53 protein-coding genes are annotated in these 52,252 nt (G+C 44.9%); 25 read left to right on the forward strand and 28 right to left on the reverse strand.

Going from position 1 to position 52,252, the window contains the following annotated elements; translation table 11 throughout:
• Positions 1-409: 409 nt before the first annotated feature.
• The 5 genes from sspB to zapE all read right to left on the reverse strand — a co-directional run bounded on the left by sspB (position 410) and on the right by zapE (position 4,296).
• Complete coding sequence (sspB, locus tag BM100_RS13470) at positions 410-898, reverse strand: ClpXP protease specificity-enhancing factor (protein WP_092511784.1); 489 nt, start codon at positions 896-898, stop codon at positions 410-412.
• A gap of 3 nt (positions 899-901) precedes the next feature.
• Positions 902-1,543, reverse strand: coding sequence for a stringent starvation protein SspA (gene sspA / locus BM100_RS13475; RefSeq protein WP_092511786.1), 642 nt, complete (start codon positions 1,541-1,543; stop codon positions 902-904).
• Positions 1,544-1,981: 438 nt separating this feature from the next.
• Positions 1,982-2,374 (reverse strand): 30S ribosomal protein S9, encoded by a 393-nt coding sequence (gene rpsI, locus BM100_RS13480; RefSeq protein WP_012990148.1) that lies wholly within the window; start codon positions 2,372-2,374, stop codon positions 1,982-1,984.
• A gap of 15 nt (positions 2,375-2,389) precedes the next feature.
• On the reverse strand, positions 2,390-2,818 hold the full coding sequence (gene rplM / locus BM100_RS13485; protein WP_038259580.1) for a 50S ribosomal protein L13: 429 nt from the start codon (positions 2,816-2,818) through the stop codon (positions 2,390-2,392).
• A gap of 347 nt (positions 2,819-3,165) precedes the next feature.
• On the reverse strand, positions 3,166-4,296 hold the full coding sequence (gene zapE / locus BM100_RS13490; RefSeq protein WP_092511788.1) for a cell division protein ZapE: 1,131 nt from the start codon (positions 4,294-4,296) through the stop codon (positions 3,166-3,168).
• Positions 4,297-4,529: 233 nt separating this feature from the next.
• Here zapE and zapG point away from each other — a divergent pair, with 233 nt between their 5' ends.
• The 3 genes from zapG to degS all read left to right on the forward strand — a co-directional run bounded on the left by zapG (position 4,530) and on the right by degS (position 7,905).
• Entirely contained in the window at positions 4,530-4,931 is a 402-nt protein-coding gene (gene zapG, locus BM100_RS13495; protein WP_092511790.1) for a Z-ring associated protein ZapG, read from the forward strand.
• A 278-nt stretch (positions 4,932-5,209) separates the two neighbouring features.
• On the forward strand, positions 5,210-6,592 hold the full coding sequence (locus tag BM100_RS13505) for a Do family serine endopeptidase (RefSeq protein ID WP_092511794.1): 1,383 nt from the start codon (positions 5,210-5,212) through the stop codon (positions 6,590-6,592).
• A gap of 254 nt (positions 6,593-6,846) precedes the next feature.
• The gene (gene degS, locus BM100_RS13510; RefSeq protein WP_092511796.1) at positions 6,847-7,905 is read left to right on the forward strand and encodes an outer membrane-stress sensor serine endopeptidase DegS; all 1,059 of its coding nucleotides are present in this window, start codon (positions 6,847-6,849) and stop codon (positions 7,903-7,905) included.
• Between the two features lie 106 nt (positions 7,906-8,011).
• Here the strand turns inward: degS and murA are convergent, their stop codons facing one another.
• From murA to mlaF, 7 genes are all read right to left on the reverse strand, one after another.
• Positions 8,012-9,274: a UDP-N-acetylglucosamine 1-carboxyvinyltransferase gene (gene murA, locus BM100_RS13515; RefSeq protein WP_092511798.1), complete on the reverse strand. Its 1,263-nt coding sequence runs from the start codon at positions 9,272-9,274 to the stop codon at positions 8,012-8,014.
• Between the two features lie 57 nt (positions 9,275-9,331).
• Positions 9,332-9,586: a BolA family iron metabolism protein IbaG gene (gene ibaG, locus BM100_RS13520; RefSeq protein ID WP_092511800.1), complete on the reverse strand. Its 255-nt coding sequence runs from the start codon at positions 9,584-9,586 to the stop codon at positions 9,332-9,334.
• A gap of 215 nt (positions 9,587-9,801) precedes the next feature.
• On the reverse strand, positions 9,802-10,140 hold the full coding sequence (gene mlaB, locus BM100_RS13525) for a lipid asymmetry maintenance protein MlaB (RefSeq protein WP_092511802.1): 339 nt from the start codon (positions 10,138-10,140) through the stop codon (positions 9,802-9,804).
• Between the two features lies 1 nt (position 10,141).
• Positions 10,142-10,771 (reverse strand): phospholipid-binding protein MlaC, encoded by a 630-nt coding sequence (mlaC, locus tag BM100_RS13530; RefSeq protein ID WP_092511804.1) that lies wholly within the window; start codon positions 10,769-10,771, stop codon positions 10,142-10,144.
• 33 nt (positions 10,772-10,804) lie between these two features.
• Positions 10,805-11,317 (reverse strand): outer membrane lipid asymmetry maintenance protein MlaD, encoded by a 513-nt coding sequence (gene mlaD / locus BM100_RS13535; RefSeq protein WP_092511806.1) that lies wholly within the window; start codon positions 11,315-11,317, stop codon positions 10,805-10,807.
• A gap of 4 nt (positions 11,318-11,321) precedes the next feature.
• Positions 11,322-12,104 (reverse strand): lipid asymmetry maintenance ABC transporter permease subunit MlaE, encoded by a 783-nt coding sequence (mlaE, locus tag BM100_RS13540; protein WP_092511983.1) that lies wholly within the window; start codon positions 12,102-12,104, stop codon positions 11,322-11,324.
• A gap of 10 nt (positions 12,105-12,114) precedes the next feature.
• The gene (mlaF, locus tag BM100_RS13545; protein WP_092511808.1) at positions 12,115-12,918 is read right to left on the reverse strand and encodes a phospholipid ABC transporter ATP-binding protein MlaF; all 804 of its coding nucleotides are present in this window, start codon (positions 12,916-12,918) and stop codon (positions 12,115-12,117) included.
• 230 nt (positions 12,919-13,148) lie between these two features.
• Between mlaF and BM100_RS13550 the strand changes: the two genes are divergently transcribed.
• From BM100_RS13550 to BM100_RS23085, 14 genes are all read left to right on the forward strand, one after another.
• Positions 13,149-14,123: a calcium/sodium antiporter gene (locus tag BM100_RS13550; protein WP_092511810.1), complete on the forward strand. Its 975-nt coding sequence runs from the start codon at positions 13,149-13,151 to the stop codon at positions 14,121-14,123.
• Positions 14,124-14,256: 133 nt separating this feature from the next.
• Positions 14,257-15,225, forward strand: a complete 969-nt coding sequence (kdsD, locus tag BM100_RS13555) for an arabinose-5-phosphate isomerase KdsD (RefSeq protein ID WP_092511812.1) — start codon at positions 14,257-14,259, stop codon at positions 15,223-15,225.
• Positions 15,226-15,280: 55 nt separating this feature from the next.
• A complete protein-coding gene (gene kdsC / locus BM100_RS13560; protein ID WP_092511814.1) occupies positions 15,281-15,844 on the forward strand; it encodes a 3-deoxy-manno-octulosonate-8-phosphatase KdsC in 564 nt (187 codons plus the stop codon).
• A 17-nt stretch (positions 15,845-15,861) separates the two neighbouring features.
• Positions 15,862-16,455 (forward strand): LPS export ABC transporter periplasmic protein LptC, encoded by a 594-nt coding sequence (gene lptC / locus BM100_RS13565; protein ID WP_092511816.1) that lies wholly within the window; start codon positions 15,862-15,864, stop codon positions 16,453-16,455.
• A complete protein-coding gene (gene lptA, locus BM100_RS13570; RefSeq protein ID WP_092511818.1) occupies positions 16,436-16,984 on the forward strand; it encodes a lipopolysaccharide ABC transporter substrate-binding protein LptA in 549 nt (182 codons plus the stop codon). The genes lptC and lptA overlap by 20 nt, the downstream gene beginning before the upstream one ends.
• A gap of 6 nt (positions 16,985-16,990) precedes the next feature.
• Positions 16,991-17,716 (forward strand): LPS export ABC transporter ATP-binding protein, encoded by a 726-nt coding sequence (lptB, locus tag BM100_RS13575; protein ID WP_092511820.1) that lies wholly within the window; start codon positions 16,991-16,993, stop codon positions 17,714-17,716.
• 68 nt (positions 17,717-17,784) lie between these two features.
• On the forward strand, positions 17,785-19,221 hold the full coding sequence (gene rpoN, locus BM100_RS13580) for an RNA polymerase factor sigma-54 (protein ID WP_092511822.1): 1,437 nt from the start codon (positions 17,785-17,787) through the stop codon (positions 19,219-19,221).
• A gap of 23 nt (positions 19,222-19,244) precedes the next feature.
• Positions 19,245-19,532, forward strand: coding sequence for a ribosome hibernation promoting factor (gene hpf / locus BM100_RS13585; protein ID WP_092511825.1), 288 nt, complete (start codon positions 19,245-19,247; stop codon positions 19,530-19,532).
• A gap of 133 nt (positions 19,533-19,665) precedes the next feature.
• Positions 19,666-20,133 (forward strand): PTS IIA-like nitrogen regulatory protein PtsN, encoded by a 468-nt coding sequence (ptsN, locus tag BM100_RS13590; RefSeq protein ID WP_092511985.1) that lies wholly within the window; start codon positions 19,666-19,668, stop codon positions 20,131-20,133.
• 85 nt (positions 20,134-20,218) lie between these two features.
• Positions 20,219-21,070: an RNase adapter RapZ gene (rapZ, locus tag BM100_RS13595; protein ID WP_092511827.1), complete on the forward strand. Its 852-nt coding sequence runs from the start codon at positions 20,219-20,221 to the stop codon at positions 21,068-21,070.
• A gap of 83 nt (positions 21,071-21,153) precedes the next feature.
• Positions 21,154-21,426, forward strand: a complete 273-nt coding sequence (gene npr, locus BM100_RS13600; protein ID WP_092511987.1) for a PTS phosphocarrier protein NPr — start codon at positions 21,154-21,156, stop codon at positions 21,424-21,426.
• A gap of 483 nt (positions 21,427-21,909) precedes the next feature.
• The gene (locus tag BM100_RS13605; RefSeq protein WP_092511829.1) at positions 21,910-22,818 is read left to right on the forward strand and encodes a hypothetical protein; all 909 of its coding nucleotides are present in this window, start codon (positions 21,910-21,912) and stop codon (positions 22,816-22,818) included.
• 22 nt (positions 22,819-22,840) lie between these two features.
• Positions 22,841-24,139: an LLM class flavin-dependent oxidoreductase gene (locus tag BM100_RS13610; RefSeq protein WP_211284495.1), complete on the forward strand. Its 1,299-nt coding sequence runs from the start codon at positions 22,841-22,843 to the stop codon at positions 24,137-24,139.
• Positions 24,136-24,279, forward strand: coding sequence for an HPr family phosphocarrier protein (locus tag BM100_RS23085; protein ID WP_169924709.1), 144 nt, complete (start codon positions 24,136-24,138; stop codon positions 24,277-24,279). Before BM100_RS13610 ends, BM100_RS23085 begins: the two co-directional genes overlap by 4 nt.
• A 42-nt stretch (positions 24,280-24,321) precedes the next feature.
• Here the strand turns inward: BM100_RS23085 and BM100_RS13615 are convergent, their stop codons facing one another.
• Positions 24,322-25,317, reverse strand: coding sequence for a CgnE/CgnB domain-containing protein (locus BM100_RS13615; RefSeq protein WP_092511833.1), 996 nt, complete (start codon positions 25,315-25,317; stop codon positions 24,322-24,324).
• Positions 25,318-26,243: 926 nt separating this feature from the next.
• Here BM100_RS13615 and alr point away from each other — a divergent pair.
• Together alr and rnk are read left to right on the forward strand one after the other, a co-directional pair.
• Positions 26,244-27,476, forward strand: coding sequence for an alanine racemase (gene alr / locus BM100_RS13620; RefSeq protein ID WP_092511835.1), 1,233 nt, complete (start codon positions 26,244-26,246; stop codon positions 27,474-27,476).
• A 346-nt stretch (positions 27,477-27,822) separates the two neighbouring features.
• Positions 27,823-28,233 (forward strand): nucleoside diphosphate kinase regulator, encoded by a 411-nt coding sequence (gene rnk, locus BM100_RS13625; protein ID WP_092511837.1) that lies wholly within the window; start codon positions 27,823-27,825, stop codon positions 28,231-28,233.
• A gap of 49 nt (positions 28,234-28,282) precedes the next feature.
• Here rnk and pmbA read toward each other — a convergent pair whose 3' ends face one another.
• Complete coding sequence (gene pmbA, locus BM100_RS13630) at positions 28,283-29,626, reverse strand: metalloprotease PmbA (RefSeq protein WP_092511839.1); 1,344 nt, start codon at positions 29,624-29,626, stop codon at positions 28,283-28,285.
• A 198-nt stretch (positions 29,627-29,824) separates the two neighbouring features.
• On the opposite strand from pmbA, the gene yjgA reads away from it, so the two are divergent.
• Positions 29,825-30,361, forward strand: a complete 537-nt coding sequence (gene yjgA / locus BM100_RS13635; protein WP_092511841.1) for a ribosome biogenesis factor YjgA — start codon at positions 29,825-29,827, stop codon at positions 30,359-30,361.
• A 76-nt stretch (positions 30,362-30,437) separates the two neighbouring features.
• On the opposite strand, the gene BM100_RS24080 is transcribed toward yjgA, so the two are convergent.
• The 3 genes from BM100_RS24080 to BM100_RS13650 are packed head-to-tail and all read right to left on the reverse strand — an operon-like array spanning position 30,438 to position 32,039.
• Positions 30,438-30,557 carry a BBE domain-containing protein gene (locus tag BM100_RS24080; protein ID WP_092511843.1) on the reverse strand — a complete coding sequence of 40 codons (120 nt, stop codon included), beginning with the start codon at positions 30,555-30,557 and terminating at the stop codon, positions 30,438-30,440.
• Between the two features lie 3 nt (positions 30,558-30,560).
• On the reverse strand, positions 30,561-31,292 hold the full coding sequence (locus BM100_RS13645; RefSeq protein WP_139216962.1) for a hypothetical protein: 732 nt from the start codon (positions 31,290-31,292) through the stop codon (positions 30,561-30,563).
• A 51-nt stretch (positions 31,293-31,343) separates the two neighbouring features.
• The gene (locus tag BM100_RS13650) at positions 31,344-32,039 is read right to left on the reverse strand and encodes an FAD-binding protein (RefSeq protein WP_092511847.1); all 696 of its coding nucleotides are present in this window, start codon (positions 32,037-32,039) and stop codon (positions 31,344-31,346) included.
• 489 nt (positions 32,040-32,528) lie between these two features.
• On the opposite strand from BM100_RS13650, the gene BM100_RS13655 reads away from it, so the two are divergent.
• Positions 32,529-33,482, forward strand: coding sequence for a D-2-hydroxyacid dehydrogenase family protein (locus tag BM100_RS13655; RefSeq protein WP_092511849.1), 954 nt, complete (start codon positions 32,529-32,531; stop codon positions 33,480-33,482).
• Positions 33,483-33,627: 145 nt separating this feature from the next.
• On the opposite strand, the gene BM100_RS13660 is transcribed toward BM100_RS13655, so the two are convergent.
• From BM100_RS13660 to mreB, 10 genes are all read right to left on the reverse strand, one after another.
• On the reverse strand, positions 33,628-33,897 hold the full coding sequence (locus tag BM100_RS13660; protein ID WP_092511851.1) for a barstar family protein: 270 nt from the start codon (positions 33,895-33,897) through the stop codon (positions 33,628-33,630).
• A gap of 32 nt (positions 33,898-33,929) precedes the next feature.
• Entirely contained in the window at positions 33,930-34,400 is a 471-nt protein-coding gene (locus tag BM100_RS13665; RefSeq protein ID WP_092511853.1) for a ribonuclease domain-containing protein, read from the reverse strand.
• A gap of 204 nt (positions 34,401-34,604) precedes the next feature.
• Positions 34,605-36,050 (reverse strand): metalloprotease TldD, encoded by a 1,446-nt coding sequence (tldD, locus tag BM100_RS13670; protein WP_092511855.1) that lies wholly within the window; start codon positions 36,048-36,050, stop codon positions 34,605-34,607.
• A gap of 17 nt (positions 36,051-36,067) precedes the next feature.
• A complete protein-coding gene (nit1, locus tag BM100_RS13675) occupies positions 36,068-36,916 on the reverse strand; it encodes a deaminated glutathione amidase (protein WP_092511857.1) in 849 nt (282 codons plus the stop codon).
• Positions 36,913-40,761 (reverse strand): AsmA2 domain-containing protein YhdP, encoded by a 3,849-nt coding sequence (gene yhdP, locus BM100_RS13680; protein ID WP_092511859.1) that lies wholly within the window; start codon positions 40,759-40,761, stop codon positions 36,913-36,915. Before yhdP ends, nit1 begins: the two co-directional genes overlap by 4 nt.
• A gap of 103 nt (positions 40,762-40,864) precedes the next feature.
• The gene (gene rng, locus BM100_RS13685; RefSeq protein WP_092511861.1) at positions 40,865-42,334 is read right to left on the reverse strand and encodes a ribonuclease G; all 1,470 of its coding nucleotides are present in this window, start codon (positions 42,332-42,334) and stop codon (positions 40,865-40,867) included.
• The gene (locus BM100_RS13690) at positions 42,331-42,918 is read right to left on the reverse strand and encodes a Maf family protein (RefSeq protein ID WP_092511863.1); all 588 of its coding nucleotides are present in this window, start codon (positions 42,916-42,918) and stop codon (positions 42,331-42,333) included. Before BM100_RS13690 ends, rng begins: the two co-directional genes overlap by 4 nt.
• An 88-nt stretch (positions 42,919-43,006) precedes the next feature.
• Positions 43,007-43,495 (reverse strand): rod shape-determining protein MreD, encoded by a 489-nt coding sequence (gene mreD, locus BM100_RS13695; protein WP_092511865.1) that lies wholly within the window; start codon positions 43,493-43,495, stop codon positions 43,007-43,009.
• Positions 43,495-44,529 (reverse strand): rod shape-determining protein MreC, encoded by a 1,035-nt coding sequence (gene mreC / locus BM100_RS13700; RefSeq protein ID WP_092511867.1) that lies wholly within the window; start codon positions 44,527-44,529, stop codon positions 43,495-43,497. Before mreC ends, mreD begins: the two co-directional genes overlap by 1 nt.
• Before the next feature lie 108 nt (positions 44,530-44,637).
• Positions 44,638-45,681 (reverse strand): rod shape-determining protein MreB, encoded by a 1,044-nt coding sequence (gene mreB / locus BM100_RS13705; protein ID WP_010847922.1) that lies wholly within the window; start codon positions 45,679-45,681, stop codon positions 44,638-44,640.
• A 921-nt stretch (positions 45,682-46,602) separates the two neighbouring features.
• Here mreB and acuI point away from each other — a divergent pair.
• The 4 genes from acuI (at position 46,603) to accC (ending at position 50,030) form a co-directional block, all read left to right on the forward strand.
• A complete protein-coding gene (gene acuI / locus BM100_RS13710) occupies positions 46,603-47,577 on the forward strand; it encodes an acrylyl-CoA reductase (NADPH) (protein WP_092511869.1) in 975 nt (324 codons plus the stop codon).
• A 155-nt stretch (positions 47,578-47,732) separates the two neighbouring features.
• Complete coding sequence (gene aroQ, locus BM100_RS13715) at positions 47,733-48,185, forward strand: type II 3-dehydroquinate dehydratase (RefSeq protein WP_092511871.1); 453 nt, start codon at positions 47,733-47,735, stop codon at positions 48,183-48,185.
• Between the two features lie 27 nt (positions 48,186-48,212).
• Positions 48,213-48,668 (forward strand): acetyl-CoA carboxylase biotin carboxyl carrier protein, encoded by a 456-nt coding sequence (gene accB, locus BM100_RS13720; protein WP_092511873.1) that lies wholly within the window; start codon positions 48,213-48,215, stop codon positions 48,666-48,668.
• 12 nt (positions 48,669-48,680) lie between these two features.
• Positions 48,681-50,030, forward strand: a complete 1,350-nt coding sequence (accC, locus tag BM100_RS13725; RefSeq protein ID WP_092511875.1) for an acetyl-CoA carboxylase biotin carboxylase subunit — start codon at positions 48,681-48,683, stop codon at positions 50,028-50,030.
• A 123-nt stretch (positions 50,031-50,153) separates the two neighbouring features.
• Here the strand turns inward: accC and BM100_RS13730 are convergent.
• Positions 50,154-52,252, reverse strand: a 2,099-nt coding sequence (locus BM100_RS13730) for an Ig-like domain-containing protein (RefSeq protein ID WP_175494959.1), incomplete at its 5' end; no start/stop codon positions are given.

Raw genomic sequence — 52,252 nt, forward strand, 5'->3', positions numbered from 1 at the left:
CCAGTGAAAAGTTTCTTTTTTGGTCAAAAGATCTGATCACCGAACCCGCTTTTAGTTCCTTTCTTTTTTTATTCTGCTTATCCCGAGCTCAGGTTAATTAGCTAATTTATTTAACAAAAATAGAGGAGATTTTAATCTCCTCTATTTTTAGAAAATGATTGCCATGCCCATCTTTCAGACTACTACTTTATACCTTTCGCATTTCAAGTTCTCATTTTGCGATAGTGCCACTGACCCGGTAAGTTCGCCATCGTTGTCAACGTATGGCTATAAACATACCGTTTATCCAGCGAAGCATACCTTCACAGGGGCACTAAAATTCAAAATCTCACTCGAAATCCATCGGTATATTGGCCGCAATTTGAAATTTATCGGGAATATAACCTTGTGCCGCTACGCTACAATACGGTCATTTCACAACACGTAAAGTAGGACGGCCTTTTGGTGGTTGAGGTGGCTCATCATCTGGATCTGGCGAGTCATTGTCACGAGAAGCGTTGCTATCGTAGAGTTGTACCAGATTATCCGCCGCCGGTGGCTCCATCTCTTCTGACTCAACACCGGATTCATAGGCAGGTTCTGGCTCAAACATCATTCCAGCACCATTTTCACGGGCATAAACCGCAATGACAGCCTCCATTGGAACATTAACCTGACGAGCAACACCGCCAAAGCGGGCATTGAACCGAACTTCATCGTTAGCCAGTTCTAGATTCCCAACCGCCCTTGGCGAGATATTCAGAATGATTTGCCCATTTTGTGCATACTCCAGCGGGACGTTCACTCCATAAAAGCCAACGTCCACAACAATATGCGGGGTCATGTCATTATCCAACAGCCATTCATAATGTGCCCGCAATAAGTAAGGGCGACGTGGAGACATTTGAGTCATCTCCATAAATTAACTCCGGGATTGTAAGCGCATTTCACGTTCTGCTTCTGTCAATGAAGCCAAGAATGCGTCACGTTCAAACACACGCTGCATATAGATTTGCAGATCTTTTGCAGCTGGGCCAGACAATTCTACTCCCAAAACAGGCAAACGCCACAGCAGAGGACACAAATAACAATCCACCAAACTAAATTCTTCACTCATGAAGAATGGCATTTCTCTGAAAATAGGTGCAATAGCCAGCAATTCTTCGGCAAGTTGCTTCCGTGCGGCATTCGCTTCCTGAGCATTTCCTTCCTGAATTTTGTACATCAGGGAATACCAATCTTTTTCAATTCTATGCATCATCAGGCGGCTGGAGCCACGAGCGACAGGATACACAGGCATGAGTGGTGGATGTGGGAAGCGCTCATCCAGATATTCCATAATGATGCGAGAATCATACAAGGTCAGTTCACGATCAACGAGGGTAGGAACAGATTGGTAAGGATTCAGGTCAATCAAATCCTGAGGCAAATTACCTGCTTCAACGTGTTCGATCTCAACGCTGACCCCTTTTTCCGCCAGTACAATTCGCACTTGATGGCTAAAAATGTCGGTCGGGCCGGAAAACAGAGTCATTACCGAACGTTTGTTGGCAGCGACAGCCATGAAAACCTCCAAGTTTATCTAAAAAAAGAAACGAACAGCCCTTTCTGAACAGCGGCTATTCTCGCTCATATTCTCATCCTGTTTCGCACTTATTATCCGAGGCTATCCCTTCTTCATCTTTTCAGTTACGGGTTGGTTCACGGTAACGAAAGGTTGATTGAAGATAGATTAACCTCCAGCAAATCAGGCAAACTCATGGATAAGGCAAAAAATTATTACTAGTCTACCAGATTTTGCACATTTTGTGAGGAAGTACATTGAGAATTAATGATGAAATGTTGATGTCTAAAGATTTGTCTCTTTAATATGCTATTTAATATGCTTTTTTGGAAGAAAAAGAGGATTTTTTAAGATTGGACAACAATGATGGAAATAAAAAACCCGCCATAAAATGACGGGTTTTTAACTTTAATCCACTGCCACCATAGTGGCAACAAATTAACGTTTGGAGAACTGTGGACGACGACGTGCTTTACGCAGACCCACTTTCTTACGTTCAACTTCACGAGCATCGCGAGTAACGAAGCCAGCTTTGCGAAGATCAGAACGCAGAGTCTCGTCATAAGCCATCAGTGCACGGGTGATACCGTGACGGATTGCGCCTGCCTGACCAGAGATACCACCACCTTTAACAGTGATGTACAGGTCCAGTTTGCCCAGCATGTCAACCAGCTCAAGAGGCTGACGAACAACCATGCGCGCAGTTTCACGACCGAAGTAAACTTCGAGGCTGCGTTGGTTGATTACGATGTTACCGCTACCTGGCTTAATGAAGACACGAGCGGATGAGCTTTTGCGGCGACCAGTGCCGTAGTATTGATTTTCAGCCATTGCCTATAATCCCGATTAAATGTCCAGAACTTGTGGTTGCTGTGCCGCGTGGTTGTGCTCGCTGCCCGCGTAAACTTTCAGTTTACGGTACATTGCACGACCCAGTGGCCCTTTTGGCAGCATGCCTTTAACCGCGATTTCAATGACACGCTCAGGACGGCGGGCAATCATCTCTTCAAAGGTCGCTTGCTTGATACCACCGATGTGGCCAGTGTGGTGATAGTAAATTTTGTCAGCACGTTTGTTGCCAGTTACAGCAACTTTTTCTGCGTTAACAATAATGATGTAATCACCAGTATCAACGTGCGGAGTATATTCCGCTTTATGCTTGCCGCGCAGGCGACGAGCTATTTCAGTTGCAAGACGGCCTAAAGTTTTGCCATCTGCGTCAACAACATACCAGTCGCGTTTTACGGTTTCTGGTTTAGCTGTAAAAGTTTTCATTAAAGCTTACCCAATAATAAGTTACACGTTGGTGAACACTCGATGTTCAGAAACTGTTTTGAGGTTCACACGACTCATGTCCAGCAAACCTACCCCTTCGAATAGCCTATGCCGGCACTAATGCAAGTTTTCGGGAAAAAAAATCTTGCTGTAACGTGGGGTCGCAAGATTATAGAGAAGTCATCATAAAAAATCGACCCCAAATTCAATAATTATCCCGCCGGTTTACATTTCCCTCATCTGGGACAGGAAATGTACCCTATGGATTTCGGGTTGCGGCTACTGCCAACTGATTATTGCCCACTGATTCACAGCCAACTAAAGCAACAACGAGAAAGCCATAGGCATCAAGGTAAATGAGGTAGCTTCAAGTATTCTTCACTTTGCATTTCCTGCAATCGTGACAGGCAACGCTGATATTCAAACGTCAGCAATTCTCCCTGATAAGCCTGTTCCATTGGCGCCTCAGCATTGATGATAAGTTTGACATGCCGCTCATAAAATTCATCAACCAGTGCGATAAACCGCCGAGCCGCACTTTCCTTCGATGCCACCATAATCGGCATGTCATGCAACAAAACCGTATGATAAAGTTTAGACAACGCAATGTAATCCATCTGGCTGCGGGGATCTTCACACAATGTTTTGAACTGAATTGCCAAAACTCCGTCAACGCTGTTGATGACGGGCATGCTACGGTGATTAATCTCCAAGACCGGATTCGCTTCACCTTCCTTGCCGGCCAGACGCAGGAACATGCGGTGCATCTCCTGCCTGTTTTCGTCCGTCAACGGCGTCAGATAGAGGTGTGCTTGGGTAAGTGTCCGCAAGCGATAATCAATTCCCGCATCGACATTCATAACATCACAATATTTTTTGATTTGTTCAATCGCAGGCAAAAAGCGCGCACGCTGCAACCCATTTCGATAAAGTTCATCTGGCGGAATGTTGGATGTTGCCACCAACGAAATTCCCCGTGCAAACAGGGCCTCCAGCAATGTACCGAGGATCATGGCATCCGTAATATCTGAGACAAAAAACTCATCAAAACAGAGAATGTCGGTCTGGGCCTTGAAACCATCGGCCACTATTTCCAAGGGATTTTCATATCCTTGCAACTTCATCAGCTCTTCATGCACCCGCAACATAAAACGGTGAAAATGGAGACGCAATTTTCGTTCCGTGGGCAAGCTTTGGTAAAACATATCCATCAGCCATGTTTTGCCACGCCCAACCCCACCCCACATATAAAGCCCCTGTACAGGCAGGTTCTGTTCAGGAGATGGCTGCCGCCCAAACAACTTCCCCAATATCCCTTTCAGACCACTGGATTGCACAGCGTGGCTGGGCCGAGTGTTGATAAGCTCGCGATGGATGATATCCAGACGTGCAACAGTATTGCGTTGCACCTCATCAGGCTGGTACTGGCCTTCTGACAACGCAGATTGATAGAGAGATGAAGGTGTAATCGGTGACATGAAAGTGATAATCCTTAAAAATTTTATTCTCAGCTTGTATGACATGTTACTGATAAGAATTGTGCCAATTCATAAAATATTTCGCTGCATACTCTGACAAACTTGTATAAAATTAACACATTAGACAGTACATTATTTAATGAAATAATAATCAATATTCCACTCTAACTAAATTAGCGGTTATAGTGGTAGTAATGATATTGCAGAACAATGATGTGACTAAAGGAGTTGCTATGACTTGGGAATATGCACTGATCGGATTAATCATTGGTTTTATTGTCGGCGCGCTGGCTGTTCGCTTCGGTAGTTCAAAGCTGCGCCAACAAAATGCACAGCAGGCGGAATTGGATAAAAACCGAGCTGAGTTGGAAGAATATCGCAAAGAGCTGGTCAACCATTTCGCTCGCAGTGCTGAACTGCTGGACAATATGGCGCGCGATTATCGCCAGCTATATCAGCACATGGCAAAAAGTTCCAACGAGCTGATGCCTGACATGCCAGTACAGGATAATCCTTTCAATTACCGCCTGAACGAACCAGAAGCCGAACCAAGCAAAATAACCACGAATGAGCCTCCACGGGATTATTCTGAAGGTGCATCCGGCCTGTTCCGCCCTATTCAAGACAAGAAATAATCATTGCTTTAGCCGTGGTAGTTATGATGGTAGTTATGGAGTAACCACAATTACCACGGCTAAACAACAGTGAATTCACGTAAATGCCTGTAAAGAAATACTGTAAAACTACATTATTAATGAACTTTGCTGAATAATCGGTAGTCATAACAGCATCGAAACAATTATGCTTAGAATCTATCCCATTGAGCGTAATTTCCGGGCAACGAATCCCCGTCTGGATAGGCTTCCCAAGCATAATTTCCTTTTCTGACTTAGGTATTAAGAGAACGTATTCAATGAAAAGAAAAAACACATTGCTCAGCGCACTCGCAATTAGTATTGGACTATCTTTAGCTTCAGTTCCGATGGTAAGCAATGCAGCCTTACCCGCCGCAATGGCCTCTCAAGAATTACCCAGTCTCGCACCCATGCTGGAAAAAGTGCTTCCTTCTGTTGTCACTGTGCATGTTTCAGGCACGACAGAAGTACAAAATCAGCAACTTCAATTACCAGAAGACTTTCAATTCTTTTTCGGGCCTGGTTTTCCTTCACCAGAACAGAGAAGCCGTCCATTCAAGGGATTAGGCTCTGGCGTTATTATCAACGCAGATAAAGGCTATGTGTTAACCAATAATCATGTCATTGATAATGCCAATAAAATACGCGTTCAATTAAACGATGGCCGTGAATATTCTGCCAAGCTCATCGGGCGGGATCCGCAAACTGACATTGCCCTTTTGGAATTGAAAGATGCCAAAAATCTGACAGCCATCAAATTTGCCGACTCAGACCAATTGCGTGTTGGGGATTACGCTGTTGCAATCGGAAACCCATTCGGGTTAGGGCAAACCGTCACTTCAGGGATCATCTCAGCTTTGGGTCGCAGTGGCCTGAATTTGGAAGGGCTGGAAAACTTCATCCAAACTGATGCTTCCATTAACCGTGGTAACTCTGGCGGCGCATTAATTAACCTGAAAGGTGAATTGATTGGCATTAATACCGCAATTATCGCGCCGGGTGGCGGCAATGTCGGTATCGGTTTTGCGATTCCGAGCAATATGGCCAAGAACCTTTCTTCGCAGCTTATTGCCACAGGGGAAGTCAGACGCGGCTTACTCGGCATCAAAGGCGCTGAGATGACTGCCGATATCGCTAATGCCCTCGGCATTGATGCACAGCAAGGCGCATTCGTCAGCGAAGTCGTTCCGAAATCAGCCGCAGCGAAAGCAGGCATTAAACCAGGCGATGTCTTGGTGTCCTTTGATGGTAAGAAAATCGGCAGCTTTGCTGAATTGCGGGCGAAGGTTGGTACCACCTCTCCGGGCAAAGAGATCAAAATCGGTCTGCTGCGTAAAGGAAAACCTATCAATGTCAGCGTTACGCTGGACAACAATGATGAACAAGCCACCAAGGCAGAGAAACTGAGCACCGCGTTGTTAGGGGCGACCCTGAGCAATGCAACAGTGAAAGAAACCCAAGGCATTAAAGTGGAAACCATTGCTCAGAATTCACCAGCCGATCGATCCGGCTTGCAGAAAAATGACTTAATTGTCGGAGCCAATAATACGCGCGTTAGAAATATCAATGAGCTGCGTAAGGTTATTGATAATAAACCGTCTGTGGTCGCACTGAATATCATACGTGGTGACACTAACGTTTATCTATTGCTGAGAAATTAAGCTGTTTGATACTGGGAATGTGATCTAATATTGATCAAGCCCAGAAATTTCAAGTTGTCAGCGCAATGGCAAGGACGCTAAACCCAGAAGCATCGAGAAGGTGAAATTGATCGCCATACCGATGCGAAGGGGCAGCAAACACAGCCAACCAAGCAGTAACTTGAAAGAAAAAAGAAAACAGGCACAGTAAGCTGCTGTGTCTGTTCGTTTTAGTGCTATTCTTCTCTTTCATTCATTTACTACTGACTATTACCATGCTGATCAAGTTATTACGCTCTATATTGATAGGCCTATTGGTTGCTGCCATTTTGGTGGTCGCTATCCCCTCCCTGCGTCCCAATGCCTTAAAAAATATTCTGAGTGATAACAACAACGACAAAATTTATAGCTTCAGCCAAGGTGTTCGGCGGGCGGCGCCTGCAGTTGTTAATATCTACAGTAGCAGCATGGGAAGTTTTTCCCATGAAAGCCGCGAGCTTCATCCTCTCGGCTCCGGCGTTATTATGAGCGAGCAGGGCTACATTCTTACTAATAAACACGTCATCAATAAAGTCGGTTCTATTATTGTCGCGCTGCAAGACGGGCGTTTTTATGAAGCGCTATTGGTAGGCTCAGATGGCCCAACGGATTTAGCTGTCTTAAAAATTAATGCCACAAACCTTCCCGTCATTCCAATAAACCCGAATCGCGTCGCTCATGTAGGGGATGTCGTACTGGCCATCGGCAATCCCTACAATTTAGGGCAGACCATCACACAAGGCATTATCAGTGCAACCGGTCGCGTTGGGCTCAGTCCGACTCGCCGCCAAAATTTTCTGCAAACAGATGCGTCAATTAATCAGGGCAACTCCGGCGGAGCTTTAGTCAATACATTGGGAGAGTTAGTCGGCATTAATACACTGACCTTCGATAAATCAGAATTTGGTGTCACACCAGAAGGGTTGGGATTTGCCATTCCGACTAAACTGGCAGTAACCATCATGAAAAAATTGATCCGTGACGGACGGGTGATCAGGGGATATATAGGCATCGTAGCCATAGAATTACCCCACATTCGTTCATCCGGCAGTAATATCAATCAAATTCAAGGGATCCGCGTTTTCTTGGTTGAACCAGAAGGGCCTGCTGCCAAAGCGGGAATCAAAGTCGGTGATATCATAACTAGTGTTAATCATCAGCCGGCGGTTTCTCCTGCCGAAATGATGGACCAAGTGGCCGAAATTCGCCCCGGCAGTGTTGTGCCTGTCACCGTATTGCGTGATGGCATCTCACACACACTCAATGTCACCATTAATGAGTTTGATGGTTATTAATGTCCCCTGCCCACATTGGGCAAAGGACATTGCATCAAGATTGCGTCACAATCTTCACAAATAGAAAAGGGAAAACGGGAAAAATAGAACCGTTTTCCCGTGTTACTTATCCAGCCGACTTAATACGTTCGATATTCGCACCAAGGCCGCGTAGTTTATCTTCGATGTGCTCGTAACCTCGGTCGATATGATAAATACGATCCACAACGGTGGTTCCTTCCGCAATACAGCCAGCCAAGACTAAGCTTGCAGAAGCACGCAGATCCGTTGCCATGACTTGAGCACCGGATAATTTTTCAACACCGTGGCACAATACCGTATTACTCTCAATTTCTGCCCGGGCGCCCATGCGGATCAATTCTGGAATATGCATGAAACGATTTTCAAAGATGGTTTCGGTGATCATACCTGCACCCTCCGCAACCATATTCAACAGGCTGAATTGCGCCTGCATATCCGTTGGGAACCCAGGATGCGGAGCCGTGCGGAATGTGACTGCTTTAGGGCGCTGACCATGCATATCTAGGCTAATCCAATCTTCACCCACTTTGATATCTGCTCCCGCTTCACGCAGCTTGGCCAAGACTGCATCAAGGGTGTCCGGCTTAGCCTGATGGCAAACAACTTTGCCACGAGAAATCGCTGCCGCAATCAAAAAAGTGCCGGTTTCGATGCGATCAGGCAGGACACGGTGAACCCCGCCGCCCAAACGTTCAACACCTTCAATCACAATACGATCAGTACCAGCTCCGCTGATTTTTGCCCCCAATGTATTGAGGAAATTTGCCGTGTCTTCAATTTCAGGTTCACGGGCCGCGTTTTCAATAATCGTTGTGCCTTCTGCCAATGTTGCCGCGGTCATAATCGTTACCGTCGCACCAACGCTGACTTTATCCATAACAATGTTGGCACCTTTCAAACGCCCATCAACAGAGGCTTTGACGTAACCTTCATCCAGCACAATCTTCGCGCCGAGCTGCTCCAAACCAGAAATATGGAGATCAACAGGACGAGCACCGATGGCACAGCCACCCGGCAAAGAGACCTGTCCCTGACCAAAGCGCGCCACCAGCGGCCCTAATGCCCAGATGGAAGCCCGCATGGTTTTGACCAGTTCATAAGGGGCGCAATATTCGTTGACGCCACTGGCATCAACAAAAATAGAGCCATTGCGCACTACTTTCGTTCCCAGACGATTGAGAAGTTTGATGGTGGTATCAATATCTTTCAATTCAGGGACGTTTTGTAATTCCACTGGCTCTTCTGCCAGCAGCGCTGCGAACATAATTGGTAGTGCGGCATTTTTTGCCCCGGAAATAGTCACTTCTCCCGACAGGCAGGTCGGCCCTTTCACACGAAATTTATCCATCTATCATGATTCTCTTATTTAATTCAAAGTGTGCTGTTCGCGGCGAAGCAAACAGCCTCAAAATCCCTGAAGCTTGCGGTCACGCTGCCATTGTTCTGGTGTATAAGCCTTGATTGACAAAGCATGAATGCGGTTATCAGCAATATATTCCATCAAAGGGGCATACACAGTCTGCTGTTGCTTGACCCGGCTCAACCCATCAAAAAGGGAACCCACTGCAATAACCTGAAAATGACTGCCATCACCGCTAACGATAGCTTCATCAAGCGCCAAGTTTTCCATCAGCACTTTTTTAATTTCTTCAGTATCCATAAATTGCTCACACTCGTCGTTAGAAAATAATAGTAGACGCCTATCCTAATGGAATCCAGTCGACTCTTAAACCAAGAAAAACGCCCTTGTAAGGGATGGCTTACAAGGGCGCGGGTTACCAGTATATCCTTCGTCTTTCAAGTTGCCTCGTTGTTGGTTACGTTCATTCCCTTTCCGCCGCGATGCAATCTGAAATCCATTGGATATAAGGGGGATTATGTGTTGGACTGGCTATTGTCAAAAAGACTTTGCACCCCATACAACGCCATCAATGTGTTAAGGCGCTCCCCTACGTTTGAGAATGCCAACGTCTTGCCAGTTTGCTGAAATTCCCCTTTTAGGCGAACCAACAAAGCCAATCCTGCGGAATCCACATGATTGAGCTGGGAAACATCAATATTCACGATACCTTCCAGTACGCTGCTTTTTTGTTGCCAAAGAGGCAGCAAACTGTCGCGATCCAATGTACCTTGCAAGAACAGGGTATTGCCGGTTTTTTCCCAACTGGCTATTTCTTTATCCGGCACGTTGCTGCCAGAACTGTTTTTTTCCATATCACTTTTTCTTTTCTAAAGTGATCGGCGCTTTCGCACTGATAAGCAATTGTTCAGTCAGGCCATCAATACCTTTCTGACGCAGGATATCCGCCCATTCGTTTTGCTTGGTCGTGATCATACTCACGCCTTCTGCAATCATGTCGTAAGCCTGCCAGTTACCCGTTTTGGTATTTTTGCGCCATTGGAAATCCAGACGAACTGGTGGCTGTCCATTGGGATCAGTAATGGTGACGCGAATAGCAAGCATGGTTTTATCGCCCAATGGCTGCTCTGGCTCAATTTGGTAGTTTTGGCCATGATACATCGCCAAAGCCTGACCATATGCCTGCTCCAGATAGGTTTCAAATGCCTTGAAATAAATGTCACGCTGCGCTGGTGTCGCATCTTTGTAATAAGGCCCCAGAACCAGTGCTCCGGCATACTTTATTTGCACATATGGCAGCAGCTCTTCACGTACAATCTTACGCAGAACATCTGGGTTTGCCTGTATCTGAGGCTGCTCATTCTTCAAGCGGGTAAACGTTTTTTCCGCCGCATCTTTCATCAAAGCGTAAGGATTGGTTTGATCTGCTGCGCTGGCCAATGGTGCAACCACCAGCAACGCAATCATGAGTAATCGTTTAAACATGGGTGTTTTTCCTTCTAAATAATAGGTTGCCGGTTAGTGTGCCTGCCCAGGCGCAGAAGCAGATTTATCTTCCTTTCCGCCGCCGCTCTTGTACAAGAACTGACCAATCAAATCTTCAAGTACCATAGCAGAATGTGTGGTTTCAATGCGATCGCCATCCTTCAGCATGAACGTTCCCAAATCTTCGTCGGTAAATCCAATATTCAATGCGAGATATTGTTCACCCAACAGCCCCGACGTCCGGATAGAAAGCGAGCTGGTATTTGGAATATTGTCGTATTGCGTAAAAATATCCAGTTCAACTTGCGGTGCGTAATTTTTATGATCCAGCCAAATTTTTCCCACACGGCCAATGACGACTCCGCCAACTTTCACTGGGGAGCGCACTTTCAAGCTACCGATATTACTAAAGGAGGCATAAACACGATAAGTTGGCTGACTACCGAAAGATCGGATATCCGCGACTTTCAGACATAAAAAAATGATTGCTGCCAACGCAATCAAGACAAAAGCCCCAACCCAAATTTCATTTTTCTTGCTTTGCATCGACTCAATTCCCAAACATCAGTGCTGTCAGCACAAAATCCAAACCCAATACCGCCAACGACGCATGAACTACCGTGCGCGTCGTCGCCCTGCTAATCCCTTCCGATGTAGGGACAGCGTCATAACCATTAAATAGTGCAATCCACGTTACGGTGATGGCAAAGACAACACTCTTGAGAAAACAATTGAGCAAATCTTTTTTCCATTCCACCACAGATTGCATGGATGACCAGAAAAAGCCGCCATCGATGCCTTTCCAGTCCACACCAACCATTGCGCCACCCAAGATACCTACGGCCACAAAGATTAATGTCAACAAAGGCATACTGATGAAGCCCGCCCAAAAACGAGGAGCAACGACGCGGCGCAATGGATCCACTGCCATCATTTCCAAACTGGAAATCTGCTCAGTAGCCTTCATCAAACCAATTTCTGCGGTCAAAGCTGAACCCGCCCTGCCCGCAAAAAGCAAAGCCGTCACCACTGGCCCCAGCTCACGCAGCAACGACAGCGCTACCATCATGCCGAGGCTGCCCTCTGCACTAAATGTGGTCAGAACCAGATAGCCCTGCAAGGCCAGTACCATGCCGATAAACAACCCTGATACCACAATGATCAGCAATGATTGGACACCTATGCTATAAAGCTGCTGGCGTAATAGCGCCCATTGTTTGGTAGGCTCTGGCTTACCTATAATTGCACTGAACAGCATAAAGCCCGCACGGCCGAATGAAGCAATAACTTCAATCATCCGCCTGCCCAGCGCTGCCAATGCCTGTGTCAACATCAACATTCCATTATCCTAATAACTCAGTTTTATAATCCCCGGCAGGGAAACGGAAGGGCACAGGCCCATCAGCAATACCATCAAGAAATTGCCGTACCCGTTGATCCTGATTTGCTCTCAACTGTTCCGGTGTACCTTCTGCGATCACTTTCTGTTCTGCCACGATGTAAGCATAATCTGCAATACTCAACACTTCTGGCACATCATGGGAGACAACCACACATGTCACACCAAGCGCATGATTAAGTTCATCGATAAGCTTAACCAAAACCCCCATTGTGATCGGATCTTGACCAACAAACGGCTCATCAAACATGATCAAGTCTGGATCAAGTGCAATTGCCCTTGCCAGTGCCGCTCGCCTCGCCATACCCCCGGACAGCTCCGATGGCATCAAATGCGCAGCACCGCGCAACCCCACCGCTTCCAATTTCATCATCACCGTTGTATGAATCAATTCTTCTGGCAGTTGGGTATGTTCACGCAAAGGAAAAGCAACATTGTCAAAAACATTCAGATCGGTAAACAGTGCCCCAGACTGAAATAACATGCTCATTTTCTTGCGGGCAGCATAGAGGCGCGGACGGGACAAGGCTGGAATGTTATCGCCATCAAACCAGATCTCACCTCGTTCAGGTCGGATCTGTCCCCCAATCAGGCGTAACAAGGTTGTTTTTCCGATACCGGAAGGCCCCATAATGGCAGTAACTTTTCCTTTCGGAACGGTCAGATTAATATCAGCAAAAATCGGACGTTGACCCCGGGTAAAATGCATCCCACAGATCTCAATAAGATTTGCTGCTTGTTGATTCATTATTAATAACCCCTAACCGTTAATAGGTCATTTTCATGACTGTATTTAAATAAACTATGGTGCATACTACAAAAAATTCACTCAATTTGCGTTAGTAAAGTTGTGACAAATTTTACTTTTCTTTCCATGACCGTCAGAATGTATAAGTCTAGCTGAATAAACATTTCATGTTTAAAAATCAACCATTATCAGCATAATGCTCGGAATAAATTTTATTTAAGGGACACACCATGTTTCTGACTATTTTACTACTCATTACCGGACTGATTTTACTGGTCTATGGTTCTGATAGATTAGTTTATGGTGCGGCAGTTTTTTCCCGGGCGCTGAAAATTCCGCCCTTTATTGTGGGATTGGTCATTATGGGCATTGGCACTTCGCTGCCAGAGCTGATGGTGTCAGTCACTGCCACCTTAAACGGGCAACCCGATATGGCCGTAGGCAATGCCATTGGTTCCAATATTACTAACCTCCTGCTGATTACCGGGGCTGCGGCTTTCATTAGGCCAATCAGAGTAAAATCGGATATCCTACGGCGCGAAGTGCCTTTGATGCTGCTGATTACTGCATTTGCCGGATATATTCTATCCAACAACTACTTGAGCCGTCTGGACGGGATGCTTCTGCTGTTTGCTGCCATCGTCTTTATTGCGTTGATGATCAAAATGACAGCGTTATCTCAACACGATGGTGTTGACAGTTACACCCAGGAACGGAATTCAGAATTACCCGTTGAAGGCAACAAGGGGATTGCACTGCTTTGGGTTGTTCTGGGCTTAATTATCCTGCCGATCTCCACCCGTATGGTCGTTGACAATGCGGCTGCCATTGCTCGCATTTATGAAATAAGCGAGCTGGTTATCGGCCTGACAATTCTTGCAGTGGGAACCAGCCTGCCGGAACTTGCCACATCCATTGCTGCCGCCATAAAAGGTGAGAATGACATGGCAATGGGCAATATTATTGGTTCGAATGTGTTCAATGCCACCCTGGTCTTGGGGATCCCTGCGATACTTTCTCCCAGTGTTATTTCTCCGGAAGCGTTTTCACGGGACTTTTGGGTCATGATGGCAGCCAGTGTACTGTTCACTGTCTTTTGTCTGGGAAGAAAGCATCGATTGAACAGATTGAATGGCATTTTGTTATTGGGCTGTTTTGTTGCGTATTTTATCGTCCTTTTTGTTTCTAAATTATTACAGCATTGAATAGCAGTCATTGCACCGCAGCCACTATAACAACATTAAATAACAGTATTAGAGCACGTACTGAATAGCCGCCCTGAATGAGCACAGGGTCAGTGGGAAAAGTAGAGCAGGAAGAAAACAGGAATAAGTAGAAATGCCTAAAATCGATTTTCAACAAGCTGGTAAAAAAGTATTACAGATCGAACTGGACGGATTAACCAGTCTGGAACAGCACATCAATGATGATTTTAACCGCGCCTGCGAATTAATGTTCGGCTGTGAAGGAAAAGTCATCGTGATGGGCATGGGTAAATCCGGCCATATCGGGCGTAAAATTGCGGCAACATTTGCCAGTACCGGTACGCCTTCTTTCTTTGTCCATCCCGGTGAAGCCAGTCATGGCGATTTGGGCATGGTGACATCAAAAGACATTGTGCTGGCAATCTCCAACTCTGGTGAATCGAATGAAATTTTGGCATTGATCCCTGTTCTCAAGCGGCTAAAAGTTCAGCTTATTTGCATGACAAACAATCGCAACAGCAGCATGGGAAAAGCGTCGGATGTACATTTGTGCATTAAAACGCCACAAGAAGCCTGCCCGCTGGGTCTGGCACCAACCACCAGCACTACCGCCACACTCGTCATGGGCGATGCGATCGCGATTGCCCTTTTGCAGGCGCGTGGCTTTACTGCCGAAGACTTTGCCCTTTCCCACCCGGGTGGCGCACTTGGGCGCAAGCTTTTGTTACTGGCCAGTGATTTAATGGCTTCCGGCGATCACATCCCTCACGTTCCCCGCACTGCAACCTTGCGCGAGGCTTTGGTGGAAATTACCCGCAAAAAACTGGGTATGACTGTTATCTGTAATGATGACATGCAAATTGATGGTATTTTTACTGATGGTGATTTGCGCCGTGTTTTCGATATGGGAATCGATTTAAACAATGCAAAAATCGCAGATGTCATGACATCCGGTGGTATTCGTATCAAGCCTAATGCGCTGGCTGTCGATGCCCTAAACTTGATGCAATCCCGCCACATTACATCCTTGCTGGTAACTGAAGGCGAGAAATTGCTTGGTGTATTGCATATGCACGACCTTTTACAGGCCGGAGTGGTATAAACAAGGCGTGATGTAAATATTGATATGATATAAATCTTAAGAGAATTCCTGAATAATGAGTCAAAAAGAATTTCTGGACACCTGTTATGGGCCAGTGAGCAAAGATATTATCGAGAAAGCCCGTAAAATCCGCCTCCTGATTTGTGATGTTGATGGCGTTATGTCTGACGGGCTTATCTACATGGGCAATGACGGTGAAGAGCTGAAAGCCTTTAACGTCCGTGACGGTTATGGCATCCGTTGCTTAATCACCTCCGGAATTGAAGTTGCCATTATTACTGGCCGCAAAGCAAAACTGTTGGAAAATCGTGCAGAAACGCTAGGGATTACACATCTTTACCAAGGTCAGAACGATAAGATTTTGGCGTATAAGGAACTGTTGGATAAACTAGCATTACAGCCAGATCAAGTTGCCTATATTGGCGATGACCTTATTGACTGGCCAGTGATGGCACAAGTTGGGTTATCAGTCGCAGTTTCTGATGCCCACCCGCTTCTGTTGCCAAAGGCAGATTATGTGACTCAGATTGCAGGTGGTCGTGGTGCAGTCAGGGAGCTTTGTGATTTGGTGCTCTTCGCTCAGAATAAGCTGGAAGATGCCAAAGGGTTATCCATATAAATTAAAACTGAAAAAGAATGAGCAAAATTCAATCCTGGCTGATCGCAGCATTAGTACTGATCGCACTTGTGCTGATTGGCTGGAATTTATCCAGTGTAAATGATGATTCCTCTTCATCCATTGTTGATGACGGTCATCCTACTTATCAAACGCAGGAAGCAGTCACTTTTGTCTACGATCCTGAGGGGAAACTGGTTTACAAATTAGTGGCAGATGATGTCAAAAACTTTGCCGATACAAAGCTGACTTGGTTTACCAAGCCTGTATTGACGACATATGACCCAAACAGCCCCTCTGAAAATCCGACAGCCACGTGGACAGTAAGCTCGGTTAAAGCCAAACTAACCAATGACAAGATGCTCTATCTGTATGGGGATGTCCGTGTGAATAGCCTGACCGAAGCATCACAGCTGCAACAGATAAAAACAGATAATGCGACTGTCAATCTGACAACACAAGACATCGCATCCGATGACCGAGTCACGATCACGGGTATTGGCCTGCAATCTGTCGGAATGAAAATGCGTGGCAATTTGCGAAATAAAACTGCTGAACTGATTGAAAAGGTGACTACTCAATATGAGATCCCACATGAACAACCTAATCCGTAACACCCTTATTGCCAGTACACTTTTTGCAACCAGCCTGCCAGTACTGGCTTTAAAAGATGATACAAAACAGCCCATTACCATCGACTCCGCAAGGCAGTCTCTGGATTTAACCGGGAATATCGCCACATTTACGGATAAAGTCATTGTAAAGCAAGGTTCTATTGATATTCGTGCTGATAAAGTTGTCGTTACCCGTCCCGATAGCGATTCAAAGAAGACGGTGATTGAGGCTTACGGTAACCCGGCCACTTTCTACCAATTGCAGGATGATGGAAAACCCATCAAGGGCCATGCATCCAAAATGCGCTATGAAATGGGCAAAGAATTAGTCACACTGACAGGCAATGCTTACCTTGAGCAGCTAGACAGCAATATCAAAGGCGATAAGATTACCTATCTGGTGCCGACACAGCAAATGGAAGCATTTAGTGAAAAAGGTAAACGCGTCACTACTGTTCTCCTGCCAGCCCAATTGCAAGAAAAAGGCCCGAATGCCCACGGCTCTGATGTTCAGAAAAAGAGTAAATAACGACTTATGGCAATACTAAACGCAGAAAATCTGGCAAAGGCCTATAAAAGCCGCAAGGTTGTTGAGAACGTCAGCCTGAAAGTAAAGTCAGGGGAGATTGTTGGCTTACTTGGCCCCAACGGGGCAGGCAAAACCACCACTTTCTACATGGTGGTGGGTATCGTTCCACGTGATGCTGGCTCTATCACCATTGATGGAGAAGATATCAGCCTGCTGCCACTGCACGAACGCGCTCGCCGCGGAATAGGCTATCTGCCACAGGAAGCCTCCATTTTCCGCCGCCTGAGCGTATTCGACAATTTGATGGCTATTCTTGAGATCCGCAAAGATCTCAACCATGAACAGAAAAAAGAACGTGCAGAAGAGCTGATGGAAGAATTTCACATCGCTCACCTACGTGATAACCTTGGGCAATCGCTTTCCGGTGGTGAACGCCGCCGTGTAGAAATCGCCCGTGCGCTGGCAGCCAATCCAAAATTCATCCTGTTGGATGAACCTTTTGCGGGTGTTGATCCTATTTCCGTTCTGGATATCAAAAAGATCATCCAACACCTGCGGGATTCAGGTTTGGGCGTGTTGATTACTGACCACAATGTCCGCGAAACGCTGGATGTCTGTGAACATGCTTACATCGTCAGCCAAGGCCACTTGATTGCTCACGGCACGCCTGATGAAATACTGAATAACGAGCAGGTCAAACGCGTTTACTTGGGTGAAGGCTTCCGTCTTTAATCTTGATTTATCTGTCAGGCGCAATTTCAGGGATCATTCAAGCTAGATAAAGGAGAAGTGGTAACGCTATGAAGCAAAGTCTGCAACTCAGGCTCAGTCAGCAATTAACGATGACACCCCAGCTCCAGCAAGCTATCCGTTTGTTGCAACTTTCTACGCTTGAACTTCAGCAAGAAATCCAGCAAGCATTGGAAACCAATCCCTTGCTTGAACAAGATGAGCAGCATAGCGAAGTAGAAAATCAGAATCAATCTGAGAACGACGCTGAAGTCATGGATACCCGGGAAGCGCTTGAACAGCAAGAGATGCCAAAAGAACTGCCCCTGGATACCAGTTGGGACGAAATCTACAGCGCCGGCATACCTTCAGGATCCAGTGACTACTACGCTGATGACTTTCCAGTTTATCAGGGAGAAACCACCCAGACCCTGCAAGATTACCTGACATGGCAGGCGGAACTGACGCCCTTCACTGAAACAGATGCCGCCATTGCCACATCCATCATTGATGCCATTGATGATAGCGGTTATCTGACAGTTTCCGCCGAAGAGATCCTTGCCAGCATCGGTGATGATGAACTCACACTGGAAGAAGTCGAAGCCGTTATCAAGCGCATACAGCATTTTGATCCGATCGGCGTTGCAGCGCGTGATTTACGTGAATGCCTGCTGATTCAAATTGCTATGCTGCCGCCTGAGACAAGTTACCTGAATGAAGCCAAGCTTATTGCCAGCCACTATCTTGAACTACTGGGCAACCGAGACTTTCGTAATTTATTGCGTCAAAGTAAATTAAAAGAAAGTACTCTTAAAGGTGCGATTGATATCATCCAATCACTGGAGCCGAAACCGGGGTTAATGATCAATACTGGCGAATCCGAATATGTGATCCCGGATGTATTGGTACAAAAAGAAAATGAAAGTTGGCAAGTCAGGTTAAATACCGATAGCATTCCTCGTTTGCGTATCAATCAGCATTATGCAGCATTGGGGCAACAGGCCCATAATGAAAGTGACAGCCTGTTTATTCGCAATAATTTGCAGGAAGCCAAGTGGCTGATAAAAAGCCTCGAAAGTCGCAATGAAACATTGTTGAAAGTTGCCGGCTGCATTGTTGAACGGCAACAAGATTTTTTTGAATATGGTGAGGAACACATGAAACCGCTGGTACTGGCTGATATCGCCTACCAGATTGACATGCATGAATCCACCATTTCACGCGTGACAACACAGAAATACCTATATAGTCCACGCGGGATTTTTGAACTGAAATATTTTTTCTCCAGTCACGTCAGTACCGACAGCGGAGGTGAAGCCTCTTCAACGGCAATACGTGCCTTGGTGAAAAAACTCGTTGCGGCAGAAAACCCGGCCAAGCCTCTGAGTGACAGCAAATTGACCAGTATACTGGCGGAACAAGGCATTCAAGTGGCGCGCCGGACTGTCGCAAAATATAGAGAGTCGTTATCCATCCCTCCTTCAAACCAACGTAAAACGCTGGTTTGAGCAACTCAGAGAAGGAAAACACTATGCAACTCAATGTAACAGGCCACAATCTTGAAATCACAGATGCACTGCGCAGCATTGTGCAAACAAAATGCGGAAAACTGGATCAATATTTCGATAAGATTAACCTTATTCAGGTCATCCTCCGAGTGGAAAAAGTGAGTAAAATCGCCGAAGCCACCGTGCACGTTAACGGAGGTGAGTTGCATGCAACCGCAGAACATGAAGATATGTATGCGGCAATTGATGCACTGGCAGATAAACTTGCGCGTCAATTGACCAAACACAAAAGTAAATTGAGACAACATTAACAGCTTTCAGGCAACGGAGCCGTCATAAAATAACCACTGTTCTATCTGTAGCTCCTACTATAGCCCAGTGCATCCATACCAGATGTCCCTCAATCCGACATCTGGTATTTCCAGGCTCTAAGTGAATAAAGAAATGAACAACGAAACAGATTTACCACTAAGCTCAGTACTTTCACCCGAATGTACACGCAACAACGTGCCTTGTTCGAGTAAAAAACGGGCTTTAGAGATTATCAGTGAACTGGCATCCAAACAGCTTGGATTACCGGAAAATACCGTCTTCGAGGCCATTCTTACCCGCGAAAAAGTGGGCACGACTGGTATTGGAAACGGAATTGCTATCCCCCACGGCAAACTTGATAAAGAATGCTCAGATAATGCCGTTGGCGTTTTTTTGCATCTGGAGCAACCTATTACCTTTGATGCTATTGATAATCAACCTGTTGACTTGCTTTTCGCTTTATTGGTGCCATCAGACCAATGCCAAACCCATTTACACTCACTATCATTAATAGCAAAGCGCCTTGCAGATAAAAATCTCTGCCGTCGCCTGCGTTCAGCTCAAAGTGATGAAGAGCTATATAGAATTATTACTGAATAATAAAAAGTTATACTCAAGACATTTCAAGCTGCGGTTTGGAAGACGACAGGTATAATACAATTATAAACATTTAGGGAGTCACCTCATGGTGCTGATGATAGTCAGTGGTCGCTCAGGTTCAGGAAAATCTGTCGCCCTACGTGCACTAGAAGATATGGGCTTCTATTGCGTAGATAATCTACCGGTCGTATTGCTGCCAGAATTGGCAAGCACGCTGGCTGAACGTGATATTTCAGCGGCGGTGAGTATTGATGTCAGAAACATGCCGGAATCACCCGAGGTTTTCGAAGAAGCCCTAACGCAATTGCCTGACAGTTTTTCGCCACAGCTACTGTTCCTCGACGCGGATCGCAATACCCTTATCCGTCGTTACAGTGACACGCGGCGCTTGCATCCACTTTCCAGTAAAAATCTGTCACTGGAAAGTGCGATTGACCAAGAAAGTGACCTGCTGGAACCTCTGCGTTCACGTGCCGATCTGATTATTGATACCTCAGAGATGTCCGTTCATGAACTGGCAGAAATGCTCAGAACACGTTTATTGGGCAAACGGGAACGTGAACTGACTATGGTGTTTGAATCTTTTGGCTTCAAGCATGGTATTCCCATAGATGCAGACTATGTTTTCGACGTGCGCTTCCTACCGAACCCCCATTGGGATCCGAAATTACGCCCAATGACAGGATTAGATCGCCCTGTCGCCGCATTTTTGGATCGCCATACCGAAGTGCACAACTTTATCTACCAGACCCGCAGCTATCTAGAACTTTGGTTGCCCATGCTGGAAACCAATAACCGCAGTTACCTGACCGTAGCGATTGGCTGTACGGGTGGTAAACACCGTTCCGTTTATGTTGCAGAGCAATTGGCTGATTATTTTCGCTCGCGCGGTAAAAATGTGCAGTCACGTCACCGCACACTGGAAAAACGTAAGTAATATAAGCAATTGCTTTGAAGGCGATTGCTTTAAAAACTGTTGATTCAAAAACAGTTGATTCAAAGACAAGCGATAAACACAGCATGACAGTCAAACAACGGCTTGAAATTAAAAATCGGCTTGGTATGCATGCCAGACCTGCAATGAAACTGCATGACCTTGTGCAGCAGTTTCAATCGCAGGTTATTCTGCGCAATGGCAATAATATCCAAGCCGAAGCCAGTAGTGTGATTGCCATGCTGATGCTAGATTCTGAACAAGGTAGCTGCATTGAAGTTGAAGCAACCGGAGTGGATGAACAACAAGCGCTGGCCGCTATTGTTGATCTATTCAATTCTGGTTTCGACGAAGATTAACCTGTTCCGTCAAAATCATCATCTTCCATTAAAAACGTTATTGCCCTTCAAAAACATTACATTCCGTTAAAAATACACCTCGAATCCGTCACCAAACTTCCAGTATTTTCGAGTTATGATATAAAAAAACAATATTTATAACTAACTTGAATATCAAAAGAGTGAATATTTGCGGCTTTCTTGATACATCTCACACAAATCAGTAACTTATTCTATTTATACTCATTTTACTCCAATATATCAGACTGGAACGCTGACCAATCGGCATAAACCAGTTTAACATATCAAAATTGGAAGATACTTTCATATTTATTAAATATTCATTACAGCTAAACATTCATCTTTATTTATAACGATCTTATAAGGTGCCTTAACCGAGATATTATCCCTTGCCAATTAGCAATGGTAATCATCGTGTAAAAAAAATATTTATTTTCCATTTAAGTAAATACATTAACTTTTATTACAGACAGCAATAACCATATGAAAAAAAAATTAACAGAAAAATTAACAACGATAAAAAAAGAAAAAATAAAAACGGAACGTAATTTCGGGAATAATTTAAAAGAACTCATTAATCACCATCTTGATTGTGCTGAAAAAGACTGGCAACAAGTCCGGCATAATTTCAATGAATGCACTATATCACCGGATGATATTAATGATCTTAATCGTCAATCTATAGATGGTGAATCGATAAGCGATGAATATATAACTGATGGTTCTATAAATAGCATTGGCAAGAATATTGTTTCTGAACCAATAAGCTCTTTTCCACCTTCTTATTACAGACATGCAAATAATATTGAATCCACATTAAAAAAAGAGATGATAGAAACGCTTATCCCCGGCTATCCATTTTTAGAAAATAATAAACCCGAAGTCGGTGAATTCGTGGCATTCATGATGGATATGAGGAATTCCAGCTCCAGCTTTAAACAGTATTCCACTTCTCCCATTATAGAATGCGGATTACAAAAAATTTTCTATGAAACATCTTCATTGATTCCGGCAATTACTTATACCGCAGCACAAGAAGGTGGGAAAGTAACAGAATTATTGGGGGACGGGGCATTAATTTTATTTCACATTAAACCGGGCAATCTCATTAATGTAATCAATAGGGCTTATGTGGCCGCCGAAATATGCATTAATAATACAATGCATCACGTTAATGATATTTTATGGCAGCGATATAAATTTCCGCCATTAAAAATCGGGATCGGGCTGTCTTATGGCTCTGCCATTATTAAGGTCATGAACGTCAGCGGGTATCACCCTAAAGTCATAGGTCAATGTGTTTGGGAAGCCGCCAAATTAAGTAATGGCGAAAATACAATAGGATTATCAAAAGAAATAGAGGAAATATTAAATTTAACTAAAGCATATTGATATTTAGTAAATAGGAAATCTTATGTCCAGTACAAGAATAATGCATCTTAACTGTCATATTGTCGGAGTCGGCCAGCATCCTGCTGGATGGAGAACCCAAAAAGATACCCAAGCCTTTATAAATCCCCATTTTTATCAAAAAATAGCAAAGTTAGCAGAATTAGGTAAATTTGACGCCTTGTTCTTTTCTGATTCACTCGCTTTGCACGGACACGCCCACGGCCCTTCACAAATGTTAGATCCCCTGATTGTCTCGGCATCACTTTTACCAGTCACAAAACACATTGGGTTTATCTGTACCGCATCAACGACCTTTAGTGATCCATTTATTTTAGCGAGGCAGTTTTTGACCTTAGATCATCTCAGTCATGGTCGAATGGGTTGGAACGCCGTTACGACATACAATCCAGCCGCCTCAAAGAATTTTGGCAAAACATCGCTGCCCAGCGCATCAGAACGCTACACACGGGCAGAAGAATTCGTTCAGGTTGCGATTAAATTATGGCGAAGTTGGGAGAAAGACGCGCTGGTTGCAAATGCCAAAAGTGGTGTGTTTGCCGACCCCAGCAAGGTCAATAGCATTGACCACCACGGGCAATACTACGCCGTAAAAGGACCTTTGACACTTCCCCGCAGCCCCCAAGGGATCCCGCTTCTGGTTCAGTCCGGCTCATCTGAAGCAGGCCAGGAAATGGCAACTAAATATGCTGATGTTGTCTTTACTTCACAGACCTCTTTCGAGCGGGCAAAACATTTTTATCACCAGATGAAAACGAAAGTGAAAACCAAAAAGCGCAGCGAAAATTCACTGAAAATTTTGCCGGGCTTGTTCCCTGTCATCGGCTCAACACTGGCGGAAGCACAAGCAAGAAAAGCAAGAATGGATGAACTCAGAAATGTGGATGAAGATATTATCATGTTGTCGCGGCAACTAGGGCTGGAACCTGATGACCTGAAATTACACCAACCGTTGCCTTATCACCTCATAGAAAAATCATCCAAGGATATCATTTCCAAGGGATTCTCATCAGAAATAATCAAGTTGGCCCGAGCCGGCAATCTCACTGTTTATCAGCTTATTTTGCAAAATATGGGAATGCACCGAATGGTGCTGGGAACCCCCGAAATGATCGCTGATGATATGGAAAAATGGTTTTTAGAAAATGCTGCCGATGGGTTTAATCTGAATTTTGATGCGTTTCCGGATGCGCTTCAAGTGATGGTCGAACACGTTATTCCCTTATTGCAAAAAAGGAACCTCTTTCGGTTCGACTATACAGAACACACCATCCGAGAACGCTTTGGCGTAGCGTGTGAATGACTTATGACAAAGACAGCCGTTTAAACATAGTAAATAAAGCCCGTGGTGTGATTACCATGTGGATACCGGATTCCTTTCAAGGCAGCTGGATTGAAGTTGAAGCAACCGGCGCAGATGAAAACCAGCGCTGGCCGCTATGATTGATCTGGTTTTGGTGACGACTCGCGCTTGCCATGCGAAATTTATTGGGGATAAAACCGATTATTTTGAATCTGAATATTCTCATCAAAAGATAACGTCCCACCTTGAACGATTAAATCTAAATGATGGCTGCCGATTGCCCCACCGCCTAATCCAAGGTGCAAACCGGGATGTCGCTCTTCAAAGCCGGCATTTAATCCATAAAGCCGTTTAACGCCGCAATTGGTGCCGATACCAAACTCTTCAATCACACTATTGCTTGGGTTAGCAGATAGATATTTATCAAAATCTTGAGAGAAATTGTGATCATGGCATTCAAAATCAATGATTTTGCTATTTTTGACTGTCATTTTAAAAAAATCTTTTACGACGCCATACTTAATGGCAAAGGGGACTGTACTGAGAAAAGTGCCGCTGAATATAATATCACCTTCCAAGTTATGGAACTTTGTTGCAATTTCCCCCGGCGTTAAATCATAGTTTCCTGTACCATCTATAGAAGTCCATGACTGGTTTTCGCTCATTGTTGCAACTAATGAATAATCATTTTTTTGTTTAAAAATAACTTGCTTACTTATTACTGCATTAGCGATTAATAATTTATTTCTATTTTTAATGGCACTGATATCTTCGGAAAAAGAGTCATAAAAATGATTGCTGTAATCTTTAAACAAGATGGATTTATTCCAATATTTCTGCATTATCTTTTTTATTGGAGGAAGAAATTCCGGGCCGGCAGAGCTAAATGGTTTTAATGTTGATGAAAGATAGAAAAATATAAAAACATCACATTTCTCAATCTGTTCAGTTAAAATACCTGATGGCGTTTCATTAAGTGACACAGAACAAATATCCAATAACGGCAATGTATCAGAAACCTTGATAATATTTTTTACAATATTTTTATGATTTACATCCCACCCAATCAACAAGTGAATAATCTCTGCATTATCTGCTTTTTCCTTGACGGCAGGATGGTTAAATAAACAAGATAACATATTTCTTATACTGTTGTTTTCTTTATCAGTTAATTGCATGATAACCTCATAACTATAACTTCATAATTAATGGCAGGAAATAATAATAAATTAATCATAAACGAATTTATCCAGCCACATAATTACCAATGACTCAATACTTATTTCAAATTAACTCATTAATTTGAAATTCTTTGGGTAACATTGGGAATATGCAGCTGGGATTAGCATGTTACTATTATAATATCTTAACTATAGAAGATTTAAACAGGCCACATAGAAGTCCCGAATGGAACGACTGCTTTTTCCTGCATAATTTCAACTGCCTCTACAAAAGTTTCTTCTTCAAGCCATTCATTTAAATCAATATTGCTGTTTTCCATAGTTACCTCTTTCTATTTTTAGAACTAGATGAAATAGAGAATCTCTTTAAAGAGTTTGTTTTGGAGTTTGTAATTTAAAAGTGACTGAAATAACATTATTAACAACACAGAATTACCACCAAAACAGAATAAATGTATACCACGATATTTAAATAAACGTTCAATAAACAGACTATTTAATTTTTACGAAACCATTTTGTGAAACTATGATGTTTCAGATAATCTCTCACATCACCCATAAACTTCCATTACTTGATTAAATTTCTGGTGAATAAATTAATGTCTATTCAAAACATCCTATGGTCATTTTCCAAATATTTTCTAAAATACCGCCATCAAATTCTATTTCAGTCTAAATATAGTAGTGTTATCTTCTATTACTCTGTCATTCAACGCTCAGGGCCAGAATATTATTAACACACTAACTAATAAATTTAGTTAGGAATAAATAATATTATGCCACTTACAAATATTCCCCTTATTACAGTTTAAGTAACCTCAAATAATAATTAAATGCATGAACAATTTGGAAAATACTTATCATTTAGGGGTAGTTATACACACATTTATATATAAACAGATCTGAGTTTGGAGACTTATTTCATGAATTTTAATAGGACAGTACTCACTGTCGTTCTTGGCCTAATTTTGTGCCAAGGCGTAGCTCAAGCAGCTCCAACACTTTCTTTAAATAACACGCAAGCAGAAAGCATTGCACAAAACAACAACGCTTGGGTTGAAATCAATACCGAGATTTTTGAAAACAATATCCACACACTACAAAAAAAACTGAATAAAGGCACTAAAATGTGTGCGGTTTTGAAAGGTGATGCTTATGGTCATGGTATTGGTTTGTTGATGCCATCCATCATTAAAACTGGCGTACCCTGTGTAGGAATCACCAGTAACGAAGAAGCTCGCATTGTGCGTGAAAGCGGCTTCAAAGGTCAGCTTATCCGTATCCGCACAGCCGACGTGAGAGAAATTGAAAGCACACTGGGCTATGATATGGAAGAGATGGTTGGCGATCTGGAACAGGCGCAGGCTGTTGATGCCTTGGCTAAAAAACACGGCAAACAACTGCGTGTGCACCTGGTACTGAACACCGGCCTGATGAGCCGCAATGGTCTGGAAATGAAGACCGAACAAGGTAGGCAAGACGCATTGAAAATCGTTCAGTTGCCTAACCTGAAACTGGTCGGCATGATGAGCCACCATGCTCTTACCGATCTGAATGTCATTCGTACAAGCATCAAAAATTTCAAAGAACAAACTTCTTGGTTGATCAAAACTGCCAAACTGAACCGAGATGACATCACTTTGCATGCATCAAGTTCTTTTGCATCCGCCAGCATCCCGGAAGCCCAGTTCGATATGGTACGCGTTGGTAGCGCACTTTACGGCGCCCTGAGTGACAGCCATCCAGAATATAAGCCGTTGATCGCGTTAAAAACCCGTGTTGTTTCTGTGAAATCATATCCAAAAGGCAATGGCGTCAGCTACGACAACACATACATCCTCAAGCGTGATTCCAAACTCGCCAACCTGCCTGTTGGTTTCTCTGACGGTGTCAGTTCCACTCTGTCAAACAAGGCTTATGTTCTGATCAACGGACACCGTGCACCAATTGTCGGCCTCATTTCCATGAACACCACCATGGTCGACGTGACGGATCTGCCCGATGTGAAAGCCGGTGATGAAGTTGTCATTTTCGGTAAGCAAAAGAATGAGGAAATCACTCAGTCTGATATTCAGAAATGGAGTGGTATGCACATTGTTGAACTGACTTCCATTTGGGGAGAAACCAACCCGAAAATCACGGTGAAAGCACGTTAATTCACAGTGCCATACCCTATGAATTTCGAATTACACCAAGCAAGGCGGCAAGAGAATCCCCCAAAGCATAGATAACCGTATATTTATACAAACGGTGATCGGGGTGAATGCGTGCTGCCAATAAAGGGGTAATCAGGAAGGCAGTGGGTATGAATGATATCGAATTATTCTTATAACTGGTGGTTAGCAACCTTTTCACATTAAAAACACAAAACAGTTCGTGATCATGATCTCTTTATTTTCACGCCAGAACAGCCTAATATCATTTTAAACACTTTGAAAATAACACCCCCCCTCCTTGTGACGTGGGGTGTTATTTTGTATTGAGTCTAATTTGGAGCGTGGTATGAAAAAACCTAAAATTATCATCAATGAACTGGATGCAGAACGTTTAGATTCTCTGTTGGAACAGCCTGCGTTTGCTAATACCAGCATCGCAGATGCCTTGAATGAAGAGCTGGATAGAGCGGAAATCGTGCCTCCGGTTGATATTCCGGCTGATGTTGTCACCATGAATAGTGAAATTCGCTTTATCGATTTGGGCAGCAATGAAGAGCGCATTCGCACACTGGTCTATCCGGCATCCCTGAAAGACAGCACGAAACATCTGTCAGTCATGGCTCCTTTGGGTGCCGCACTTTTGGGTCTTCGGGTCAATGCCGAGATTACGTGGGAATTACCAAACGGTGAAAAAACCCGCATAAAAGTATTAGAAATACTTTACCAACCAGAAGCTGCAGGTGAATATCACCGCTAATTCCAGCCAGCTCAGTTAGACCGAACTGGCTGCTGTTGATTGAGTATCCCTATTGACCGGCGATACTCATTTCCGGCAGCAACACCGAACCACACTGAATATTGCTGCGTGTTTCGATATCATTGCCAATTGTGACCATATTCGCCCACATATCTTTCAGATTGCCTGCGATGGTGATTTCACTGACGGGATATTGGATCTCGCCATTTTCGACCCAGAAACCGGATGCACCGCGGGAATAATCCCCCGTCACCGCGCTGACGCCTTGCCCCATCAATTCGGTGACAATCAAGCCGGTACCCATTTCACGCAACAAACCGTCAAAATCCAACCCTTGGCCTGCAATATGCCAGTTATGAATTCCTCCGGCGTGACCGGTGTTCACCATTCCCAGCTTACGGGCAGAATAGGAAGTCAGCAGCCAAGTCTGCAAAATCCCTTCTTTGACAATATCACGTGACGTAGTACGCACACCTTCGCTGTCAAATGGGGTGGAAGCCAGACCGCGCAATAAATGCGGCTGCTCTGTAATGGTCAGCCATGAAGGCAGGATCGGTTTGCCCAGGCTATCCAACAAGAAAGAAGACTTACGGTAAATGCTGCTGCCGCTGATCGCGCCGACCAAATGGCCGAATAACCCTGTCGCGACTTCCGCAGAGAAAATCACCGGCGCTTTCATCGTTGGTAACTTACGCGCCCCAAGACGTGAAAGCGTACGGCGGGCACATTCCTGACCAACCCACTCCGGCGATTTCAACTCATCAAAATGGCGGCTCACCGTATAAGCGTAATCACGCTCCATGTTGCCATCTTGTTCAGCGATCACACAGCTAGACATTGAGTGGCGACTTGAGCAGTAACTTTGCAGCATGCCATGACTATTGCCAAATACCCGAATACCATAATGGCTGTTGAAACTGCCACCTTCGGTATTGGTAATGCGTTCATCAGCCTGCAACGAGGCTTGTTCAGCGCGCGCAGCCAACTCAATGGCCATGTCTGCATTCAGGTCAGCGGGATGGAAAAGATCCAGCTCCGGTGCCTCAAATGCCAATAATTCCTTATCGGCCGGGCCGGCATAAGGATCGGGAGACGTATAGCGAGCGATATCAATGGCGGCCTGAACAGTACGGGCAATGGCTTCAGGACTCAAATCTGTTGAGGAAGCACTGCCTTTGCGCTGCTGGTGGTAAACCGTGATCCCTAGCGCCCCATCGCTGTTGAATTCAACATTTTCGACTTCACTGAAACGGGTACTGACGCTAATTCCCGTGGTTTTATTGACCGCGACTTCCGCAGCATCACAACCGGACTTCGCTAATTCCAGAGCATGGGCAACTGCATCTTCCAGTTGCTTGCGTTGCTCCGCGATTTGTTGATTAGTGACTATCATTAATTAACCGTAATCCATTGAATTAAAGATGAAATTCGTCAGAAAAAATGCCTTATGCCGGTTCATCGCATTAATGCCGAGTGGTAATCAGGCAATTTTCCCAGTTACAATACACAATATTAGGATGTTAACACCCACCGGACGATAGGTCATTCTCCAAAACGCACCTTACCCGGCCTTTTTAGAAGGAAAACGATTATGGCAAAGCAGCCTGAAGATTGGCTCGACAATTATCCTGCTGAAGAGGAAGAAGAAGAGATAATTTGGGTCAGCAAAAGTGAAATTAAGCGGGATGCTGAAATACTGAAAAAACTGGGAATGGAATTGGTTGAGCTTAGTAAAAGCCAACTGGAACGGATCCCGCTGGATGAAGATTTGCTGGCCGCCATTGAATTGGCGCAGAAAATCAAACGTGAAGGTCGCCGCCGCCAATTGCAGTTGATTGGTAAACTGCTCCGTGCCCGTGATCCTGAACCGATCACCATTGCGCTGGATAAGCTGAAAAACCGTCACAATCAGCAAGTCGTTATTTTGCACAAGCTGGAAGAGCTGCGCGATAAACTGCTCGAAACGGATGATGCTTTCGACGAAGTTATTGCGCTGTACCCGCATACAGATCGCCAACAACTTCGCACTCTGGTTCGCAATGCGAAAAAAGAGAAGGAGGCTAACAAGCCGCCGAAATCTTACCGTCAGATTTTTCAATATTTGAAAGAATTATCTGAAACAGAATGACAGAAAACCTATCTGGCATAGGAAACTCATCTGGCATTCAGTTCAATGACAAACCGCCCTTTTCAGGGCGGTTTACTCAATCATCATGTGACGTTAAAGGAATCGACATTTCATGCCGGAATATATTCTCTTTATCAAAGTATTTTTTCACCGCAATTAATTCTTTTGAAATTTCGTCTCCGTAATACAGTTCCATCCATCAGGGATCGACAATCAGATGTGTGTCATCAACATATTTCATGTCAGTATCTGGATAATTTATATAGCATCCCTGATAGGGGGTATCTGCACCATTATATTTCTCATAAGGTTTACCTCCATATTCTACAAAACCTTCGCTGTAAATATGATAAATCCAATCTTTGCAACTTTGGGCATGTTCAGGATCTTTCCAATAGACTTGAAACTGCCATTTAAGTAGTGAATTCCTTTGATAAACGGAAGTTTGATTATCCTTATTCACGCTATTGATGCAGCCACCATAAGAATCTATTTGCACTAATGGTTTTACTTGTTTTATATGAGAGATAGGATCAGTTAAGCTAAAATACATATTCATTGCAGTATTATCTGAAATTTTTCCTTTTTGATATATTGACTTATATTTTCCATACTGATTATCGCCAGAACCATTAATGCTTTGTGTCAAATACAACCAATCCATAGCCATAACAGGAGGTTTTATCTGATTAGTATTAGGATCAAAAAAATCACTCAATAAAACACCATTTGATTGTGAGGGAGATGCGCCATATACAGAATATAAATTCATTGTTTGATAAGTATAGAGTTTATTATTTGCAGCCTTATTCATGGTTTCAATAAAATCTAGCAGAGGGCCATCATTCACACCTTCCTTATAATGACCATTTTTATCCGTATATTGTACAATGAGATCAATATTTCCTGTACAACTATGGTTCATTTTCAATAATGAAAACAATCCCCCATTGCATTTATTTTCATCATTGTCATTCCAATATTAGTCATTCTCTTTAAACCATAAAAAATAAGCGTCCAATAATTTTTTTAACGCTAAATAATTATGAATATCCTTCCAGTTATAGGTTAATACTATAATGCCTGCTGTACTTGGCGCATCTGGAAGATTTTTAAAATAATAATTCAGTATTATGCCAAAATTACCACCACCTGAACCACAACAAGCCTTGAACAGCTTTTTATCATTGGCATCCTGACTATCTTGGCTCACATGCATAATCTTAAACAGATCCTTGTCATCAGGTACGATGATATCAATACCTGAAAGCCAATCAACCGTTAACCCTTGCTTTCTGGAAAGCAGCCCATAACCTCCTCCCGTTATATGTCCGCCTAATCCAACCGAATAACAAGATCCTCCGGGTATTGTTTTTCCTGATAATTTATAAAGTGCTAAATAACTGTCCCAATTTTGATTTCCTGCTGCAATTTTAAATTTATAATTTGTTTTATCTTTATCATATTTAGATGTAATCTTTTCATTCTGATCGTATTCAATACCTGTCATCAACCCAATATCAATAATCACAGTATCTTGTAGCTTCTCATTATGCTTGAAATTGTTATTGCTTACAAAACCTTCATAGCAATGACCGCCGCTACGAACAGTGATTCTTCTTCCTTCCAGGTAAGCTTTTTGCGCAGTAGCAAGAATATCTTGTTCATTATTGCAAATAGAAACGCCGAAAACATCATTATCTTTATCAGGTCAGCGAAGATTAAATTCTTTTTTCAATGTATTAAATCTAATATCATTTTTAGTTATATAATTATCTGCCATGCTAACCTCCAATATAGGTAAGATTTTTATTTATTAATCATGAAATAAAAACATAAGCACTCTTATTTAATTAAGACGTTAAGCAACGCATCGCTGCCATTTGAATAAATAATATAAGAAAAATAACTATCTATCTGAAATTATAACTAAAATTTAGCTATCTAAATTAATACAATGATAACTTTTAAAACTAAAGGGCCTATTTTACCAAAAAATCATTTAAATTTATTATATCAGGTTGACTCAGATTCATAAGTTGGATTTAATGTTGCTCAATTGTAAAATTTATAATGTAAATCAAATGAGTGGATACCCTACTACATGATGTAACTCTTACTTTATCAATCCACTCTATCCAAATAAAAATATAAAGGATATCTCATAATGCCATTAGTTATTATTCCGGATGATTATCAGAAAGCCACAAAACAAATTCAAGCATTATACCAAAACAGTGATTTTGAAGTCGTTTGCCTCGGGGATTTGAATAGTGATCCGAAAGCAGAAGCACTGTTGTCTAAAGCTGACGCGCTAATCCTGATCCGGGAAAGAACCCTCATTGATGAGAAATTCTTGTCCAAGGCTCCCAATTTAAAACTGATAAGCCAGACAGGAAAGGTGGCATACAATATCGATCTGGCATTATGTAAACAACGGGGCATTGCCGTTGTTGAAGGTTCTGGCTCGCCCGTTGCCGCAGCAGAATTAACTTGGCTGCTGATTCAAAGTTCCATTCGCAGGTTTACTCCTTCTGTCGAAGCCATGAAAAAAGGTCAATGGCAAACGGAATTTGGCGATACTGTTGCAGGCAAAACACTGGGGATCGTCGGTTATGGCAAGATAGGTCAACTTGTTGCCAAATATGCACAAGCATTTGATATGAAAGTACAGGTCTGGGGATCTGAGCGCGCCCAAAACCAAGCCCGTCAGGAAGGATTACTCGTTCCTGATTCCCGTGAAGCGTTTTTCCAAACGTCAGATGCCATTACAGTGCATCAACGGTTAGTCAAAGAAACGACGGGCAATATTACATTTTCCGATCTGACACACATGAAGCCGACAGCAGTATTCATCAATACCGCCCGCTCTGGGTTGGTAGAAAAAGGCGCGTTGGAAAAAGCCCTCGACTTGGGCACACCCGGCTTTGCCGCACTGGATGTTTTTGACAGTGAACCGATTTGGGATACAGAGCATCCTTTATTAAAACGGGATAACGTGCTTTGCAGCCCGCATATCGGCTATGTCACCAAGAGCTGTTATGACATCTATTTTGAAAGCGCCTTTAAGAATGTTGAAAAATATTTTTCCGGTGATGAAAGTCACGTGATCAATAAATAAAATTCATTGTTACTTTATTCCTCATTTTTTCTTTATTAAAAGTGGGGAATCATGTTGTGTGGAAAACGGTTGTTACGGAGAAAAGCGTTGCTGCGGAAAGACTCCCCACGCCAACAAGATGAGGAGCCGCAATCGGGGATAAAACTCAATTGATGATATTAAAGCGCAATTCCCCTTCCAGCTCTTCTTCCGCCTCTTCAAACAACAACACCAACGACGCAAAACGCGCTCGTTTCTGCGCGGTTAAGTGGATAAAGTTAATCTCTGCCGGTAACGCTATGGCACCCGTCACTGCGTCCCACAGCGCGTCCAGATTATCTCCGAAATCATCCCCAAGGCTGAAGCACACTTTGAATTTACGATAGAAAGTGGCTAAGTCAGGGATCTGGTCAAAATCAAATTCCGCCTTTTTCATACCATCATTCCAGTATTGTCATTCCAATATCATCATTCTAATCGGGTGAAGTTTTTGTAGTGATCAACCGTCAGGTAAATCAGGCCATCATTAGAATAAAGCAACCGATCACTGCCCCTGTGCCCACACCGATAATTCACGTCCGCTTCAAACCACTTACGCCCATGTTCTGACGGTAATTTGCTTTCACGGTTCGAAAATGTATCGCCGCCAATCGCCCTGCCCGGCAAAACATCACATAAATTGCCCTGACGTGCTTCCCAGCCAAGGCGGCGCGCCTGTTTCTTCGTGATGTAGTAATCAGGCAATTTATGGTGCTGCCGGAGATAGCCTGACACTCGATTTTGTTCGGTCAGAACATCAATTCGCTGGGACGATGCATTCTCTGAGGCCACAATATTCTGTGATGATTTATCTGTACCAAACGGTATTATCCCTTTGGTAAAGGCGCCATACACCACAGCCAGAATCATTAATACAACCGCTAGCATGCTTTTTTTCATGATGACCTCAACCTATTTATTCTATACCCAATGGATTTCAAGTTGCATTGCAGCGGCAAGGGAACGAATTTGCCCAATCAGGGGCTGCTCACCAGTGAGAGGCGGTAGCCTCTCAGTCATCCCCGGAAACATAGAGAACGATGTCACCGGGCTGAATGAATGCAGACAACTTGAAAGACGAAGGGTCTATGCTTCAAGAAATTATTAGGCTGTCCCACCAACAGTCAGGTTATCCAGTTTCAAGGTTGGTTGCCCAACACCCACCGGAACACTTTGGCCTTCCTTACCACAAACACCCACACCTTTGTCGAGAGCCAAATCATTTCCAACCATCGAAATTTGTTGCATAGCTTCAATGCCAGAACCAATCAATGTTGCGCCTTTCACTGGTTTGGTAATTTTGCCGTTTTCAATCAAATAGGCTTCTGATGTTGAGAAAACAAACTTACCGGAAGTGATATCGACCTGACCACCACCAAAATTCGGGGCATACAGTCCATTATCAACACTCGCGATAATTTCTTCCGGTGTAGAGTGACCCGCCAGCATATAAGTATTGGTCATACGCGGCATCGGCAGATGCGCATAAGATTCACGACGGCCATTCCCTGTTGGTGCCACACCCATCAAGCGCGCATTGAGCTTATCCTGCATGTAGCCTTTCAGAATGCCATTTTCGATCAATACGTTGTATTGCCCCGGAACACCTTCATCATCGATAGCCAATGAACCACGACGCCCCTCAATTGTGCCGTCGTCTACCACAGTACACAGCTCAGAAGCCACTTGCTGCCCGATCTGGCCGGAGAAAACGGAAGTTCCACGACGGTTGAAATCACCTTCCAAACCATGTCCCACGGCTTCATGCAGTAGCACACCCGGCCAACCTGCGCCCAATACAACTGGCATGGCGCCCGCAGGTGCCGCGACTGCCGATAAGTTGATCAGGGCCATGCGAACCGCTTCACGGGCAAATTGTTCTGCCAGCGTTTGGCCGTCTTCCGTTTGCAGGAAATATTCGTAACCGTAACGTGCGCCACCGCCGCTGCCGCCACGCTCACGCTTGCCATTGTCTTCCACCAATACACTGACGGAAAGGCGAACCAGTGGACGGATATCCGCAGCCAGTGTGCCGTCGGTCGCTGCCACCAGCACTTGTTCATAGACACCGCTCAGGCTGGCATTCACTTCTTGCACGCGGGGATCTTCTGCCCGTGCAATTTGATCCACCCGATGCAGCAACGCGATTTTTTCCTCGCGGCTCATGCTCTGCAAAGGATCAAGCGCCGGATAAAGGGCTTTGTTCGTGACCGCCCCCAAAGTATGGGCAACGCCATTACCCATTTCTCTTACGATGCTGCGTGCTGCCAGCGCACTTTGATTCAGCGCGTTCAAAGTAATTTGATCCGCGTAAGCAAACCCGGTTTTTTCCCCGCTGACTGCACGAACACCGACGCCCTGATCAATATTATAGGAGCCATCTTTGATGATGCGGTCTTCCAGCACCCATGTTTCATGGTAGCTCGATTGGAAATAGAGATCTGCATAGTCCAGACGGCGTTCCGCCAATTGACCCAGAACAGAAAATAAATCTTGATGATTCAGATTGTTAGCAGCCAGTAAATGTTCACTGACATAAGTTAAACTCATAGTGATTACTCTTTACCTTAATTTGTATTCTTTTTTATCAAAGAAGTCAGTTGTGGACGGAACCGATTGTGTTTCACCACTTTGATCTGCTCACGCATGTGGGTCAAACTGTCCCGCCGGATATTAAGTTGCAATGCGCTGACGGTCAGGGAATTTTTCTTGATAACTTCCCCCCAGCCATTCACTGCCATTGAATGACCCCATGTTCTGCGGGAGCCATGTACGCCGACCTGTGCCGGCGCTAAGATAATGCATTGATTCTCAATGGCACGGGCTCTCAGCAGCGGCTCCCAGTGTGCCTTGCCGGTCAACCGGGTGAATGCGGCCGGAACGGAGATAAGCTCGGCCCCTTGCTCACGCAATGCCTGAAATAGCCCGGGAAAACGCAGATCATAACAGATAGTCATGCCCAAACGACCGACAGGTGTATCAACAACAGTGATATGTTCACCACGCTGGTAAATCGTAGATTCGTTATAGGCACCATGTTCATCATTGATATTGACGTCAAACATGTGGATTTTATCGTAGCGAGCGCGGATTTCACCCTGATCATCAAACAACAGGCTACTGCTCGTGATACGCGCCGGATCTTCACGGCTGACCAGCGGCATGGAACCAATCAGTAACCAAACGCCATAACGCTGTGCCATTTCACTCACTGCTTGCTGCAATGGCCCATTTCCCTGTATTTCTGCATGCTCATGGTAGGTTTCAGCATCAGCGAACAACAGCGCATTTTCTGGGGTCAGAACCAGTTTGACTGTCTCTGGCAGCTGCTTAATCTGTTGTTCAATTTGCGCTAAATTGTATTTAACATTTGTCCCACTACATAATTGTAAAAGTGCAACATTGATGTTTCTCATGACCCTTTATTCTCCTTAAGCTGACGTAAGACTTCATCAATTTTCGGCTGTTCAAGGCTGCCAGTTAACCGATAACGGATCACCGATATTTTGCTCCACAGCGGCCCCAATACTTTCGTTGCTGCAAAAACTGCTGCACCAGCCACAGGATTAACGGCAAAAGCTGTCGCGACTCCAACCGTTGTTGATATTTCAGGTGTGATCACTAGATCCATATTGAGCTGGCGATGAACTAAATTTACCGAGCCTTTGGCATTGATATCTGCCGCCAATCCGTCAATAACGAAGTTATCGGTATAAATAACACCACTTTTTACGGTCGCGTCGCCACGAATGGAATCAAAGTTAAAATCATTACTGAATGTGTCACTGAAATCCAACTGTAATTTACGCAACAAGGCATCAAAGCTGACAAGCCGCAATAATTGCCCAGCTCTGCCACCACCCAGTTTGGCAATTGCCCCTTTTTTCATCTTCCCGCTCAATGTGCCATCCAGTGTTTCCAAATCTGGCTGCCACGGAACATCCTTCCACTTCAAATTAAAATCAAACTTAAAAGGCGCATCAATAATCGGGACGATAAAACCCAGATATGCAGCCATGTTATCGAATTTCTCTCCCGAAAATTGTCCCTTGGCTTGAGTATAACTCTCCGTATCATTTTCATACCAACGCCCGGATAAGGTCAATTTTCCCGCATCATTTTCTACCAGGCCGTGGGACAGTACCAAGGCATCGCCTTCTGGTTTAATGGACGCAGATACTTTGCCGAGTTTCAGCCCGGCGATCCAGCATTCTGTACACTCAACGCCCAATGTCGGCCAGTTGCCCAGAGAATAATGGGAAGCAGGGGGTTTACCCGATACGAGTTTATCACCACCAGCCAAAGTGTTTGGCCCAAACAGGGGATCGTAATAGAGGTAATTGATCGATGCCTGCATCTGTTTATTGTTTTGAGTCATATTGCGTTGAATCAACAGGCTGCCGTCAATCTCTTCTCCCACTGCATTGATCTTCATGCTGTCCGCTTGCTGAATGACATTGAACGTAAGCTGCTGCCAGCGCTGGCCAACCAAATCCAACGAAGGCAATGAAATTTCTACAGCCTTGGGCAACATTAGGGCCGAATTTGATGATGCCCCCCAATTAAGCGGTTTAATCAATGCCAATAAATCTTCGCCATTGATGGCGGGTAATTTTAGCGCCAACAACGATGTTTCCGGCAAATCAGGCACCCCTTCGCCATCGGTCAGCAGAATGCCCCGTTGTAATCTGGCATGCTGTTTTTCCAATGCCCACTGGCTATTGAAAGCATATCGTTTGCCGATGGTGCCTTTCATCCGGAGCTGATCCATATCACCATCAGCAAGGATATTGACTTTATTCCAGCTGCGCAGGGTTTCTGTATCCAATGCCGGTAGTGTACTGTTGATATGTGACAAATCAGCATCCAGCGCCACACGGAACTTCACTCCATCCTTCGCCGGGTTATTTCCCGCAGGAATATTATCCGAAGGTATGCTGATATTGACCTTGCCCTGCCAGTTCAATGCCCCTGATAATTGACGGCGAATCACTGCCGGCAGTTCCGGCAACGTTTTCGCGGCCCAATTCGCATCCAAATTCACATCAACCTGATACTGCTTTGGCAAATCCTGCGTAGAAAAGCGCAGCGATAAAGGCTGTCCAAACCATCTGGCAGACAGGCTATCACTTGTTAAATTGCCATTGTCAAAGCGGAATTTTCCGCTCAGATGTTCCATATAACTGTTCAGTGGCTTGATGAACAAGTGGGTATCTTTTAACACAACCTCGCCACTCGCCTTAACTTCACGATGATCCAAGGGAATATCCAGATGAAGCTTGCCATCGACTTTGCCATCAAGCTGCAAACTCTCCAGTGTGCTGCCAATCGATTCGGACAGCGGGCTGTGGCTAAAGTAATCGTGTATCCCCTTTCCATCACCCGATATTTCAGCATCAATAAACAAGTTATCCTGATCATAATCGGGAAGCTGCACGGAAACTTGGCTGGCGTCGACTTTGCCCAGTCTTATTTTCGGAGCCTGCATCTGTAATCCGTTATTCTGGAAGTTCAGATCAACATCCAAATCAAACAGGGCTGGCCAATCGGGTTGATATTGAAAGGTGGCATGGCGTACAGGCACAAAAATCTGAAATTGCCCGTTACCCTGCTTAAATGGAAAATCATGGGGATTGCCGTGAAATACCATTGTGGCATTGTCTACTTTTCCCTTGATCAGGGAGCCAGTCAGATAATCGGTCAAAGACTCTCCCATCAAGGTTCTGGGAAAGTAACGCCATGCTTCCCCCACATCACTGACTTTAATTCCCGCGAGGATTTCCAGAACAGGCGGCGCATTCTGTGGTTGCTGGTAATGGAAATCGCCATTGACCCATAATGATTTTGCCTGTAAATCCAGCCCCCGTCCCCATACATTCATTCTGCCCTGTGCGTTATTCCAGCTCACCTGCCCTTCACTGCTGGCAATATCGAGCGGAGCCTGAAACGTCGAGCCATAATCAATGACACTGTTTTTCAGGGCAAATGTGATATTTCCCTGCTGTTTATTGCCATCCAATGCTCCGCTGAAATGGCTGGCGGAAGGCAAGTCTTTCCAACGTAGCCAACTGACATCTTGCCATACCATGCGAATCCCAAGGTCATCAGGGAGTTCTGGCGTGATATCGAGGGCAAAGTGGTTAAGTGTTCCTGTCGGTTTCCAATGCTGCCAATCCCTGACAATGTCCGGTGTCACGAAAGAGAGTACCGGCAATATGCCATTCAGACGCTCAAGACGAATATTATCGGCACGAATACGCCAGTGATCGTTGTTCTGATATTCCCGCGCCTGATTGAGATACAAGGCTTTGAAGCGCCCCGCAGGCCACTGCTGCCCGTCAGTTTTTAGATTCTCCAGATTGGGAATATCAAACAACCATCCTTCACCTTGGCGACGCATTTGCAAAAGTAAATCTTTAACGGCGAGCTGGTATTTGTCTGATCCCACATGCCAATTGGCTTCACCTTGTTTAAGTTGCAACCGCCCGCTGTCAATTCGTCCTTCTTTTAAGGTAATCCAACTCGCCAAGCTGAAATTGGCATTCTCCAGCCCCGTGTTATCTCTTAACCAGCGACTTAACCATAACCGCATATCGATATCATCGGCCTGCAAATAAATGACGCCATCGTTGATTGCCCCATTGCTTCCCTTCAGATCAAGCTTTACCTGAACGGCGCCTTCCTGACCATTAATCGAAGAAAGGCTGACACTCCCCTGTGCGCGATGCCTCCCGTCTTTATTCAGCCATGTCAGTTGTGGCAACTGCAAATCGGCCTTTTCACCGGAAGGTGTCAGGAAAGTCAGTCGGCTGTCATTGAGATCAAAATGGTTAAACTGCTCAAGAAACAGGGATGAAAAACTATCTGGCTCGGACAGCACACTGTTGCCATTTTGCCCAAGCAAGGTTTTATCATAGTTCACCTGAAGCTGGTAAAAAGACAGATCACGAAAATACCAGCGCCGTTGCAAGAGCGAGCGCCAGATATCCAAAGAGAGGATGATTTTTTTGGCCTGAATATCAGTATGCTCTGCTTTTGCACTGATATCTCGGATTTCCAGACTGGGGCCGAATGATTCCCAGCTTCCGCTGATATAGCCAATTTTGACGGGAATATCTGTCACGGCAGTCAATTTCTCTGCCAATTGCTGGCGGTATTCATTGATATGCGGCAGGAAAAAACGCAACCCGCTGACAAGCAAAGCCACCATGATAATGGCTATTGCGGCTGTCGCTAATAATATTCCCGGCAGTCGCTTCACGCATTTCTCCTTGGTTGTCAGCGTTATTTATCTGAAATAGGGTATTACCTGAAAATAGTTACCTGAACATACTGATCTGAAAATAGTGACCTGGAAACATTTTTTACATCATGACAACGTCAAATTGCTCCTGATTATAAAGTTGTTCAGTCTGCACCTTGACCTGTTTGCCGACAAAAATCTCAACCTCTGCCAAGGCATGGGACTCATCCCCCTTTAGGGCTTCACTGACAGCCGGCGAGGCATAAACCAGGAAACGATCAGCTTCAATTGCACGGTTAACCCGCACTATTTCACGCAAGATTTCATAACATACCGTTTCGACCGATTTTACTGTGCCACGTCCCTGACAAGTTGGGCAGCTATCGCACAAGATATGTTCGATGCTTTCCCTTGTCCGTTTGCGCGTCATCTCTACCAGCCCCAATTGTGAAAAACCATTGATGGTTGTTTTCACCCGATCTTTACTGAGTGCCTGTTCCAAAGAGGCCAATACACGGCGGCGGTGTTCTTCATTAGACATATCAATAAAATCAATGATAATGATGCCACCCAGATTGCGTAACCTTAATTGTCGGGCAATTGCTTGTGTTGCTTCAATATTGGTATTGAAGATGGTTTCATCCAGATTACGGTGCCCGACAAACGCGCCAGTATTAATGTCAATCGTGGTCATGGCTTCCGTCTGATCAATTATCAAATAACCACCCGACTTTAATTCCACTTTACGTTCCAGCGCCCGCTGAATTTCATTTTCCACACCGTACAGATCGAATATCGGTTGCTCTCCCTGATAATGCTCCAGCTTGGCATTCATCTCAGGGATATATTCATCAATGAATTCCTGCAATTGGATAAATGTCTGGCGGGAATCAACCCGAATGCGGTTAAGGGAAGATCCGACAAAATCACGCAAAACACGCTGAGCCAGCGCCAATTCTCCATACACTTTGTTTTTAGTGATATTGCGTTTTTTACGTTCAATCACTTTGCTCCACAGGCGTTTCAGAAATGCGGCGTCCTGCGCTATCTCTTCAGTTCCGACACCTTCAGCAGCCGTACGGATAATGAATCCACCATGCTCATCACAATAATCCATGACGATATTTTTCAGGCGTTCCCGCTCTTCTTCACTTTCAATGCGCTGCGAAACACCCACATGGGAGGCACCCGGCATAAATACCAAGTAACGGGATGGTAAAGTGATATCCGTCGTTAAACGAGCACCTTTTGTGCCAAGGGGATCTTTTACTACCTGAACGATTAAATCCTGCCCCTGTCGAACCAATACCCCGATGTCCCGGACGTTGAAATTCTTCTTCTCTTCACCGGCGATGCATTCTGTGTGGGGCATAATGTCGGAAGCATGCAAAAACGCGGCCTTTTCCAACCCGATATCAATGAAAGCTGCCTGCATTCCGGGCAAGACCCGGCTGACACGCCCTTTATAAATATTACCGACAATGCCCCTTCTGGCTTCTCTCTCAATGTGGATTTCTTGCAATATACCGCCATCAATATAAGCAACCCGCGTTTCGGATGGTGTTACATTGACTAATAACTCTGCTGTCATGAATAATTCTTCCCATCAGCTAACGCTAAAAATCGTGTGATTAATTCGTACGTTTCCACCAGTGGCAAGCCGACAACAGCATGGTAACTGCCATTAATTTTTCTGACAAAACAACCGCCTTTACCTTGAATGCCGTACGCCCCGGCTTTATCCATTGGCTCCCCAGTTGCAATATATTCCTGTATTTCCTGCTGAGATAACTGGCGGAATGTCACATCCGTAATGACTATCTCGCTGAGGGTGTGCTGATTGCTTGATAAAGCGACAGCCGTGATCACTTGGTGGCACTGGCCTGACAAACTTTTGAGCATTTCTGCGGCGTGTTGTTGGTCACGGGGCTTTTCCAAGATACGGTTATTCAACACAACGATAGTATCTGCCCCTAAAACAGGATAATCCTGCGGTGCAATTGCCACACCCGCTTGCGATTTCTCTCTGGCCAACCGAGTAACATATTGCTGTGGAGACTCCCCTTCACGCCATTTTTCTTCGACCTGAGGTGCCAGGATCGCAAAATTAAAATCTAACAATCCCACCAGCTCGCGCCGTCTTGGTGAGCCTGAAGCTAAATAAATGGTTTTCATTGTGAGTCATCCTTTGAGCCTAATCCATCACGCTATTTTAACCGTGATAAGCCCTTAATATCAGTTCATTAACTACAGGAAACCGCCTTTAACGAACTGAAAATTGACGGCGGATTTTCCGCATTAACAAGAATAGCCAAGGCCACAGAATACCATTCACCAGGCCATTCCAGAATACTTCCGGATGGAAGGCAATTTTCGGCAATAGCGCGTGGGCGACATAAACACAAAAGTTCGCCAAGGTAGAAAAAACCATAATAACCAGCGCTTGCTGCCAAAGTGCCATATTGCGGATAAGCTGAAATTTGAAGGCGACCAGAAAACTGATAATGCTGAACGCTAAAGCGTGCGCCCCCAAAATACCACCGTTCAATAAATCAATAATAATGCCCAACACAAACCCCGTGCCAACGCTGACACGGTGAGGAAGCGCAAGCAGCCAATAAATGAGGCACAACATCAGCAATGTTGGCCGAAACATGAAGAACTGTTCCGGCCACGGCATGATTTGTAGCACTATTGCAATCAGGAAAGATAACCAAATGACCCAACGTCCCCGGCTATAATACTGGCTCATTAACGATTTCCTGTAGCTGTTGGTGACAGTTTTTCCGATGGCTTTTCAACGGGTTTTGTTGCAGGAGCTGCCAGCTTGGCCTCTTTTTCTTCTTTATCTGATTCCGGTAGCTGTGATTCCGCTGGGTTTGGCAACACCTGCGGTTGCATCTGCATCAAACGCTCATTGGCAGCACGGTAGACTTCCGAAGGCGGCAATGGTTCAGAGGGATTCTTGCCCGCTCCCCACAGCAACAGCAAATAGCGTAAACGCCGCAGTTCAGCCAGTGGGCGCGCTTGAATCACCGCATGGGCTCTCTGATTGTCAATTTTGACAGAAGAGACGACCGCTACAGAATACCCTTCCGGGAAACGCCCTCCCAAGCCTGATGTCACCAATACATCACCGACACGGATATCAGTATCACTGGGCAGAGGCTCAAGCTGGAGATCATCTGTACACCCCGTACCGTTGGCAATGACACGAATATCATTCCGCAATACTTGAACAGGCAATGCATGAGTCGTATCACAAATCAACAACACCCTGCTGCTCAATTGGCTCACAGAAATAACTTGCCCTACCACTCCCCGATCGCTGATAACAGGTTGCCCTTCATACACACCATCTTTGGCCCCCTTATCAATGACGACTTGATCACGGTAAGGATCCATGCCCCCGGAAATAACCTGAGATACCATCATATGCTCATCGCTGCGCAAAGGGGAGCCTAGCAATTCACGCAAGCGGGCATTTTCATGTTTCAGTTGCCCCAACAGTAGCAATTTACTGTTCTGCAACCGCAATTCATTACGCAGGGCACGGTTTTCCGCGTCGAGTTGACTGTGGCTGGCTAAAGATTCGGAAATGCCATCCAGAAACTGACGTGGTCCGTTGGCAAGAAAATAGAAAGGGCTGACTGCCGTATCCATGTAGTTACGGACTTTATTAAAAACACCAAGGCGGCTGTCTACCACAATCAAAATAATGGCAATAATAACAGCAAAAAAGAGTCGTAATTGCAGAGAAGGCCCTCTGCTGAAAATCGGCTTCATAAATTGCGCATTGTTGAGCTGGGTTGTCTCATAAGTGGTAAAACTCCCGGATAATCAGCAAGGAGGTAACAGTCGAACATGTCCACCTCCCAGCTTGCAGAGTTATTTTCAGTCTTCGCTGAACAGATCGCCACCATGCATGTCGATCATTTCCAGCGCCTTGCCACCACCACGGGCAACACAAGTCAATGGATCTTCAGCCACAATGACAGGAATACCAGTTTCTTCCATCAATAAGCGATCAAGATTACGCAACAACGCGCCACCACCGGTCAATACCATACCGCGCTCAGAAATATCAGATGCCAATTCTGGAGGACACTGTTCCAGCGCCACCATGACTGCACTCACGATGCCAGTCAATGGCTCTTGCAAGGCTTCAAGAATTTCATTGGAATTCAGCGTAAAGCTACGAGGCACACCTTCTGCAAGGTTACGGCCGCGCACTTCGATCTCACGTACTTCATCTGTCGGATAAGCAGAGCCAATTTCATGTTTGATACGCTCTGCCGTTGCTTCACCAATCAGGGAGCCATAATTGCGGCGAACATAGTTGATGATGGCTTCATCAAAGCGGTCACCACCGATACGGACAGAAGAAGAATAAACAACGCCATTCAGGGAGATAACAGCAACCTCAGTCGTACCACCACCGATGTCCACGACCATAGAACCCGTTGCCTCGGAAACAGGCAGACCCGCACCAATCGCTGCGGCCATAGGCTCTTCAATCAAAAATACCTCGCGGGCACCTGCACTTTGGGCAGATTCGCGGATCGCACGGCGCTCAACCTGAGTCGCGCCTACAGGCACACAAACCAGCACACGCGGGCTTGGGCGCATGAAACTATTGTTGTGGACTTGTTTGATAAAATGCTGCAACATTTTTTCCGTAACATAAAAATCTGCAATCACCCCATCTTTCATCGGGCGGATGGCCGCGATATTGCCCGGAGTACGTCCCAGCATCTGCTTTGCTTCAAGTCCCACTGCTGCAACACTTTTTGGTGAACCGGCTCTGTCTTGGCGAATAGCAACAACAGAGGGTTGATCCAATACTATTCCCTGACCTTTAACATAAATAAGGGTATTGGCAGTACCCAAGTCAATGGATAAATCATTGGAAAACATGCCACGAAATTTCTTTAACATAACGAAAGGATAATCCTGCAAGCTGGGGACGGAGATTGTCCGTCTACTCTACCAACCACATGAAGCAGCGACAAGGCGCATGATTAACTACTTTTACTACTTCAATAAAAGTGGCTACGTTATTCACATCAGAAACACGATATTCTACGTTACTTTTCTCTAACGGAGCAGAAAAAAACTGCATAAAAATGGGCTAATTTGGCCAATAACCTCATCACAGCATCCCAAAATGGCCTATTTTGCGAAAAAAAGAACATTATAGTGCATATTGAAACGCTACTACCCCGCTTTTCTGGCCCTGATATTCACTCGCCATAATTTCAGCAAGTTCGACTAGAATTTCTATTCTCTCAAAAATTTTATTCTTCCTGCCAAGGCAGAAAATAGCGCTCTATACTAAATAAAATTCATCACATGGCGTGATAACAGGCAGAGACATAGCATGTAGTACTGTAACCATAGCCCAATAGTACAAAATATCAGCCATAATCATAACGGCCCTTACATTAATGACTATATAACCGAGACTAAGGTTCAATCACCGAGGCTAAAGTTTACAGAGTCATCACCGACAAAGTTGCAACTTGAAAGACGACGTTATTTATATAGACGCTATATAAAAGTAATAGATGAATTTCGTGATAACACAGACAAGATTTGTACAAATATGGCTATCTTTAACGGCAATCAAATAAATAAGGATTATTCTGAGCCTGCCGACAAAACCATTCCCCCTATTGTCACCTGTGTATTATTATCTTTTACAATGCCATCCTGAATAAAAATAAGTAATCTCAGTTTTACCACTCTCTATCACAATATTGCTGCTTGTCCATTTCAGCTCATTCAATTTTATCTATAGTGTGATGATGCCTGATCGGTAATAGCACCAGAGATATACCCAACACAGAGGGAATGATAATGAAAGCCTTATTACTTGACCAACGCGAAACGCTATTGGCATCTATTCAAGATATTGATGCATCCCAGTTGCCTGCTGGCGATGTTATTGTCGATGTTCATTGGTCAACGCTCAATTATAAAGATGCCCTTGCCATTACCGGCAAAGGAAAAATCATTCGCCAATTTCCGATGGTGCCCGGAATTGATTTCTCTGGTGTCGTTCATCATTCTGAAGACCCCCGCTTTCATGTTGGTCAACATGTCCTGCTGACAGGTTGGGGCGTCGGGGAAAATCACTGGGGTGGTTTGGCAGAGCAGGCCAAAGTACCCGGCGATTGGCTGACTCCCATGCCACAAGGGTTAAGTACCAGACAAGCGATGATAATCGGCACAGCAGGCTTTACGGCCATGTTATGCATCATGGCGCTGGAACAAGGGGGCATTACGCCTGAAAGCGGAGACATCGCCGTAACGGGAGCCAGTGGCGGGGTTGGCAGTACAGCGATTACGTTGCTGTCACAATTGGGCTATTCCGTCATTGCAATTAGCAGTAAACTCGGCGCCCGAGATTATCTGCATTCCCTGGGGGCAAAAGACGTTTTGCCTGCCAGTGACTTTAACCAGCCTTCCCGTCCACTGGAAAAACAGCGCTGGGCCGGTGCTATTGATACGGTTGGCGGTACTGTATTGGCGACTTTATTGGCTCAAGTGAACTACAACGGCACAGTCGCCGCCTGTGGTCTGGCAGGCGACAGTCAGCTTCCCACGACCGTGATGCCGTTTATTCTGCGCAATGTCCGCTTGCAAGGAATTGCCTCTGTTACTGCGGCGGCTTCAGAACGTCCTGCCATCTGGCAAAGGCTGCAAACACTGCTGCCAGATTCGTTTTACCAACAAACTGCCAATGAAATCACATTAAATCAAGTGATCGAATACGCCGATAAGCTGATAAATAGCCAGATTACTGGCAGAACCGTGGTCAAGATTCGCTGATAAGACCAGTAATTAGCTGCTAAATGCTACGATTTGTTTATAATGTCGGGCTTTATCGTCAAATTTACAAATCTAGCGTTCAGAAAGAGATGACAAACCGTTGACATCGAGTTATCTTGAACGATTGTTGACAGATTGCCGGAGATACCAGCACAATGGCAGACAAGTTTCGCATTTTACTCTTGAATGGCCCCAACCTAAACCTGTTGGGAACACGAGAGCCGGAGACCTACGGCAAGTTAACACTTAGCGATATCGTTAACAAACTGTCACAAGAAGCTCACCAATCGGGAATAGAGTTATCCCATCTGCAATCCAATGCAGAATCTGAACTGATTGAGAGAATTCATTCGGCGCGGGGAAATACAGATTTTATTCTGATTAACCCTGCGGCCTACACGCATACCAGCGTGGCATTACGCGACGCACTTCTGGCAGTGGATATCCCATTTATTGAGATTCACCTCTCCAACGTGCATGCCCGTGAACCCTTCCGCCACCACTCATATCTTTCCGATATTGCAGTGGGCGTAATCTGCGGGTTGGGTGCCGATGGTTATAGTTTCGCATTACAGGCAGCGGTCAACCGCTTGTCAACATCCAACTAATTTATACAAGAGTACGGAATCACACTCATGGATATTCGTAAGATAAAAAAACTGATCGAGCTGGTTGAAGAATCAGGCATTTCTGAACTGGAAATTTCCGAAGGTGAAGAATCGGTACGCATCAGCCGCACGCTGGCTGCACCAGCGATGCCTGTCACCCAGCAATACATTTCCGCCCCGGCACAGCAGCCAGTGCAAGCTGCAGCGCCAGCCGCACCAGTTGCGTCTGACAAGCCTGCGGAAATCAGTGGTCATATTGTTCGCTCACCAATGGTTGGAACTTTCTACCGTTCACCAAGCCCTGATGCGAAAGCTTTTATCGAAGTCGGTCAGCATGTTAATCAGGGCGAAACCCTGTGCATCGTTGAAGCCATGAAAATGATGAACCAGATTGAAGCTGACAAAACGGGTGTGGTGAAAGCGATCCTGGTTCAGGATGGTCAACCTGTTGAATTCGACGAGCCATTGGTCGTCATCGAATAACGAGGCGTTTCCATGCTTGAAAAAATTGTCATTGCTAACCGCGGTGAAATAGCACTGCGTATCCTGAGAGCCTGTAAGGAACTTGGAATCAAAACGGTTGCTGTTCACTCTTCGGCAGACCGTGATCTGAAACACGTCCTGCTGGCCGATGAAACTGTCTGCATCGGCCCTGCGGCTTCAGCAAAAAGTTACCTGAACATTCCTGCCATCATTTCTGCGGCGGAAATCACTTGCGCACAGGCTATCCATCCGGGTTATGGTTTCTTGTCTGAAAACGCGGATTTTGCCGAGCAAGTCGAACGTTCCGGTTTTATCTTCATTGGCCCTAAAGCGGATACCATCCGTTTGATGGGTGATAAAGTTTCCGCTATCAGCGCGATGAAAAAAGCAGGCGTTCCTTGTGTTCCCGGCTCTGACGGCCCATTGGGCGACGATACCGAGAAAAACAAAACCATTGCAAATCGCATCGGCTATCCGGTAATCATCAAAGCATCCGGCGGCGGCGGCGGTCGTGGCATGCGTGTTGTACGCAGCGACAAAGATCTGGAGCAATCCATCGCCATGACCCGTGCAGAAGCCAAAGCGGCTTTCAACAACGACATGGTATACATGGAGAAATTCCTTGAAAATCCACGTCACGTTGAAATTCAGGTTTTGGCCGATGGTCAGGGCAATGCCCTTTATCTGGCTGAACGTGACTGCTCCATGCAGCGCCGTCACCAAAAAGTGGTGGAAGAAGCGCCAGCACCAGGCATTTCCCCCGAACTGCGCCGCAGCATCGGTGAACGTTGTTCCAACGCGTGTATCGAAATCGGTTACCGTGGTGCGGGTACTTTCGAATTCCTGTACGAAAACGGCGAATTCTACTTTATTGAGATGAATACCCGTATTCAGGTTGAGCACCCAGTGACAGAAATGATCACCGGCGTTGATTTGATCAAAGAGCAGCTTCGCATTGCCTCAGGTATGCCATTGTCGATCAAACAGGAAGATATCGACATTCAGGGTCATGCCATCGAATGCCGTATCAACGCAGAAGATGCAAAAACCTTCCTGCCAAGCCCGGGCAAGATCACCCATTTCCATTCACCGGGTGGCTTTGGCGTGCGTTGGGAATCCCATATCTATGCGGGATATACCGTACCGCCTCACTATGATTCCATGATTGGTAAGCTGATCACCTACGGTGAAACCCGCGAAGTGGCGATTGCTCGTATGAAGAACGCACTGGCAGAGTTGATCATTGACGGCATCAAAACCAATATCGATCTGCAACTGGCTATCATGAATGACGAAAACTTCCAGAAAGGCGGAACCAATATCCACTATCTGGAGAAGAAATTGGGCTTGCAGGATAAGTAAAGTTTCTCTGGTTTTTATTCAAGATTGGCTGGATTGAAAAAAATCCCATCTTTTTAAGGATGGGATTTTTTATCTAATTCACGGGATGATAAGCAAGGTGTAGTTTAGTTAGCGCTTACCTTATTATTCTTTATTCTTGATGAGGCAAATATGAGTATAGGGTCCCTTCGAGTAATCTGGCTGTTTAGTCCTTAACTTTACTCCACCACCTTCTGCATCCCACGAGGCTAAGGCGCTAGTTTTAGCTGGCCAACCATAACGTGAATATAACACACCACCGGATATCTTTTTAAGATCCGACTGACTCACTAAAGTAGAATTTATCACAGAAGAACATTTTTCCCTTGCTTCCTCAAAAGTTGATAGAGCCCAAGCTTCACTATTGAACTCCGCGACAGAAGCAGGCACCCTTTTAAATTCATTGGATAATAAAGGCCTACGGTAAAATTGTCCCTTAATTTTTACGATATCTTCCATATGTCCCCAACGGGAAGCCCCTTGCACATCAGGGCTGGTAATGACAGTAAAAATAATATCCGTTTCATCTTTTACAGTAGTTCCGTTAACTCCGTCCGCAACCACGTTCAACGTTGTTCTTAAACCTTTTCCTTCTGGATCAGAAACAGTCTTCACCAACTGACCAGAGCCATCGGTATAAAGGCCGTCAATCAATGGTCCTTTTGCATCACCCAACTTAGTTGTCACTTTGTCCTGCGATACTGCTTCGTTTCCATTATCTCGCGTAAATCCTTCCATCTCAATTTTCACAGGTACCCAAGCCACAGGTTGACCATTCTTTATTGACGTAACCGCTAACTCAGCAGAATCTGAGGTTGCATCTTTTGTCTCGTTAGTTCTCGCTTTGAGCTTAAGTACCAATTTTCCATTGACTTTTATTTCGTCACCTTTCCCTTCTTTTGGATTTAGCGTAATTTTAATCAGCTCCGCAACATTGGCTACCCTGCCTCCTTCAATTTTACTTTCTGTGTCATTCCCCTTATCCTTCGAGTCATCGGTTGACAACGTGACGATATCATTTGCACGGGTATTTATCCCATTCCGCGCCAAGATTGAAAATTCAAGCACCTTACCGGCATGTTCTTCTTGAATTTCATAAGGTGGTACGCCTTCCCCATTCTTCACTTCGCCTGTTACCAGAGTCCCATCATTACCCTGTCCGTTATCTCCCGAACTAGCCAATGTTTTTACCGCAGCAGCGGTTTTGCCTTTTTCACCCCAAGCGTAAAAAGAATTATCAACGCCATTTTCGCTATTGTTATCAATTGAATAGTCAACTTTCAAGGTTTGCCCGACGACCAAATACTTTTGGTCAACAACTTGCAATTTCAGTTTCGAGATCTTGAGTGGTACTGGTGTAAATTCTACCTTCTTCGCGAGCGCACTCAGGGCCTTTTCTCCGGCTTTTGGTGTCACGGTCAAGCTACCGATTTGCGTGCCCGCCGTGAGAGTGGCGGTATAGGTTCCGGGCGTACTCCCATTTTCCTGAATATCCGAAATTTTGGGCTTATCACCGTTACCGGGTAATTCACTCTGTTCAAAATGAATGTGTTTTTGAACGCCCGTTATCGGCTGACTATCATTGTCTTTCAGGATCAGACTAATTTCAGTTTTCATTTGATTGTCAGCTTCCAGTGTCTCGGAGGCAATGCGGAACTCCGACTTACTTTCATTGATCCTACCTGCCAGTGGTGGCTCAAAATTTATATTGTCAGAAATTTTATCCAGCCTTGTATTGTCAACCTTCAACGTGACCCGCCAGTCACCCGTTTTTGTGCCGGGCTTAATCGTGGCGGTATAGGTGCCTTTGTTGTTCTCATCTTCCTTAATATCCGAAATCTTAGGATCCGTGCCGTCGCCGGACAGTTCACTGCCATCAAAGGTAATGTGATTGGCCTTCCCTGTCATCGGTTGATTCTGTTTATTTTGCAGGATCAACAGAATGTGGGCTGGCGTCTCGGAGCCGGCTTCCAGCGTCTTGGGATTGATGGTCAGCGTCGACGTTTTTTCGTTGACCGAATCTGCCAGCGATGGCGATGGCGTGAAGGTGATATGGTCGCTAATTTTGTCCAGCCTTGTATTGTCAACCTTCAACGTGACCCGCCAGTCACCCGTTTTTGTGCCGGGCTTAATCGTGGCGGTATAGGTGCCTTTGTTGTTCTCATCTTCCTTAATATCCGAAATCTTAGGATCCGTGCCGTCGC

The organism is Xenorhabdus mauleonii (genome assembly GCF_900113945.1).
GTDB classification, from domain to species: Bacteria; Pseudomonadota; Gammaproteobacteria; order Enterobacterales; family Enterobacteriaceae; genus Xenorhabdus; species Xenorhabdus mauleonii.

Coding starts and splice junctions, on each gene's coding strand:
- sspB (WP_092511784.1), bottom strand. CDS start 898: ATGGAGATGACTCAAATGTCTCCACGTCGCCCTTACTTATTGCGGGCA.
- sspA (WP_092511786.1), bottom strand. CDS start 1,543: ATGGCTGTCGCTGCCAACAAACGTTCGGTAATGACTCTGTTTTCCGGC.
- rpsI (WP_012990148.1), bottom strand. CDS start 2,374: ATGGCTGAAAATCAATACTACGGCACTGGTCGCCGCAAAAGCTCATCC.
- rplM (WP_038259580.1), bottom strand. CDS start 2,818: ATGAAAACTTTTACAGCTAAACCAGAAACCGTAAAACGCGACTGGTAT.
- zapE (WP_092511788.1), bottom strand. CDS start 4,296: ATGTCACCGATTACACCTTCATCTCTCTATCAATCTGCGTTGTCAGAA.
- zapG (WP_092511790.1), top strand. CDS start 4,530: ATGACTTGGGAATATGCACTGATCGGATTAATCATTGGTTTTATTGTC.
- BM100_RS13505 (WP_092511794.1), top strand. CDS start 5,210: ATGAAAAGAAAAAACACATTGCTCAGCGCACTCGCAATTAGTATTGGA.
- degS (WP_092511796.1), top strand. CDS start 6,847: ATGCTGATCAAGTTATTACGCTCTATATTGATAGGCCTATTGGTTGCT.
- murA (WP_092511798.1), bottom strand. CDS start 9,274: ATGGATAAATTTCGTGTGAAAGGGCCGACCTGCCTGTCGGGAGAAGTG.
- ibaG (WP_092511800.1), bottom strand. CDS start 9,586: ATGGATACTGAAGAAATTAAAAAAGTGCTGATGGAAAACTTGGCGCTT.
- mlaB (WP_092511802.1), bottom strand. CDS start 10,140: ATGGAAAAAAACAGTTCTGGCAGCAACGTGCCGGATAAAGAAATAGCC.
- mlaC (WP_092511804.1), bottom strand. CDS start 10,771: ATGTTTAAACGATTACTCATGATTGCGTTGCTGGTGGTTGCACCATTG.
- mlaD (WP_092511806.1), bottom strand. CDS start 11,317: ATGCAAAGCAAGAAAAATGAAATTTGGGTTGGGGCTTTTGTCTTGATT.
- mlaE (WP_092511983.1), bottom strand. CDS start 12,104: ATGTTGACACAGGCATTGGCAGCGCTGGGCAGGCGGATGATTGAAGTT.
- mlaF (WP_092511808.1), bottom strand. CDS start 12,918: ATGAATCAACAAGCAGCAAATCTTATTGAGATCTGTGGGATGCATTTT.
- BM100_RS13550 (WP_092511810.1), top strand. CDS start 13,149: ATGTTTCTGACTATTTTACTACTCATTACCGGACTGATTTTACTGGTC.
- kdsD (WP_092511812.1), top strand. CDS start 14,257: ATGCCTAAAATCGATTTTCAACAAGCTGGTAAAAAAGTATTACAGATC.
- kdsC (WP_092511814.1), top strand. CDS start 15,281: ATGAGTCAAAAAGAATTTCTGGACACCTGTTATGGGCCAGTGAGCAAA.
- lptC (WP_092511816.1), top strand. CDS start 15,862: ATGAGCAAAATTCAATCCTGGCTGATCGCAGCATTAGTACTGATCGCA.
- lptA (WP_092511818.1), top strand. CDS start 16,436: ATGAACAACCTAATCCGTAACACCCTTATTGCCAGTACACTTTTTGCA.
- lptB (WP_092511820.1), top strand. CDS start 16,991: ATGGCAATACTAAACGCAGAAAATCTGGCAAAGGCCTATAAAAGCCGC.
- rpoN (WP_092511822.1), top strand. CDS start 17,785: ATGAAGCAAAGTCTGCAACTCAGGCTCAGTCAGCAATTAACGATGACA.
- hpf (WP_092511825.1), top strand. CDS start 19,245: ATGCAACTCAATGTAACAGGCCACAATCTTGAAATCACAGATGCACTG.
- ptsN (WP_092511985.1), top strand. CDS start 19,666: ATGAACAACGAAACAGATTTACCACTAAGCTCAGTACTTTCACCCGAA.
- rapZ (WP_092511827.1), top strand. CDS start 20,219: ATGGTGCTGATGATAGTCAGTGGTCGCTCAGGTTCAGGAAAATCTGTC.
- npr (WP_092511987.1), top strand. CDS start 21,154: ATGACAGTCAAACAACGGCTTGAAATTAAAAATCGGCTTGGTATGCAT.
- BM100_RS13605 (WP_092511829.1), top strand. CDS start 21,910: ATGAAAAAAAAATTAACAGAAAAATTAACAACGATAAAAAAAGAAAAA.
- BM100_RS13610 (WP_211284495.1), top strand. CDS start 22,841: ATGTCCAGTACAAGAATAATGCATCTTAACTGTCATATTGTCGGAGTC.
- BM100_RS23085 (WP_169924709.1), top strand. CDS start 24,136: ATGACTTATGACAAAGACAGCCGTTTAAACATAGTAAATAAAGCCCGT.
- BM100_RS13615 (WP_092511833.1), bottom strand. CDS start 25,317: ATGCAATTAACTGATAAAGAAAACAACAGTATAAGAAATATGTTATCT.
- alr (WP_092511835.1), top strand. CDS start 26,244: ATGAATTTTAATAGGACAGTACTCACTGTCGTTCTTGGCCTAATTTTG.
- rnk (WP_092511837.1), top strand. CDS start 27,823: ATGAAAAAACCTAAAATTATCATCAATGAACTGGATGCAGAACGTTTA.
- pmbA (WP_092511839.1), bottom strand. CDS start 29,626: ATGATAGTCACTAATCAACAAATCGCGGAGCAACGCAAGCAACTGGAA.
- yjgA (WP_092511841.1), top strand. CDS start 29,825: ATGGCAAAGCAGCCTGAAGATTGGCTCGACAATTATCCTGCTGAAGAG.
- BM100_RS24080 (WP_092511843.1), bottom strand. CDS start 30,557: ATGGAACTGTATTACGGAGACGAAATTTCAAAAGAATTAATTGCGGTG.
- BM100_RS13655 (WP_092511849.1), top strand. CDS start 32,529: ATGCCATTAGTTATTATTCCGGATGATTATCAGAAAGCCACAAAACAA.
- BM100_RS13660 (WP_092511851.1), bottom strand. CDS start 33,897: ATGAAAAAGGCGGAATTTGATTTTGACCAGATCCCTGACTTAGCCACT.
- BM100_RS13665 (WP_092511853.1), bottom strand. CDS start 34,400: ATGAAAAAAAGCATGCTAGCGGTTGTATTAATGATTCTGGCTGTGGTG.
- tldD (WP_092511855.1), bottom strand. CDS start 36,050: ATGAGTTTAACTTATGTCAGTGAACATTTACTGGCTGCTAACAATCTG.
- nit1 (WP_092511857.1), bottom strand. CDS start 36,916: ATGAGAAACATCAATGTTGCACTTTTACAATTATGTAGTGGGACAAAT.
- rng (WP_092511861.1), bottom strand. CDS start 42,334: ATGACAGCAGAGTTATTAGTCAATGTAACACCATCCGAAACGCGGGTT.
- BM100_RS13690 (WP_092511863.1), bottom strand. CDS start 42,918: ATGAAAACCATTTATTTAGCTTCAGGCTCACCAAGACGGCGCGAGCTG.
- mreD (WP_092511865.1), bottom strand. CDS start 43,495: ATGAGCCAGTATTATAGCCGGGGACGTTGGGTCATTTGGTTATCTTTC.
- mreC (WP_092511867.1), bottom strand. CDS start 44,529: ATGAAGCCGATTTTCAGCAGAGGGCCTTCTCTGCAATTACGACTCTTT.
- mreB (WP_010847922.1), bottom strand. CDS start 45,681: ATGTTAAAGAAATTTCGTGGCATGTTTTCCAATGATTTATCCATTGAC.
- acuI (WP_092511869.1), top strand. CDS start 46,603: ATGAAAGCCTTATTACTTGACCAACGCGAAACGCTATTGGCATCTATT.
- aroQ (WP_092511871.1), top strand. CDS start 47,733: ATGGCAGACAAGTTTCGCATTTTACTCTTGAATGGCCCCAACCTAAAC.
- accB (WP_092511873.1), top strand. CDS start 48,213: ATGGATATTCGTAAGATAAAAAAACTGATCGAGCTGGTTGAAGAATCA.
- accC (WP_092511875.1), top strand. CDS start 48,681: ATGCTTGAAAAAATTGTCATTGCTAACCGCGGTGAAATAGCACTGCGT.